At 51.8% G+C, this 56,923-nt stretch carries 55 protein-coding genes and 3 tRNA genes (2 of these 58 only partly in view); 35 read left to right on the plus strand and 23 right to left on the minus strand.

The genetic code is table 11. The features are described from left to right. A protein-coding gene (locus ABD843_RS14460; RefSeq protein WP_345084773.1) for an alpha-ketoacid dehydrogenase subunit alpha/beta crosses the window boundary here: on the minus strand, positions 1-673 show its 5' end (the start). It extends 1,382 nt beyond the left edge of the window; 673 of the gene's 2,055 nt are visible here — the first part of the coding sequence; its start codon is at positions 671-673; its stop codon lies beyond the left edge, outside the window. 106 nt (positions 674-779) lie between these two features. Here ABD843_RS14460 and ABD843_RS14465 point away from each other — a divergent pair, with 106 nt between their 5' ends. Together ABD843_RS14465 and ABD843_RS14470 are read left to right on the plus strand one after the other, a co-directional pair. Further along, entirely contained in the window at positions 780-1,670 is an 891-nt protein-coding gene (locus ABD843_RS14465) for a LytR/AlgR family response regulator transcription factor (RefSeq protein WP_345084588.1), read from the plus strand. 105 nt (positions 1,671-1,775) lie between these two features. Beyond that, positions 1,776-2,450, plus strand: a complete 675-nt coding sequence (locus tag ABD843_RS14470) for a DUF2306 domain-containing protein (protein WP_345084591.1) — start codon at positions 1,776-1,778, stop codon at positions 2,448-2,450. 16 nt (positions 2,451-2,466) lie between these two features. Here ABD843_RS14470 and ABD843_RS14475 read toward each other — a convergent pair whose 3' ends face one another. The 4 genes from ABD843_RS14475 to ABD843_RS14490 form a co-directional block, all read right to left on the minus strand. Next, on the minus strand, positions 2,467-2,913 hold the full coding sequence (locus tag ABD843_RS14475; RefSeq protein ID WP_345084595.1) for a carboxymuconolactone decarboxylase family protein: 447 nt from the start codon (positions 2,911-2,913) through the stop codon (positions 2,467-2,469). A gap of 76 nt (positions 2,914-2,989) precedes the next feature. Beyond that, positions 2,990-3,562 carry a Crp/Fnr family transcriptional regulator gene (locus ABD843_RS14480; protein ID WP_345084598.1) on the minus strand — a complete coding sequence of 191 codons (573 nt, stop codon included), beginning with the start codon at positions 3,560-3,562 and terminating at the stop codon, positions 2,990-2,992. A 59-nt stretch (positions 3,563-3,621) separates the two neighbouring features. Continuing rightward, entirely contained in the window at positions 3,622-4,869 is a 1,248-nt protein-coding gene (gene dcm, locus ABD843_RS14485) for a DNA (cytosine-5-)-methyltransferase (RefSeq protein WP_345084601.1), read from the minus strand. A gap of 36 nt (positions 4,870-4,905) precedes the next feature. Next, positions 4,906-5,346: a very short patch repair endonuclease gene (locus ABD843_RS14490; protein ID WP_345084604.1), complete on the minus strand. Its 441-nt coding sequence runs from the start codon at positions 5,344-5,346 to the stop codon at positions 4,906-4,908. Positions 5,347-5,722: 376 nt separating this feature from the next. Here ABD843_RS14490 and ABD843_RS14495 point away from each other — a divergent pair, with 376 nt between their 5' ends. The 8 genes from ABD843_RS14495 to ABD843_RS14530 all read left to right on the plus strand — a co-directional run bounded on the left by ABD843_RS14495 (position 5,723) and on the right by ABD843_RS14530 (position 12,229). Next, a complete protein-coding gene (locus ABD843_RS14495) occupies positions 5,723-7,042 on the plus strand; it encodes an NHL domain-containing protein (protein ID WP_345084607.1) in 1,320 nt (439 codons plus the stop codon). A 133-nt stretch (positions 7,043-7,175) separates the two neighbouring features. Beyond that, the gene (gene rpsT / locus ABD843_RS14500; RefSeq protein ID WP_345084610.1) at positions 7,176-7,427 is read left to right on the plus strand and encodes a 30S ribosomal protein S20; all 252 of its coding nucleotides are present in this window, start codon (positions 7,176-7,178) and stop codon (positions 7,425-7,427) included. Positions 7,428-7,590: 163 nt separating this feature from the next. Further along, complete coding sequence (gene nusB, locus ABD843_RS14505; protein ID WP_345084613.1) at positions 7,591-8,523, plus strand: transcription antitermination factor NusB; 933 nt, start codon at positions 7,591-7,593, stop codon at positions 8,521-8,523. A gap of 11 nt (positions 8,524-8,534) precedes the next feature. Continuing rightward, complete coding sequence (locus ABD843_RS14510; protein WP_345084616.1) at positions 8,535-8,999, plus strand: DUF1573 domain-containing protein; 465 nt, start codon at positions 8,535-8,537, stop codon at positions 8,997-8,999. 30 nt (positions 9,000-9,029) lie between these two features. After that, on the plus strand, positions 9,030-9,386 hold the full coding sequence (gene yajC / locus ABD843_RS14515) for a preprotein translocase subunit YajC (protein ID WP_345084619.1): 357 nt from the start codon (positions 9,030-9,032) through the stop codon (positions 9,384-9,386). A gap of 60 nt (positions 9,387-9,446) precedes the next feature. Further along, positions 9,447-10,073 (plus strand): dephospho-CoA kinase, encoded by a 627-nt coding sequence (gene coaE, locus ABD843_RS14520; protein WP_345084622.1) that lies wholly within the window; start codon positions 9,447-9,449, stop codon positions 10,071-10,073. 155 nt (positions 10,074-10,228) lie between these two features. After that, complete coding sequence (locus tag ABD843_RS14525; protein ID WP_345084625.1) at positions 10,229-10,639, plus strand: OsmC family protein; 411 nt, start codon at positions 10,229-10,231, stop codon at positions 10,637-10,639. A 132-nt stretch (positions 10,640-10,771) separates the two neighbouring features. Next, positions 10,772-12,229 carry an aminoacyl-histidine dipeptidase gene (locus tag ABD843_RS14530; protein ID WP_345084628.1) on the plus strand — a complete coding sequence of 486 codons (1,458 nt, stop codon included), beginning with the start codon at positions 10,772-10,774 and terminating at the stop codon, positions 12,227-12,229. A 14-nt stretch (positions 12,230-12,243) separates the two neighbouring features. On the opposite strand, the gene ABD843_RS14535 is transcribed toward ABD843_RS14530, so the two are convergent. Then, on the minus strand, positions 12,244-12,954 hold the full coding sequence (locus tag ABD843_RS14535) for a DUF998 domain-containing protein (RefSeq protein WP_345084631.1): 711 nt from the start codon (positions 12,952-12,954) through the stop codon (positions 12,244-12,246). Between the two features lie 248 nt (positions 12,955-13,202). Here ABD843_RS14535 and ABD843_RS14540 point away from each other — a divergent pair, with 248 nt between their 5' ends. Beyond that, a complete protein-coding gene (locus tag ABD843_RS14540) occupies positions 13,203-15,353 on the plus strand; it encodes a S46 family peptidase (protein WP_345084633.1) in 2,151 nt (716 codons plus the stop codon). A gap of 76 nt (positions 15,354-15,429) precedes the next feature. Here ABD843_RS14540 and ABD843_RS14545 read toward each other — a convergent pair whose 3' ends face one another. Further along, positions 15,430-17,178 carry a DUF885 domain-containing protein gene (locus ABD843_RS14545; protein ID WP_345084636.1) on the minus strand — a complete coding sequence of 583 codons (1,749 nt, stop codon included), beginning with the start codon at positions 17,176-17,178 and terminating at the stop codon, positions 15,430-15,432. 255 nt (positions 17,179-17,433) lie between these two features. Between ABD843_RS14545 and argS the strand changes: the two genes are divergently transcribed. The 3 genes from argS to ABD843_RS14560 all read left to right on the plus strand — a co-directional run bounded on the left by argS (position 17,434) and on the right by ABD843_RS14560 (position 21,350). Continuing rightward, a complete protein-coding gene (gene argS, locus ABD843_RS14550; RefSeq protein ID WP_345084639.1) occupies positions 17,434-19,233 on the plus strand; it encodes an arginine--tRNA ligase in 1,800 nt (599 codons plus the stop codon). Positions 19,234-19,321: 88 nt separating this feature from the next. Next, positions 19,322-20,800 carry an acetyl-CoA carboxylase biotin carboxylase subunit gene (gene accC / locus ABD843_RS14555; RefSeq protein ID WP_345084642.1) on the plus strand — a complete coding sequence of 493 codons (1,479 nt, stop codon included), beginning with the start codon at positions 19,322-19,324 and terminating at the stop codon, positions 20,798-20,800. Between the two features lie 133 nt (positions 20,801-20,933). After that, entirely contained in the window at positions 20,934-21,350 is a 417-nt protein-coding gene (locus ABD843_RS14560; RefSeq protein ID WP_345084645.1) for a 5-fold beta-flower protein, read from the plus strand. An 83-nt stretch (positions 21,351-21,433) separates the two neighbouring features. Here the strand turns inward: ABD843_RS14560 and ABD843_RS14565 are convergent, their stop codons facing one another. Continuing rightward, complete coding sequence (locus ABD843_RS14565) at positions 21,434-22,723, minus strand: radical SAM family protein (RefSeq protein WP_345084648.1); 1,290 nt, start codon at positions 22,721-22,723, stop codon at positions 21,434-21,436. A 77-nt stretch (positions 22,724-22,800) separates the two neighbouring features. Beyond that, positions 22,801-23,568, minus strand: a complete 768-nt coding sequence (locus ABD843_RS14570) for a glycosyltransferase family 2 protein (RefSeq protein WP_345084652.1) — start codon at positions 23,566-23,568, stop codon at positions 22,801-22,803. 190 nt (positions 23,569-23,758) lie between these two features. On the opposite strand from ABD843_RS14570, the gene rplS reads away from it, so the two are divergent. Both rplS and ABD843_RS14580 read left to right on the plus strand, forming a co-directional pair. Next, entirely contained in the window at positions 23,759-24,127 is a 369-nt protein-coding gene (gene rplS, locus ABD843_RS14575) for a 50S ribosomal protein L19 (RefSeq protein WP_345084655.1), read from the plus strand. A 194-nt stretch (positions 24,128-24,321) separates the two neighbouring features. Then, the gene (locus ABD843_RS14580) at positions 24,322-24,489 is read left to right on the plus strand and encodes a hypothetical protein (RefSeq protein WP_345084658.1); all 168 of its coding nucleotides are present in this window, start codon (positions 24,322-24,324) and stop codon (positions 24,487-24,489) included. 131 nt (positions 24,490-24,620) lie between these two features. Here ABD843_RS14580 and ABD843_RS14585 read toward each other — a convergent pair whose 3' ends face one another. Continuing rightward, the gene (locus tag ABD843_RS14585) at positions 24,621-24,968 is read right to left on the minus strand and encodes a hypothetical protein (protein WP_345084661.1); all 348 of its coding nucleotides are present in this window, start codon (positions 24,966-24,968) and stop codon (positions 24,621-24,623) included. Positions 24,969-25,151: 183 nt separating this feature from the next. Next, complete coding sequence (dnaK, locus tag ABD843_RS14590; RefSeq protein WP_345084664.1) at positions 25,152-27,050, minus strand: molecular chaperone DnaK; 1,899 nt, start codon at positions 27,048-27,050, stop codon at positions 25,152-25,154. A 211-nt stretch (positions 27,051-27,261) separates the two neighbouring features. Here dnaK and ABD843_RS14595 point away from each other — a divergent pair. The 3 genes from ABD843_RS14595 (at position 27,262) to ABD843_RS14605 (ending at position 30,202) form a co-directional block, all read left to right on the plus strand. Beyond that, positions 27,262-27,333 (plus strand) — tRNA-Met (locus tag ABD843_RS14595). A 279-nt stretch (positions 27,334-27,612) separates the two neighbouring features. Next, positions 27,613-29,037 carry a PQQ-dependent sugar dehydrogenase gene (locus ABD843_RS14600; protein WP_345084667.1) on the plus strand — a complete coding sequence of 475 codons (1,425 nt, stop codon included), beginning with the start codon at positions 27,613-27,615 and terminating at the stop codon, positions 29,035-29,037. Positions 29,038-29,221: 184 nt separating this feature from the next. Further along, positions 29,222-30,202, plus strand: a complete 981-nt coding sequence (locus ABD843_RS14605; protein WP_345084670.1) for a hypothetical protein — start codon at positions 29,222-29,224, stop codon at positions 30,200-30,202. Between the two features lie 79 nt (positions 30,203-30,281). Here the strand turns inward: ABD843_RS14605 and ABD843_RS14610 are convergent, their stop codons facing one another. From ABD843_RS14610 to ABD843_RS14625, 4 genes are all read right to left on the minus strand, one after another. Further along, positions 30,282-30,665 carry a GreA/GreB family elongation factor gene (locus ABD843_RS14610; RefSeq protein ID WP_345084673.1) on the minus strand — a complete coding sequence of 128 codons (384 nt, stop codon included), beginning with the start codon at positions 30,663-30,665 and terminating at the stop codon, positions 30,282-30,284. A gap of 695 nt (positions 30,666-31,360) precedes the next feature. Then, positions 31,361-31,434, minus strand: a tRNA-Asp gene (locus tag ABD843_RS14615). 108 nt (positions 31,435-31,542) lie between these two features. Next, entirely contained in the window at positions 31,543-32,388 is an 846-nt protein-coding gene (locus tag ABD843_RS14620; protein WP_345084676.1) for a glutaminyl-peptide cyclotransferase, read from the minus strand. Further along, positions 32,366-32,968 carry a hypothetical protein gene (locus tag ABD843_RS14625; protein ID WP_345084679.1) on the minus strand — a complete coding sequence of 201 codons (603 nt, stop codon included), beginning with the start codon at positions 32,966-32,968 and terminating at the stop codon, positions 32,366-32,368. The genes ABD843_RS14620 and ABD843_RS14625 overlap by 23 nt, the downstream gene beginning before the upstream one ends. Positions 32,969-33,123: 155 nt before the next feature. On the opposite strand from ABD843_RS14625, the gene ABD843_RS14630 reads away from it, so the two are divergent. The 7 genes from ABD843_RS14630 (at position 33,124) to ABD843_RS14660 (ending at position 41,288) form a co-directional block, all read left to right on the plus strand. Next, entirely contained in the window at positions 33,124-33,351 is a 228-nt protein-coding gene (locus ABD843_RS14630; RefSeq protein ID WP_345084682.1) for a type II toxin-antitoxin system ParD family antitoxin, read from the plus strand. After that, entirely contained in the window at positions 33,348-33,647 is a 300-nt protein-coding gene (locus ABD843_RS14635; RefSeq protein ID WP_345084684.1) for a type II toxin-antitoxin system RelE/ParE family toxin, read from the plus strand. The genes ABD843_RS14630 and ABD843_RS14635 overlap by 4 nt, the downstream gene beginning before the upstream one ends. A 73-nt stretch (positions 33,648-33,720) precedes the next feature. Beyond that, entirely contained in the window at positions 33,721-34,155 is a 435-nt protein-coding gene (locus ABD843_RS14640; protein ID WP_345084687.1) for a hypothetical protein, read from the plus strand. A gap of 158 nt (positions 34,156-34,313) precedes the next feature. Continuing rightward, entirely contained in the window at positions 34,314-35,396 is a 1,083-nt protein-coding gene (locus ABD843_RS14645; protein ID WP_345084690.1) for an efflux RND transporter periplasmic adaptor subunit, read from the plus strand. A 106-nt stretch (positions 35,397-35,502) separates the two neighbouring features. Beyond that, entirely contained in the window at positions 35,503-38,664 is a 3,162-nt protein-coding gene (locus tag ABD843_RS14650) for an efflux RND transporter permease subunit (protein ID WP_345084693.1), read from the plus strand. Continuing rightward, positions 38,664-40,097 carry a TolC family protein gene (locus ABD843_RS14655; RefSeq protein WP_345084696.1) on the plus strand — a complete coding sequence of 478 codons (1,434 nt, stop codon included), beginning with the start codon at positions 38,664-38,666 and terminating at the stop codon, positions 40,095-40,097. Before ABD843_RS14650 ends, ABD843_RS14655 begins: the two co-directional genes overlap by 1 nt. 216 nt (positions 40,098-40,313) lie before the next feature. Then, positions 40,314-41,288: a hypothetical protein gene (locus ABD843_RS14660; RefSeq protein ID WP_345084699.1), complete on the plus strand. Its 975-nt coding sequence runs from the start codon at positions 40,314-40,316 to the stop codon at positions 41,286-41,288. Between the two features lie 110 nt (positions 41,289-41,398). Here ABD843_RS14660 and ABD843_RS14665 read toward each other — a convergent pair whose 3' ends face one another. Together ABD843_RS14665 and ABD843_RS14670 are read right to left on the minus strand one after the other, a co-directional pair. Continuing rightward, positions 41,399-41,590, minus strand: coding sequence for a cold-shock protein (locus ABD843_RS14665; RefSeq protein ID WP_345084702.1), 192 nt, complete (start codon positions 41,588-41,590; stop codon positions 41,399-41,401). 32 nt (positions 41,591-41,622) lie between these two features. Next, on the minus strand, positions 41,623-42,063 hold the full coding sequence (locus ABD843_RS14670; protein ID WP_345084705.1) for a cold-shock protein: 441 nt from the start codon (positions 42,061-42,063) through the stop codon (positions 41,623-41,625). Between the two features lie 411 nt (positions 42,064-42,474). On the opposite strand from ABD843_RS14670, the gene katG reads away from it, so the two are divergent. Then, positions 42,475-44,748 carry a catalase/peroxidase HPI gene (katG, locus tag ABD843_RS14675; RefSeq protein ID WP_345084708.1) on the plus strand — a complete coding sequence of 758 codons (2,274 nt, stop codon included), beginning with the start codon at positions 42,475-42,477 and terminating at the stop codon, positions 44,746-44,748. A 72-nt stretch (positions 44,749-44,820) separates the two neighbouring features. Here katG and ABD843_RS14680 read toward each other — a convergent pair whose 3' ends face one another. From ABD843_RS14680 to ABD843_RS14690, 3 genes are all read right to left on the minus strand, one after another. After that, positions 44,821-45,369 (minus strand): DinB family protein, encoded by a 549-nt coding sequence (locus ABD843_RS14680; RefSeq protein WP_345084712.1) that lies wholly within the window; start codon positions 45,367-45,369, stop codon positions 44,821-44,823. A gap of 55 nt (positions 45,370-45,424) precedes the next feature. Beyond that, complete coding sequence (locus tag ABD843_RS14685; protein ID WP_345084715.1) at positions 45,425-45,964, minus strand: Crp/Fnr family transcriptional regulator; 540 nt, start codon at positions 45,962-45,964, stop codon at positions 45,425-45,427. A gap of 236 nt (positions 45,965-46,200) precedes the next feature. Next, positions 46,201-46,479 (minus strand): hypothetical protein, encoded by a 279-nt coding sequence (locus tag ABD843_RS14690; RefSeq protein ID WP_345084718.1) that lies wholly within the window; start codon positions 46,477-46,479, stop codon positions 46,201-46,203. Between the two features lie 274 nt (positions 46,480-46,753). On the opposite strand from ABD843_RS14690, the gene ABD843_RS14695 reads away from it, so the two are divergent. Then, the gene (locus ABD843_RS14695) at positions 46,754-47,473 is read left to right on the plus strand and encodes a (Fe-S)-binding protein (protein WP_345084721.1); all 720 of its coding nucleotides are present in this window, start codon (positions 46,754-46,756) and stop codon (positions 47,471-47,473) included. Positions 47,474-47,513: 40 nt separating this feature from the next. Here the strand turns inward: ABD843_RS14695 and ABD843_RS14700 are convergent, their stop codons facing one another. Further along, positions 47,514-48,815 (minus strand): NAD(P)/FAD-dependent oxidoreductase, encoded by a 1,302-nt coding sequence (locus ABD843_RS14700; RefSeq protein WP_345084723.1) that lies wholly within the window; start codon positions 48,813-48,815, stop codon positions 47,514-47,516. A 158-nt stretch (positions 48,816-48,973) separates the two neighbouring features. On the opposite strand from ABD843_RS14700, the gene ABD843_RS14705 reads away from it, so the two are divergent. The 5 genes from ABD843_RS14705 (at position 48,974) to ABD843_RS14725 (ending at position 53,608) form a co-directional block, all read left to right on the plus strand. Next, positions 48,974-49,300: a DMT family transporter gene (locus ABD843_RS14705; RefSeq protein WP_345084726.1), complete on the plus strand. Its 327-nt coding sequence runs from the start codon at positions 48,974-48,976 to the stop codon at positions 49,298-49,300. A gap of 44 nt (positions 49,301-49,344) precedes the next feature. Continuing rightward, positions 49,345-50,610 (plus strand): GNAT family N-acetyltransferase, encoded by a 1,266-nt coding sequence (locus ABD843_RS14710; RefSeq protein ID WP_345084729.1) that lies wholly within the window; start codon positions 49,345-49,347, stop codon positions 50,608-50,610. Between the two features lie 75 nt (positions 50,611-50,685). Continuing rightward, positions 50,686-52,959: a penicillin-binding protein 1A gene (locus ABD843_RS14715; RefSeq protein WP_345084732.1), complete on the plus strand. Its 2,274-nt coding sequence runs from the start codon at positions 50,686-50,688 to the stop codon at positions 52,957-52,959. A 60-nt stretch (positions 52,960-53,019) separates the two neighbouring features. Beyond that, positions 53,020-53,090: transfer RNA gene (locus ABD843_RS14720), tRNA-Gln, on the plus strand. Between the two features lie 167 nt (positions 53,091-53,257). After that, positions 53,258-53,608, plus strand: a complete 351-nt coding sequence (locus ABD843_RS14725; RefSeq protein WP_345084735.1) for a four helix bundle protein — start codon at positions 53,258-53,260, stop codon at positions 53,606-53,608. Positions 53,609-53,704: 96 nt separating this feature from the next. Here ABD843_RS14725 and ABD843_RS14730 read toward each other — a convergent pair whose 3' ends face one another. Together ABD843_RS14730 and ABD843_RS14735 are read right to left on the minus strand one after the other, a co-directional pair. After that, on the minus strand, positions 53,705-54,436 hold the full coding sequence (locus tag ABD843_RS14730) for a metallophosphoesterase family protein (protein ID WP_345084738.1): 732 nt from the start codon (positions 54,434-54,436) through the stop codon (positions 53,705-53,707). A gap of 2 nt (positions 54,437-54,438) precedes the next feature. Beyond that, positions 54,439-55,182 carry a nucleotidyltransferase gene (locus tag ABD843_RS14735; RefSeq protein ID WP_345084741.1) on the minus strand — a complete coding sequence of 248 codons (744 nt, stop codon included), beginning with the start codon at positions 55,180-55,182 and terminating at the stop codon, positions 54,439-54,441. A gap of 133 nt (positions 55,183-55,315) precedes the next feature. Here ABD843_RS14735 and ABD843_RS14740 point away from each other — a divergent pair, with 133 nt between their 5' ends. Both ABD843_RS14740 and ABD843_RS14745 read left to right on the plus strand, forming a co-directional pair. Further along, positions 55,316-56,686, plus strand: a complete 1,371-nt coding sequence (locus tag ABD843_RS14740) for a monooxygenase (protein ID WP_345084744.1) — start codon at positions 55,316-55,318, stop codon at positions 56,684-56,686. Positions 56,687-56,750: 64 nt separating this feature from the next. Beyond that, positions 56,751-56,923 carry the 5' portion of a redoxin family protein gene (locus tag ABD843_RS14745; protein WP_345084747.1) on the plus strand. It continues 442 nt past the right edge of the window, so 173 of the gene's 615 nt are visible here — the first part of the coding sequence; its start codon is at positions 56,751-56,753; the stop codon falls past the right edge of the window.

Raw genomic sequence — 56,923 nt, forward strand, 5'->3', positions numbered from 1 at the left:
CCTTGTACGATGCCTCGAAGTCGCTGCCATCCACCCGCATGCGCTCCATGCCTTTGAAGCCCGCAGCATATTCGTAGGCGTCATTGGTGCGCGCCTCATCGCTGCTTACCGATATGCCCCAGTCGTTATCCTGCACCAGGTATATGATGGGCAGTTCGTGCAACACCGCGAACTGGAACGCCTCGCTCACCTCTCCCTCGGTCACGCTGCTATCGCCCAGCGAGCATATCACTACGGGCGGAGCGGCGTAAGTGCTCAATCCCATCTTTTCGCGGTATTGTATGCCTTGTGCTATACCCGTGGTAGGTATGGCCTGCATACCTGTGGCGCTGCTCTGGTGTATGATACCGGGAAAACCCTCCCTGCGCGAGTTGGGGTGGTTATAGTACTCCCTGCCGCCGGTAAAGGGGTCGTCACCCTTGGCCAGCAGTTGCAGCATCAGCTCGTAGGGGCGGTAGCCCATACCCAGCATTATGCTCTCATCGCGGTAGTAGGGGCTCACCCAGTCGCTGGGCTGCAGTTGCAGGGCCGTGGCCAGTTGTATGGCCTCGTGCCCGCGCGATGTGCTGTGTACATATTTACATACCTGGCGGTTGGCATCATAGATGTCGGCCATTGCCTTTGCGGTCATCATCAGGCGGTACGCCCGTAGCAGTAGTTCTTTGGAGAGCATGGAGCGCAAAAGTAAGTTTTAAAGGGGAATTATACAGGGCCCCGGGCTGCTGTGCGGTGGTGTGGCATGGCCTGTACTCCGTATTATCTATTATATTCGTGTCGCTATGTTCCGGTCGTTAGGTCAGTTGCATCCCATGCCCTGCAAAAGGGATACCCTGCTGGTAGCAGCGGCATTGGGTACGGTCATAGCGCTTTTTCTTATCATATTCGAGCCCTTTGGCCTCAACACCGTGCCCGGGGGCTTCCGCAAGACCACTATACTGGTGGGGTACGGCATCATCACCTTTGCGGTAGTGGCGGTAAATGGCGTATTGCTGCCCACCCTGTTCCCCCGCTTCTACGACCGCACCCGCTGGACCCTGCTGAAGGACATGTTCTTCTTCGGTTTCCTCAATTTCATGACCATCTGCGTGGTCAATTTCCTGTATTCGTCCTGTACCTTCCATTTCAGCCTCAATTGGAACCGTTTCCTCTTTTCCCTGTTCGCCACCTTTAGCGTAGGTTTCCTGCCATTCGTCATGCTGCTGCTGTTCAGGCACAATCGCCTGTTGCGTATGAACCTGCGCATGGCCGCCGAGATGAACCGGCATCTACCACTGCATACACCTGTAGCGCAGGTCACTGTCGCCGCTGCCCAGGCCTCTTCCTATATCACTATCGCCTCCGATACGGCATACGATAGTATCTCCTTTGCGGTAGGCGATCTGCTATATGCCGAGAGTGCGGATAATTATATAAAGGTGTGCTATATGGATAAAGGCACTGCCAGAACGGCGGTGATACGGCAAACACTAAAGACACTGGAAGATAAGCTGACCGGCACTACTAGGGTAGTACGCTGCCACCGTTCCTTCATAGTGAACCTCGATAAGATAGCCGCCGTCAGCGGCAATGCCCAGGGGCTGAAGCTGTCGCTGCACGGTACCGATGTGGTCATTCCCGTATCGCGTACCTCTGTAGCGGGCATAAAACAACTGCTGAATGCCCCGTCATAGCTTGCCGATGGCCCCATAGCATGCCATCTGCCCCATAATATTGCCCCACACCCCATTTTTTTGTATGCGTACAGTAGGTAAGGTTCCTTTGCTGCAAAAAATGATATGCACAAGATACTTCTGGTCATACATGTGATAGCTGCTACTGTGGCCCTTGTTTCGGGGATGTTCGCTATACTGGCACGCAAGGGCAGGGGAGTGCATACCGGCGCAGGGCTCACCTACTACGCATCTATGTATGGCACGGCCCTTAGCGCTGTCATAATGTCGGTAATGAAATGGAACCCCTTCCTACTCTCCATAGGCATCTTTGCCCTCTACTTGGTATACTCCGGCCGGAAGGCCATATGGTACAAGCGCCTCAAAGCGCCCTACACACCCGCGCTCAAGGACAAGCTGGCCGCATACATAGGGCTGGCTACGGGCACAGTTATGCTGGGCTACCCTTTGTACCAATATAGCACACATAGCGGCCCTGCATTTTCGGTATTGCAGGTCTTTGGTTTCATATTGCTGCTCTATTGCCTGCGCGATCTGCAGTTGCTCGCCGACCCACGCAACTTTACCCCTCATAATAACAAGGTATGGCTGCCAAGGCATATAGGCGCCATGGGTGGCGCCTATATATCTACTGTTACCGCACTGCTGGTGGTCAATGTTCATTTCTCGCCCGGCTGGGTGGTATGGCTGGCACCCACGGCCGTAGGTAGCGTGCTCATAAGCAGAAGCATAGCGCGTATAAGGCCCCGGAGAGCCCATACGCCTGCCACCACAGAGTGAGCGGGTATATTTACCCTTAGGCAGTATGAAGTATGGGCAAATGTGTAGGCGCAGCTATCCTGTTCCATGCGTTTATGGTAACGATGGTCATTATTATCTGGGCTATATATGTCGCTTCGAACAGGCGGGTAGCCCAGGTATAGGTCTCTTCTGTCAGCCCCCGTTCACTTACCAGTGTTATCTCTTCTGTCATGGCCAGTATACAGCGTTCTTCTTCGGTATACAGGTCGGTCTCGCGCCAGGCGTTCAGCAGGTATATGCGCTGTTCGGTCTCTCCATACTTGCGGGCATCTTTGGTATGCATGTCTATACAGAAGGCACATCCGTTCATCTGTGATGCCCTTATCTTTATCAGCTCCCTTTGCAGGTGGGGTATCTGTGTGGCCTCTACGAATTTACTGAGGCCCATCATGGCCTTGTAGGCTTCCGGCGCTTCGTGCGCAATGTTGATCCTGTTGCTCATTTTGTATCGTTTTTACAGATGCAAAACTATACAGGGCGCTGCGCCTAAAAATTAAACTGGTTTAAGAAATGAGCGGTCAGCGTATCTTTTTTCTTATCTCGCTCAGGTATTCGGGGGTAATGCCCAGGTAGGATGCCAGCATGTATTGTGGTATGCGCTGCACAAAGCCCGGGAAACGGTCTGCGAAGTGGCGGTAACTTTCTTCTTTAGACAGGTCGTGGAAAAAACGTACCCGCTGCTGTGCTGCCGCGAACGCATACTGCATCATTATTCTGAAGTAGCGCTCCGTTTGTGGTACTTCTTTTATCAGTCTTTCCTGCTGCGCCTGGTCTATGTACACTACCTCGGCAGGTTCTATGGCCTGTATGCAAAAGCCCGAGGGCGCTTGCTGCAGCAAGCTCATATTATCGGCCATCCACCAGCCTTCCAGTGCGAATTGTGTTATCTGTTCCGTACCCTTGTCGGTGATGAAGAACATGCGCAGGCATCCTTTCTCTACAAAGTAGCTATAGCGGCATACCTGCCCTTCTTTCAGCAGGTATTCTTTTTTCTCTACTGTTGTGGTCGATGTACGTTTCCCTATCGCCAGCGCGTCTTCCTCACTTAGGGGAACATACCTGCTTATATGTGCTATCAGTGCGGCCGACATGATGTGCTAAGTTAGTACGCATTGGTAATTTTTCTTCAGGCGAATGCCTTTCTTGCAGGTCATATCCGCTCTGCCAGTACCTTGCCCACGCGCTCTATAACACCTACTACCAATGCATTGCCCATAAAGAAGGCACGTTTTATGTCCGATACTCCGGCCGTATGGTCGTCGGGGAACATGTTCAGGCGTTCCAGTTCTATGGGGGTAAGCCTGCGGTACTTATTGTTGCCCGGCTGCTTTATCACATGTTTGAACCGCGATGGTGCAGCGCCACCCTCGCCGGTGATGATGGTGCGCGATGGTCTGTCCAGCGGGTCGGGGAACACCATAGCGCCCTCTGCATAGTTATACGCTATGCCCGATGCCTTGTTGATCCTTCTCTCGCTTTTTCCGCCCTTCAGGTATTGCCACTGCTCTATACTGTCGGGGTCTATATAGAACGACCTCGGTACGCTGCCGGCTGGTAACAGTATATCGCGCAGCAGGGTAGCGGGGCCATCATACATTGCATCCACATCGTGGGTATACACTTTGCGGTCTATCATGATACCGCTGTTGCGGAAGGGGCTTTTTTTGCCTGTGCCCTTGTTGAAGTTCGCCGACAGGTCTGCCAGGTCGCCCTCCAGCACAAAGGTGTCGGGTGCGCTTTCCGGCACCGATACCCGGAAGGCCTCTGCCATCACACCCTTTTCCAGTACCCATTCAAAAGGGTCTTTCAGCGCGGTCACCTTCTTATATATAGGCGTGCTTTTATGATACCCCAGGAAGAACACCCTGCGCCTGCGCTGCGGCATACCATGGTCGGCGGCGTTTATCACACGCCATTCCACCACATAGCCCAGGTCTGCCAGCGATGCCAGCATGATGGCAAAGTCGCGCCCCCGCTGTGTGGCCGGCGATTTCAGCAGTCGGTCCACATTCTCCAGGAAAAGGTATTTGGGCTTGTGTTCTTTCTCTTTCAGTATGCGGTGTATCTCCCACCATAGCACGCCTTTTTTGCCTTCCAGCCCGGCGGCCTTGTTCAGTGTGCGGGCCACAGAGTAGTCCTGGCAGGGAAATCCACCCACCAGCAGGTCGTGGTCGGGTATCTCTGCGGTAGGTACCTTGGCTATGTCCTCGTTGCAGTGGCCGGCGGTGCCGAACCTGCTGGTGTATACAAAAGATGCATCCTGTTTTTTGGTAGAGGGTTCCCACTGATTGCTCCACACAGTATGGAACCGGCCGGACGACCGCTCGAGGCCTATCCTGAACCCGCCTACCCCTGCGAACAACTCTATGGTGCGTATCTCGCCCTTTTTACCCGGCATGCGACAAAGATAGGTTCGGCAGGCATCCGATCCAAATCATTTTAAGGCCTCTTCCACCTGTATCACTACATTGTGGATATCTTCCTTTAGCTTACATTCCCATATGGTCAGCGCCTGCCAGCCTAGTGCCTGTAGCTCGGCCACCTTCCGGGCATCGCGCGCCACGTTCTTCTCGAATTTCTCCTGCCAGAAGGCCGAATTGGTCTTGGGCAGTGTGTGGCTGCAATGCGGGCAGCGGTGCCAGAAGCAACCATTCACAAAAACGGCCACCTTTCTGCCCGGGAAAGCTATATCGGGTCTGCCGGGTATCTTTTTATAGTGCAGCCTGTAGCCGCGTATGCCCTTATCCCACAGCGCCTTTCGCAGTACCAGTTCAGGAGTGGTGTTCCTGGCCTTGTTGGCGCTCATCACTTCCGACACCTTAGCGTTCTTGGGTGTCGGCGATCGTTTGTCCCTGCTATATCGCCTTTCTTCCATGCATCTCAAATTTACCCACCTTTATCCATATGCGCTCTGCCTTCTGAGTGCATTTCAAAACTTCGTATAATATTTAGTGATAACACCGGCTCGGCGGCGCAACGATCATACTGTCTTTCAGAAGCCCCACCCGACCTCCCCAAAGGGGAGGAGATGGACCGTGCTACTCACCGGCAAAATGCAAGAGTAACAGTGGCATAATATTACCAGATAACAACCGCGCGAAAGCGAGGACGAAATAACTCTTCCCCTATGGGGAGGTCGGGTGGGGCTTCGGTGAGCCCTGTATGCGAATGTCGGGGTGAGGCTGACGTGCGAAGATCTGAAATGTACCTTCCGCCTCATGCTGCAAAAATGAAGTATTTTTGTAGTTCCGATGAGATACTGCTTTTGTGCGATATGGGGTCTGTTCATGGTAGTGTGCGCACACGCACAGGTCATTACCACTATCAGCAGGTCTATTTGCACCACTCCCTCTGCCAATGACAATAATACTTTCCTCGATCTTCGCAGCTTCAACGGTATTGCAGTAGATGGTACCGGTAATATATACGTCACAGAGTGGAACAGTGGTGCCGTGCTAAAGGTATCAGAGACCGACGACTGCATGAAGGTCTTCGCGGGCTCTGGCGACCTCTCCGCAGCCGAGCGTGGCTCTGAGAAAGGGGCATCCATTCTCTACCCTCATGGCATAGCTGCCGATAAGGTGGGCAATATATATGTAGCACAGTACCACGGCTGCGTGGTGCGCCGTATATCGCCCGATGGTACCAATACCATAGTGGCCGGCAATAAGATATGTGGCTACAACAGGGACGGCAAGCCTGCTACCGCTACATGGATGGGCAATCCCAATGGCGTGACCATAGATGGCAACGGCAATATGTACATAGCCGATGAGATGAACCAGGTAGTACTAAAGGTGACACCTGATGGCTATATGGTCACTTACGCAGGTACATCGGGCCTGAAGGGCTACTCCGGCGACCGTGGGTCTGCACTGGTAGCGAGGCTGAACATGCCCTATGGCCTGGCCGCGGGCGTGAATGGTGATATGTATATATCGGATACGAAGAACCATGTGGTGCGCCGGGTAGATGCAGAAGGTATCATTACCACTGTGGCAGGCAATGGCAGTAAGGGGTATGAGGGCGATGGCGGGCCCGCGACCGCTGCAAAGCTGCATGAGCCCAGGGGCATAGCCGTAGATGGAGAGGGCAACCTCTATATAGCTGATGAGAACAACCATGTGGTAAGGAAAGTGACCCCCGCAGGTATCATCAGTACCTATGCAGGCAATGGGCGTAAGGGCCATAGCCGCGATGGTGCACCTGCCACGGCCATCAGCCTCACCAACCCCCGCGATGTGGCCGTAGATGATGATGGCAACCTCTACATAATAGACTTTGATAGCGATAATACCCGCCGTATACACAAAGTAGCCGCAGTAGGTGTACCTCGGGCCGAACTGAAGGTGTCGCCGGGCCAAACGGCACACTATATAAGGGTAGATAATTGCACATATACATCGGTCACTATACTGGATGCCAGCGAAAAAGTGATGTCCGAACAGGCGGTCACGGGCCGCTCGTTCCAGGTAAGTATCGCAGGGCTTGCTCCCGGCAATTATATCCTCGACTTCCGCAAGCCGGGTATGGAGAGCAAAAAGGTGCGTTTTTCGGTATCGGAGCAGTAGGCAGCGTTATTTTCGCTTCGCAGCAATGGAACAAAACGGTATTTTTGCCTCCAGAAGAAGTAATACCCGATTTTTATTTTTTGTATTCAGAATATTTCCCTTACCTTTGCAGTCCTTAAATTTTTAGAAATAGATGGCAAACCATAAAGCAACCAAGAAAGACGTCCGTCAGAGTGAAAAACGTCGTGAGCGTAACCGTTATTACGGAAAAACAACTCGTAATGCGATACGCACACTTTTGGCTAGCGACAAAACTGCTGCCCAGGAAGGTCTGACAAAGGTCATCTCTATGATAGACAAGCTGGCCAAGCGTAATGTGATACACAAGAACAAGGCAAGCAACCTGAAATCAGGCCTGGTGAAGCGCGTTAACGCAATGGCGTAATTCCGCTTTTAATATATTCGTCCGTCCCGCACGCCGTGTGGGACGGATATTTTTTGCCCCATACGTTATAGCGTTCATTTGCTGTACGTTCCCCGAAACCACTTTTTGAAGGTACCTTTTATGTACCTTTGCACCTCTAAAAAAAAAGGTCCCTTTTTCTATTATGATCAGTCGCAGGAATATCCGTGTGAAGGTGATGCAAACGCTGTATACGCTTTCGTCGCTGGAAAACGGTGCTCAGGGAGATATAGATGCAGCAGCTTCCGTTCTCAACAACAAGCTGGGCCAGGTGCTCGATCTGTTCACCATATCGGTACTGTATGTGGCGCGTATAGCCCAGTATGCCGATGTGGATGCCCGCCAGCGCGCCTCGCGCTATCTTGCCACATCCAGCGACCAGAACATAGATGTCCGTATAGCTACCAGCAGCTTTGTGCAGCTCATGATGGGCAACAAGAGCTTCAACGAGCGCATAAAGAACAACAAGCTGGAGCGCTATATAGATGAGGACCTTGTGAAAAAGGTGTTCGGCCAGCTGGCACGCTCTGCAGAGTACAGCGTGTATACCGATGCGGCGAAGCACACCCCCGTGGCCGATAAGGCCATACTGCAGCATATATGGGAGAAAGAGGTGCTGGGCAGCGAAGATGCTCTGAGCCACTTTACCGACGAGCTGCCGGGCTGGGAGGACGATAATGAGCTCATCATCATGCTCATGCAGAATTTCTTCAGGGGCAATCCCAAGGTCGATTTCTCAAGGCTGCTCTCTGCCGAGAAGCGTGAGTATGCCCACGACCTGCTGAAGGCCGTAATGGAGCGCGGAGAACATTGCATGGAACTCATAACCCCCAAGCTCACCAACTGGGATAAGGAGCGTGTGGCGGTGATAGATATGCTGCTGCTGCGCATGGGCGTATGCGAGTTCCTCTATTTCCCTACCATCCCTACCAAGGTGACCATAAACGAGTACATAGATATAGCCAAACAATACAGTACCCCGCAGAGCGGCCAGTTCGTGAACGGTGTGCTGGATAACATACTGAAGGACCTGGTGAAACAGGACCTGGTGACCAAAACAGACCGTAACAAGGACTAAAAACAGCTACAATGAAACGTTATTTGGCATTCGCCATGCTGGCACTTGCAGCCTGTGGCGGAGACACTAAGCAGGAACAGAGCAACGACAAGCTACCGGCCAGCCTTGTGAGCAACCCTCACAGCGCTGCAGGTATAGACACTGTGGCCGCAGCTATGAAGCCCGTTATGAAGTTCAGCGATACCTCGCACAACTTCGGCACCATACACGAGGGCGAAACGGTATCGCACGAGTTCGCATTCACCAATACCGGCAAAACGCCGCTTATCATCAGTTCGGCATCAGGTTCCTGCGGCTGCACCGTGCCTGAGTACCCGAAGGAGCCTATAGCTCCCGGCCAGGCCGCCACACTGAAGGTCACCTTCAACTCTGCAGGCAAGGGTGGCCACCAGGAAAAATCGGTAACACTCATCACCAATACTTTGCAGGGCAGGCAGATGCTGTTCATACAGGCCGAGGTAGAAAAGAAAAAATAGCTTAACAACAACGATAAATAAAACAAAAAGATGCAATTCAATTCATTCTTATTACAGGCAGGCGCACCGGGTCCCGGTGGTCTTGGCGGTCCTGTGTTCCTCATGGTGGGTATGTTCGTGGTCATGTATTTCTTCATGATACGCCCACAGAACAAGCGTGCCAAAGAACAAAAGAAATTCGCAGACAGCCTTACGCCCAGCGAGAACACAGTAGTGACCACTGCCGGCATACATGCCCGCATCAGCCGTGCCAATGATGATGGCACTCTGCAGGTAGAGATAAGCCGTGGTGTGTTCATGACCATAGAGCGCTCTGCCATATCTATGGAAATGACCGAGGCTGCCCGCAAGAAGGCAGGCACTGCCACTGCTGTGGCTGCTAAGTAAAAATATTTCAGCGCTCACGTCGCTCTTTTTAAGAAGAGGGAGAGGCTAAAACACCGGTCTATGGGCCACAACACACATGCCGCAGGCCCGCTGAGGGTGGGTATCACTGGCGGCATAGGATCGGGGAAAAGTATAGTATGCCGGGTGTTCGCAACGCTCGGCATACCTGTTCTTAGTGCCGATGATACATCGCGCCACCTGCTCGACCATGATATTACCGTAAAGCAGGCCATCATGCAGGCGCTGGGTACCGATACCTATATCAATGGCTGCCCCGACCGCGAGAAGATAGCCGCTATAGTATATCGCGATCCGCAAAAGCTTCAGCAACTCAATGCCATAGTACACCCCGCCACCATACGCTATGCCGATGAGTGGCTGCAACGGCACAGCACACTCTACGTCATCAAAGAGGCCGCTATATTCTTCGAGAGCGGTACACATACGGGTATGGATGTGATGGTGGGCATATCTGCCCCACGAGAGCTGCGCATACAGCGCGCCATGCAGCGTGGAGGCACCACGCGCGAGAAGATAGAGAGCATTATGGCCCGCCAGATGGACGAGGACGAAAAAATGCGCCGCTGCGACCATGTCATTATCAACGATGATGCTACGGCCATTCTTCCACAGGTGCTTCATTTACACCATATTCTCCTTTCCCCAAATCCCTTAGGTTCCCGATAGTTGATACTATTTCGTGCCTAAGTATTGCACGAAATGCCGGTCAAAACCCATCACCTCCCCGATGGGGAGGCTGGGAGGGGCTGAATACATATATACCTATAGCTGCCGGTGCGGTAAAGTGTGATATATTTGCGGGTAACAAAAACACACAACACATGAAACGCAATGCTACTGCCGTATGGAACGGCTCGGGAAAAGAGGGCAATGGTACCCTTTCCACACAAAGCACCACGCTCAATGCTACACAATATTCATATAACAGCCGCTTCGCTGAAGGTGTAGGCACCAATCCCGAAGAACTCATAGCCGCTGCTCATGCAGGCTGCTTCACCATGAAGCTCTCCTTTGTGCTGGGAGCTGCTGGCTTTACTCCCGATAAGCTGGAGACCCGCTGCGACATCACCCTGGACAATGGCGCTGTTACCACCAGCGATCTTACGCTCACTGCATCTGTTCCCGGCATATCGCAGGAAAAATTCATGGAGTGTGCTAATGATGCAAAGGCCAACTGCCCTATATCTAAGCTGCTCAACTGCAACATAACGCTGAACGCCACCCTGGCATAAGCCGAAAATATCTTTAAAGAACAGGCCGCATCCCGATAGGATGCGGCCTGTTCTTTTTTGCCGCCGGGTAATACTTTGTTCGTAATATTATGCCTTCTTTAGCAGGTACATTTACCATCAATTATCCAGAAGATGAACGAACAGATCCGCAGTTTGCAGCCCGTAGCGCTATGGGGCTATTTCACCGACCTCAATGCTGTACCACGCCCTTCCAAGAAAGAGGGTAGGGTCATAGCATTTATGAAAGCGTTCGGCGAGGGCCTTGGCCTCACTACCCTGGTAGACGAGGTAGGTAATGTCATCATACGTAAGCCGGCCACGCCCGGTATGGCAGACCGCCAGACCGTCATTCTGCAGAGCCACCTGGATATGGTACACCAGAAGAATAGCGATACCGTGTTCGATTTCGATAAGCAGGGTATAGAGATGTACATAGATGGCGATATCGTAAGGGCCCGTGGCACCACCCTTGGTGCCGACAATGGCATAGGGGTAGCGGCCATTATGTCGTTGCTCTCATCTACAGATATTCCTCATCCGCCGCTTGAGGCACTTTTTACTATAGACGAGGAGACAGGTATGACGGGCGCTCTGGCCCTGAAAGGCGGCCTGCTGCATGGCAAGATATTGCTGAACCTGGATACAGAAGAAGATACCGAACTGACCATAGGCTGCGCCGGTGGGGTAGATGTAACAGCTACCGGCGAGTATAGGCTCGTTGCTGCATCTGGCGGCCAGGCGTGGCAGCTTGCCGTAAAAGGGCTTACAGGCGGGCACTCCGGCGGCGATATACACCTGGGTCGTGGCAATGCCAATAAGCTGCTGACCCGCATATTGCTGCAGCTTACCGGTGAATGCCGCATAGCCATAGCATCTATAGATGGAGGTAGCCTGCGCAATGCTATCCCGCGCGAGGCGGTAGCGGTATTCACTGCCGTCTCCGCGCATACCGATAGGTTGAATGTGCTTGTGGCAGAGCTCTCTGCCACATTGCGGCAGGAGTGCACCGTTACCGATCCCGGCCTTACCATATCGCTACAGACCGCGCATATGCCTGTACAGGTGATGGACGATGAAGCGCAGCAACGGTTGCTGCGGGCATTGTACGCCTGTCCTAATGGCATATACCGCATGAGCCCCGAGATAAAGGGCCTGGTACAAAGCTCCAACAACCTGGCGCGGGTGCTGGTGGCAGATGGCGGCTATTCTATACAGTGTCTTACCCGCAGCTCTGTAGATAGTGAGAAGTACGATCTGGCTGCGGCCATATGCAGCGCTTTCGAGCTGGCAGGGGCCACCATGGCGCTTACCAATGCCTATCCCGGCTGGCAGCCCCGCCCCGATGCCGCCATTGTGCGCATCATGAGCGACCTCTACCGGCAGATGTTCGGGCAGGAGGCGCATGTGAATGCAGTACATGCCGGGCTGGAATGTGGTATACTGGGCACCAATTATCCTGATGTGCAGATGATATCCTTTGGCCCCAATATCTATGGCGCACACTCCCCCGACGAGCGGGTACATATATCATCGGTACAGAAGTTCTGGAGCTACCTGCTGGCTATACTGAAGGAGATACCTAAGGTATAAGGTATGCTGCAACGCTATTCGTTATCCTTCAGTATCAGTTCGCCCTTTACCAGCCACGATGTACCGAAGGCGGCCAGGCCCACCCACTCCAGCCAGAACACTATGTGGTTGGCGGTCACCCATTGTTCTGTATCGCCCTTTGCCCTTCCCAGGAAAAAGATAAGGCATATCGCTACCAGTATCGTTATGCCGCAGCCTATGTATATATTGTTGCGGCTTTTCTTCTTTCGCGGCATGTAGGCTCTTTTCTTATGGTCGCTGCGGGTGAAGAGTACCAGCGATATATATGCCAGCATCACAAAGAATATAGCGGCGCTCACATAGTGTGCGGTCTCCCGCCAGGGCTGCTCCTCTACTATACGCTTTCCGCACTCTATATCTTCGTTCTTGCTGGTAGGGAAGAAGGCCACACCCAGTACCGCTATGCCCGCTATAGTGGTGAATATGCTGTCGCGGTGGTACCAGTGTTCGTCCTTATAGCCCCTGTAGGTGATGAGGAAGAGCGATATGGCACATATGGCCCCTACGAATACATCGCCCATCATGGTGTAATAGTAGTGGCTTACAGAGTACTGTATCTGCCCGCATTTGCCTACCAGGAAAGTGCCCGTAATGAGGGTGGCAGGTAGCAGAATGCCTATCAGCCCTATCACCCGCCGAAGGGTGAGGTACGATATGATAAGCGTATTGTTTCTTTCCTGTATGTGTGCCTGGTCTTTGTTCATAGCCTTGCTTTTTTAGAGGAATGATATGTATGCGAAACTTTGTGGTGTATAGATATTACTTTATGTTACTTGTAAATATGCTGTTTTTTGTTTTGTGTGAGAGGGGTGTTTTTCCCCTTTTTTAAATAAGTGGAAAGATGCCCCATAGCAGCACACCTCAATTTCCCCCTCTTTCTCACTATGCGCTTTCACTGCTACTGGTTATATTTGTGATCTTAAAATAATTGAAAGGATTAAAAATAGTTTTAATGAAAAAACTGATACTGCTTTTTGCTGCCGTAGCATCGCTGAATTTTACGGTAAAGGCCGATGAGGGCATGTGGATACCCATGCTCATAGGCAAGAATTATGACGAGATGCAGCGCCTCGGCCTGCGTCTTTCCAAAGATGATATCTACAACATCAACCACAGCAGCCTTAAAGATGCCATACTGCAGTTCGGCGGTGGCTGTACAGCCGAGATGATCTCTGATAAAGGGCTGCTGCTTACCAACCACCACTGCGGCTACGATGCCATAGCCAACCTGAGCTCTGTAGAGCGCAACCTGCTCGATAACGGCTTCTGGGCCCGCAGTATGGACGAAGAGCTGCCAGCAAAAGGCGTTACCGCTCTTTTCCTGCAGCGCATGGAAGATGTTACAGCCGAAGTACTGGAGGCCGTAGGCGATGCCACCGGCGAAGAGTACAACAAAAAGGTAGAAGCAATAGCTAAGAAGATAGAAGAGCGCAGCAACAACAAAGGCAAGCTGACGGCCAATGTGAAGTCCTACTTCAACGGCAACCAGTTCCTGTTGCTTATATACAAGCGCTATACCGATGTGCGCCTTGTGGGTACTCCGCCTAAGTCACTGGGCAAGTTCGGCGGCGATACCGACAACTGGATGTGGCCCCGCCATACTGCCGACTTCTCTATGTTCCGCATATATGCCGATAAGGACAACCAGCCCGCCGGGTACAGTGCCGACAACGTGCCTTACCGCCCCAAGAAATACCTGCCTGTATCATCGCGCGGGGTGCGCGAGGGCGATTATGCCATGATAATGGGTTATCCCGGCCGTACCAACCGATATGAGGTGTCTTATGGTGTGGACCTGGCCGTAAGGGTGGTGAACCCATCTATAGTAGATTGCCGCGACCTGCGCCTGAAGATAATGAAGCAGCACATGGACAAGGACAAGAAGGTATACCTGCAGCTTACTTCATCTTACTCGCGTATAGCCAACTACTGGAAATACTACATAGGCCAGACAGAGCAACTGCAGCGCCTGGATGTGGTGAACAAGAAAAGGACAGCCGAAGAGAAATTCATGGACTGGCAGCACGATAACAATAAGAACACCGGCCTGATGGGCGAATTCGAAAAGGCCTATACAGGTTATGAGCCTTATGCCAAACATGCTGTTTACTATTCCGAGGCATTCCGCGCTCCGGCCCTTACCCGTATGGCAGCCTCTCTCAAGCCTCTTTATGATGCTTATGAAAGGCATCATGGCCGCCTGGCAGCCGATACGCTGAAGAAGTACATCACCCAGGCCCAGAACGGCTACCGTGCAGCCATTAAAGATTACGAAAGGGCTACCGATAAGGAACTGTTCGCAGAAATGACCCGCCTTTACTACATCAATGTGCCCCGCAACCAGCACCCTGCTATATACAGCAGCATCCTGAACGGCGCCAGCGGCAGCAGCAAGGCTCCTTATGTGGCCTATGCCAATACTGTTTTCAGCAGCACCTTCCTTACCGACAGCAACAGGTTCAATGCGTTCTGCAAGGCGCCCTCTTACAGCAAGCTGAAGGACGATGCCGCTATGAGGTATACCGTTAGCTTCGTAGCCAACTACAGCAAGAACTACCAGCCTAAGGTAGAGGCCTTTGCCAACAAAAAAGGCGACCTGGCGCGTGAATATGTGAAGCAGCTCATGCAGATGAACAGGGGCAAAAAGATGTATCCCGATGCCAACTCTACTATGCGTGTTACCTATGGTAAAGTGCTGAGCTATGAGCCGCTGGATGGTGTGGAGTACAACTACTTCACCACCCTCGATGGTCTTGTGGCCAAGTACAAGCCCAATGATGACGAGTTCGATGCGCCTAAAGAACTGCTGGAGCTGCACAAAAAGAAGAATTATGGTCGCTGGGCCGATGCCGATGGCTCACTGCATACCTGCTTCATAACCAACAACGATATCACAGGTGGCAACTCGGGTAGTCCCGTTATCAATGCCAATGGCGAGCTGATAGGTACCGCCTTCGATGGCAACTGGGAGGCAATGAGCGGCGATATAGCTTTCGATAAGAAGTACAAGAGGACCATCGTTTGCGATATCCGTTTCGTACTCTTCCTCGTAGACAAGCTGGGCCACGCCGATAACCTGATACGCGAAATGAATATCCGCTAATTGGCGATACGATAATAAGCAAAACAAAAGCGGCAGAGGACTCTCTGCCGCTTTGCTTTTTGAATAATGTGTGGCTCTATCTCAGCATCAGTTCCCTTATGTACTTCACCGGTGCGCTGCCATAGCCCAGGAAGCTCTCATGGAATTTCTTCAGACCAAAGGCCGTCCCTTTTTTCCTTTTTAGCTCTGCCCTCAGGTCGCATATCTCGGTGAAGCCCGTGAAGTAGCAGCATAGCTGCACCTGTGTCACCTGTACACGCCTCCATTTACCATACGCCTCTGCATCTTGCTGGAAGGCCTCATCCATCAGCAGGTGTATCGCCTCTTCCTGGCTCATGTTCATGGTATGCACGCCCAGGTCCAGTATGGTATTGCAGGTACTGCGCAGGTTCCATTTATAGTACATCAGCCACATTTCCGGCGCTGCTGTGGTGGCGGTAGTATCGTCTCCGTTATAGCCGTTCTCCAGCATCATCAGCTCGGTATATACCGCCCAGCCTTCTATCATGGCATTGTTGCCCAGTATGGCCTTTATTATGCTCGGAGACCGGTTGGCATATACCAGTTGTGTATAGTGGCCCGGTATGGCCTCGTGTATGTTCAGTATCTGCAGTATGTACTTGTTGTACTCGCGCAGGTAACTTTCTGCCTTTGCCTTGTCCCACCCGTCCAGGCTGCCTACATTGTAGTAGGTATTACCTTCCTTGTCGTAAGGGCCGGGCGAGTTGATGGATGCGCCTGCCACACCCGCCATATAGGCCGGTTCCCTGCGTACTACCAGTGGTTTCGATGGGTCTATGTACAGCAGGTCCTTCCTTTTTATGAAGTCCACCAGTATGGGCAGTTGCTTTTCTATGGCCGCCTGGAATTCCTCGGGCGCTACATGCTCTTCCGATAGCTTGTCTATCATTTGCCGTATGGCCACCAGTGTGTCTGCGGGCATGGTCTTACCCGCCATATACCGCGGCCACAGGTCGCGCGTTATCACATACATCTTATTGTGCAGTTCCTGCTTATGTGCCATGGCCTTGCGATACATCACCTCGGGCGTATAGCCGCTCTGCAGCTCATAGCCGAACTTCTTATCGTACAGCGCCTTCCCCAGTCTGAAGCTGCGGGGTGTTTCGTTCTTCAGGGTCATCAGCCACCGCACATAGTCGTTCATGGCCTTTGTGGCAGCCTCGCAGCCCAGCCTTATCTGTTCCTTTTCCCATTCGCTGAGGGCGCTTTTTTTCAGTGGCTCCACCAGGTCCTCTGCAAATACCGATAGCCCGCCCTTGTTCTGCGTTATGGCCAGGTCCATATGTTCTTTGGTGGGGTTCTTTATGTTCTGTTTGGCGGCTTCGTAGTAGGCGGGTACATATTTCAGTCGCTTGCTGAAGTTGCGCAGCCTTTCATCCAGCGGTGCGTGGTCGTTCGCCAGCATTTCCGCAAACCCTCCCGATACATTATAGCCCGATGGGTCCCACTCATAGGCTCTCAGTTCCTCTATGCCCCATATAGCGCTTTGCAACTGGTTCTCTATCAGCCGGTGGTCGGTCTTGTTGGCCGGTGAAAGGGCTGCTAACCGGAATTTTTTCAGTGAGTCCAGGTTAGCCCTGCAAAATTCCAGTTCCCTTTTTCGCGATGCGGCATCGGGGATCACCAGCACGCTGTCGTATTTATGATAGCCTACTGCGCTGGCCCAGGCAGGGTACACCTCCCACATGCGCAGTACGAAAGCCTCCTTCCATGTGTCGAAACGGCGGTCGGCAGGCGATGTCTTGGCAGAGAGCGTGGTCATAAGGGAGAGCAGGGGAGTAAGTAACAAAAGGACCTTTTTCATTATGCATCACTTTGATGCACGAATTTACTTCAAAACGACCATAGCCTGCCCCGGCAATTGATCGTGGGCTTTCTTCAATGGTCGCTTTTTCGTTTCTTGGATCCCGCGCGACCGCGCGGATATTAGCGCTCCCTCTCCCAAGGAGAGGGCTGGGGAGAGGCTTAAGAGCAGGAATGAGAAATGCCCCGGCAATTAATACGTCACAGTGGCAAAAACAACGCAACAAGAACTATTTTTGCCGTAAACAGACCTACGATGACGCTTGCTGCCCAGGTGAAACATGCCGCTTACGATGCCCTCAGGCACCTGTACCCGGATACACCTATAGACATGAACACCATTACGGTGAACCAGACCAAACCCGAGTTCACCGGCGATTATACTATCGTCCTTTTCCCCTTCCTGAAGCTGCTGCGACAAAAGCCCGATGCCATAGGCAAACAACTGGGCGACCATCTACTGGAGAATACGAGCATATTCGCCTCTTACGATATAGTGGCCGGGTTCCTCAACCTCACTATAAAAGACTCTTATTGGGTGTCTTTCCTGCTCGGTCATCATACCCGTACCGACTTTGGGCAGCAGATGAAGACCGACCATCGGGTGATGGTGGAATACTCATCCCCCAATACCAACAAGCCCCTGCACTTCGGGCATATGCGCAACATATTCCTGGGTGCGGCCATGGCCGAGATACTACGGGCCGATGGCAAGCAGGTAATAAAGGCCAACCTCATAAATGACCGCGGTATCCACATCTGCAAATCCATGATAGCATGGCAGCACTATGCCAATGGCGCCACGCCCGAGAGTGCAGGTATAAAGGGAGACCACCTGGTGGGCGACTACTATGTAAAGTTCAATGACATATACAAAGAGCAGGTAGCTGCGCTCATAGCCCAGGGCAAGGACGAAAAGACCGCCGAGAAAGAAGCCCCCATAATGGCCGAGGCGCAGGATATGCTGCGCAAATGGGAGGCCGGCGACAAGGCCGTGCGCGACCTGTGGGAGACCATGAACAACTGGGTATACCGGGGTTTCGATGAGAGCTATAAGAAAATGGGCATCACCTTCGATAAGGTATACCATGAGAGCGAGACCTACCTGCTGGGTAAGAAGATAGTAGAAGATGGTCTGGCTAAGGGCGTGCTCTTTCGCAAGGAGGATGGCTCGGTATGGGTAGACCTGAAGGCCGATGGACTGGATGAAAAGCTACTGCTGCGCGGCGATGGCACATCTGTATACATCACCCAGGACCTTGGTACGGCCAAGCTGAAGTATGATGACTACAAGCTCGATAGATCTATATACGTCATAGCCGACGAGCAGAACTACCACCTGCAGGTGCTGAAGCTGATAATGAAAAAGCTGGGCGAGCCCTGTGCCGATGGCATATACCACCTGTCCTACGGCATGGTAGAGCTGCCCACGGGCCGTATGAAGAGCCGCGAGGGTACCGTGGTAGATGCCGATGATATGGTGAGCGAAATGGTGCGCCTGGCACAGGAGCAGACCGAGGCCGCGGGCAAGACCGAGGGTTTCAGCGGCGATGAGCTGGCAAAGCTCTACGAGACCATAGGCCTGGGTGCGCTGAAATTCTACCTGCTGCGTGTAGACCCGCGCAAGAAGATGGTCTTCGACCCCAAAGAGTCTATAGACCTGCATGGCTTCACCGCCACCTTCATACAGTATGCGCATGCGCGTATATGCTCTATCCTGCGCAGGGAGCAGTTGCCGCTAGTGCCTGATGCCACAAGGTTCCAGTCCTTCAAACAGGCCGAACCCATCTCCATTAATGAGAAAGAAATGCTGGTGCAACTGGAGCAGTACCCTGCCATACTGGCCGATGCCGCGGCAGAGTACAACCCTGCCTCGCTCTGCAACTATGCCTTCAAGCTGGCGCAGACCTTCAATACCTTCTACGATGTACACAGCATATCCAAGGCCGAAAGCGAGGAGAAGAAAGACCTGCGCCTCATGATGATCATCATGACGGCCTCGATCCTGCGCCACAGCATGGGCCTGCTAGGTATACGCATGCCCGAGAAAATGTAAGGACCCCCAACGAAAAACGATATATTTACCCCTGTAAAAACAAGCAACGGCAGCCGCTCGCGACCGCCGTAACGATATAAGACACAACATGCAGAAGATACTTGTAGCCAACCGTGGCGAGATAGCGATGCGCGTGATGCGTACCGCAAAAGAAATGGGCATAAAGACCGTGGCAGTATACTCTGAGGCCGACCGCAACATGCCCTTCGTGCGTTATGCCGATGAGGCTGTTTGTATAGGCCCTGCGCTCTCCTCGCAGTCCTACCTGAGGGCAGAGAAGATAATAGAGGTGGCCAAACAGACAGGCGCCGATGCCATACATCCCGGTTATGGTTTCCTTAGCGAGAATGCTTCTTTTTCCAGGGCCGTGTCCGATGCAGGGCTTATATTCATTGGCCCTTCCGCGCACTCCATAGAGGTGATGGGCAGCAAGATAGGGGCCAAGCAGGCCGCCAAGAAGTTCAACGTGCCTATGGTGCCCGGTACCGAAGAGCCGCTGAAAGATGTGGACGAAGCGCGCCGCATAGCGCAGAGCATCGGTTATCCCATCCTTGTAAAGGCATCGGCAGGCGGTGGTGGCAAGGGTATGCGCGTAGTGAACAGCGACAACGAGTTCGAAGAGCAGATACGCGCCGCCAAAAGTGAGGCCCTCAATTCCTTCGGCAGCGACGATGTGTTCATAGAGAAGTATGTAGGCGCTCCACGGCATATAGAGATACAGCTCATGGGCGATCAGCATGGCAATTATGTATACCTCTTCGAGCGCGAGTGCAGCATTCAGCGCCGCCACCAGAAGCTCATAGAAGAGGCGCCATCCAGTTGCCTCACGCCCGATATCCGCAAAGCCATGGGCGAGTGCGCCATAGCTGCTGCACGCTCGTGCAACTATTATGGCGCCGGCACGGTAGAGTTCCTGGTAGATGAGGACCTCAATTTCTACTTCCTGGAAATGAATACCCGCCTGCAGGTAGAGCACTGCGTTACAGAGATGATAACGGGTATAGACCTTGTGAAAGAGCAGATAAACGTGGCGCGTGGCAACAAACTGTCCTTCACCCAGGACGACCTGACCATAAATGGGCATGCCATAGAGCTGCGCGTATGTACCGAAGACCCGCTGAACAACTTCCTGCCCGATACCGGCAGGCTGGAGATGTACAAGCCGCCAAAAGGCCCCGGTATACGTATAGATGATGCCTACGAAGAAGGTATGGACATACCCATCTTCTACGACCCCATGATAGCAAAGCTCATAGCCTATGCCGCCACACGCGAAGAGGCCATAGAAAGGCTGTGCAGGGCTATAGACGAGTATTACATAAAGGGTATAAAGACCACCTTGCACTTTGGCAAGTGGGCCGTGCGTACAGAGCAGTTCCGCTCCGGCAACTTCGATACCAAGTTCATAGACAAGTTCTTCAGGCCAGAGCTGCTGCAGGACACCACGCCTGATGGTACGGAGATAGCCGCCATACTGGCCGCCCATGTGTGGGAGAAGAACCGCAAACAGGATACGGCTGTTACCACCAATGGTACCATCAGCAAATGGAAAATGAACCGTAGTTAGTAAGACCGGCTGCTGTTTTGCAATATTATTTTGAAGAAAAACTAACTGATAGTTATATTAAATATTTTCTTTAGAAAATATGACCTATTATCGCAAAAAATAGATATATTGCAGTAGGATAAAACCATATATCATGAAGACCATTCTACTTCTAACGACTCTTAGCCTCTTTGCTTTTGCTGCTAGTGCGCAGCAGGAAGTATGGGATGCCAGCCATAACGTAAAGGGATACATCAATAAAGACGGCACTGTACACGACCCGCTTCATAATTTGCGGTGCACCTTTCAGCAGGGCGGCCGCATACTCGATGTGCATGGCAGTACTATCGGTTATATAGTGAATGAATACGAGCTGCAGGATGCTTCTCACACTATCAAAGGCTATATACACCAGAATGGCATAGTAGAAAATGCAGCCCATACACAGATAGGACGCATCAATATAGATGGCAGTGGCCCTGTAAAAGATGGCGCTGGCAATGTTATAGGCTACCTGGACTCTACAGAGCCCATGTGGGCCGCAGCATATTTCTTCCTGCTGCATTACTAGTAAAGATCCCGGGTACAACCGAAAATATAAAGAAAGCCACCGTCAGGTGGCTTTCCTCTTTATCGTATTGACGTAAACACCTGTTACCAGTGCGCAAAGTCGTGCTCGTAGTTCTTCATGCGCTCTATCGGCGGATTGAAGTAGCCATACTTCAGGTCGGGGAATTCCTCGCGTATCAGCTCCATCATTTGCTTTATGCCCATGCACTCGCCGGTATCGGCTATGTTCATGCGGCCCAGGTACCAGTCCGGGTCTATGTTGAAGTTGCGCCACTGTATCATGCTCAGGCCGGTACTGCTTATCAGCTCGCACAGCGCCTCGTACTCGGCTATGCTGTCCGTCATACCCGGGAACACGAAGTAGTTGATGGACGACCAGCCGCCATAGCGCCTCACCACTTTCAGGCTCCCCACTATATCCTCGAACTTGTAGTTGTTCGGCTGGTAGTACTTGGTATATATATCGGCCCTGGCCGAGTTCAGGCTCACGCGTATGCTGTCCAGTCCGGCCTTCATCAGCTCTTCTACCGCAGCAGGTTTGCTACCATTGGTATTTATGTTGATGCTGCCCTTCGTTGTATGTTTGCGCATTTCTATTATCGACTCGCGAATGGTCTCCCACATCAGCAGTGGCTCGCCCTCGCATCCCTGTCCGAAGCTCACTATAGGGTAGGGGGCGGTCTCCAGGTGCGGCACGGTGAATTCCACTATCTCTGCCGCCGTTGGCTTGAACCTCAGCCTGTCCTGTGTCGATACTATTGTCTCATCCTCTGGCTGAAATGAGATACAGCCTATACAGTTCGCATTGCATGCCGGCGATGTAGGTATGGGGCATTCCCAGCGGCCTATGAAGTAGTTGCGGGCAGCGGGGCAGTGGTAGGTAAGGGCGCAGTTATCGGCCAGGTGTTTCACCAGCCTGTTGTGCGGGTATGCTTTGGTCATTTCCTCTACTCCCACATTCACCTTGTCCTGGTCAAAGCCGCTGCATTCCTGCCTTATATCGCGCTCTATGCGCACCGCAGGTACATAGAATTTGTCGTTCAGCCAGCCGGCCGCCGTGTAGCAGAACAGGGGCAGGGTAGGGGCATCGGCCAGTGTCTCATACGCGGCTATGTAAAAGCCCGTATGCGCCGGGGGGATGAAGGCCGCTACGGCCCAGCCCTTGTCGCATATGCGCATATCGCCCGTCACTACGTCTATACCCAGCCCGCGGCGGCCCGGCAGCTCGTATAGGTTGCCACCATCGGGCAGCTCTATCCAGTCCTTTTCCGGTATGGGCATGGCCTCCCAGCCGCTACGGCCCACCGCATACAGCGATGTATCCTCATATATCTTTCCCGCACCGTCCGAATACAATACAAATGGGCTGTTCATATCTATAGCTTATTAATAATATCAGAGAAACGAGGTGCAAAATTACGCTTTTAGCCGCAGTATAGCTGATATGGATGCTATTTCTCTCTCCGCTGCTTGCTGTACATGCGTATCTTGCTGTACTTGGCAAAGGCCGCATATGCCGACAGGCGGCATATAACGAACCCATGAAAACCATCCAGGAATCCCAGTTTCACAAAGTATTCGCTCACAAAATGCCAGAAAGGCGAGAAGATCACCTTTAACACACTTGCTGTCTTGCCACGCTCCACGGCATCTTGTGCGGCCAGTTCGGTATAGCGTTCTATTTTCCGCAGGTGCTGGCTTATACTATCAAAGCTGTAGTGCAGCAGGTCGCCTGCCAGCAGTCCTGTACGGTCTGCTTCATTGTGCGCCTTCCAGTATTCATGCACTTTTTTGTCTTGCCAGGCACCCTTTGTGCGGTCATACAGGCGGGTCTGGTGGTCGGGGTACCAGCCTGCATGTTTTATCCACTTGCTGCAGTAGCTGGTCATGCGGGGCATCTTGTACACATGGTGTGCCGGGGCCTGTTTTACCCGCAGTATGCTCTCTCTTAGTGCTGGGGTCACCTCTTCGTCCGCATCCAGCGACAGTATCCAGTCGTTAGCGGCCAGCGAGGTACCATAGTTCTTCTGCCGTGCATACCCTTCAAAGACATGCTGCACCACCCGCGCGCCATAAGAGACCGCTATCGTGGCCGTAGCATCAGTAGAGTGGCTGTCTACCACCAGTATCTCATCGGCAATGCCCGATACCGATGCCAGGCAGCGGGCCAGGTGCTTTTCCTCGTTGTAGGTGATGACAATGACACTGATGCGGACCATAGAAAGCGGGCCATAAGCCCCTAAGAGAACGGCAAAAATAGAGATACATTATTGCAAACCCATCATTTATCTTTACGCCCTTTTCCCAGGTATATCATGGTATTCCCGGCGAAGCGAAAAAAAAAGATCACATAATTCTGTTTTTTTGTTTGATCTGCATTACCTTTGCAGTCCGAAAATTTTTATAAAGATGGAAGCAGTAGCTTTTGTACACGAGCAGTTGACCGCGAACAAAGAATTCCCGAAATTCAAAGCCGGCGACAATATAACAGTGAATTACAAGATCGTAGAAGGTAATAAAGAGCGTATCCAGTCTTTCAAAGGTGATGTTCTGAAACGCCAGGGTACTGGTCATACACAGACCTTCACTGTACGCAAGATATCTGATGGTGTAGGCGTAGAGCGTCTGTTCCCTCTTTACTCGCCCAACATCGAGTCTATAGTACTGCACAAGTCTGGCCGTGTACGCCGTGCACGCCTGTTCTACCTGCGCGAGCGTTCTGGTAAGTCTGCCCGCATCAAGGAAAAGAAGCAGATACACGCTTCTGCAAAAGCATAATTCCACAATTCATTCATACGAAGAGGAGGCATTTTTTGATGCCTCCTCTTTTTGTGTCCATACCATACTGTTATGCAAAGGATATTTGTTAACGGATATGTCTTTCAGGGCCACATCGTTAACAAAAAGATCATGGCTATTTTCTTTGTTATTGCGTAGTTAAATGTTATTTTCGTTTAACAAACAGATAACCGATGGAAAAGCATACAGACCCCATAGACGTAAATACAATGCCGGTGCATCTTTTCGTTAAGTCTGCAAAGCAGGCCAAAAAGCCCAACAAACGCGTAGAGCCATTACCTGCAGTAGATGCATATAGCTATCGCCGCGCCCTGAAAATGAAGTACGCTATGGCCAGCTAATGCCGGACCATAGGACATCTAATGGTACTATAAAAACATTTACTTCCTTCCTTTACAACTTATTCTGTGTACCTGTACAGGCACATGGATCATTATAAGATCGTTTTACAGGCATTCCCCGGGTACAGCGCTTATTTGGTGTACAGGTACATCGTTCTTTCACCGGCGGTCCCTTTCTGGCCTATCAGTACCAGGTGGCCTTCGTCGTGGTCTATGATGTGGAACGCTATCTCCCCGGGCATGGTAGCTATCTGCTGCTGAACGAGCGTTATCACCATTTCCTCCTCTTCGAACTTCCATTTGCCCTTTAGTGTCACGGTATCTTCTACCAGTACAAAAGTACTGTCGCAGTTAAAGCTCATGTGGTCTTTTTCGGTGCCTTTCCCGGCAGGGTAGATGTTGCCGTCAGGGTCTTTGGTCATTTCGCAGTACCAGTTGCGCCCGCAGAACAGATGCCCCGCTACCTGCGCACGTAACACTGCACTCAGCAATAATAGGGTTATGACACAGACCGCCTTATACATACACTATGCGTAAAATTACAGCAGCAAAAGGTACCGAAGTGTGAGCAAAAAGTTATTTGCAACTACTTCTCCGTAAAAACAAAAAGCGGCCACTCTGCAGTGGCCGCTTTTTGCTTTTACAGGTCTTTATCTGTTTTACTACTTCACTTCTTCATACTCAGCATCCGATACATGGCTGTCGTTGCCGCCTGCCTGCTGCTGCTGATCACCATCCTGTGGTGTACCGCCCGGCTGTTGGCCTGCTTTGTACATTTCTTCGCTGGCGGCCATCCATGCAGCGTTCAGCTTTTCCTCGGCGCTGTCTATACCACCCAGGTCCTCGGCCTTATGCGCCGCACGCAGCTCTTCCAGTGCGCTTTCTATGGCGCCTTTCTTGTCGGCAGGTATCTTGTCGCCATATTCTTTCAGCTGCTTCTCCGAGTTGAATATCAGGCCATCGGCCTTGTTCATCTTCTCTACTCTTTCGCGCACCTGCTTGTCGCCTTCCTCGTTGGCTTTCGCCTCGTTCTTCATCCTTTCTATCTCGTCCTTGCTCAGGCCGCTGCCTGCCTCTATGCGTATGTTCTGCTGCTTGCCGGTGCCCTTATCGCGGGCGGTAACATGCAGCATACCGTTGGCGTCTATATCAAAGATCACCTCTATCTGCGGCACACCGCGTGGCGCAGGTGGTATACCATCCAGTATGAACTTGCCGAGGCTCTTGTTGTCCTTCGCCATCGGGCGCTCACCCTGTATCACATTTATCTCCACACTAGGCTGGCTGTCGCTGGCCGTAGAGAAGGTCTCGCTCTTTTTGGTAGGTATCGTCGTGTTCGACTCTATCAGCTTTGTCATCACGCCGCCCATGGTCTCTATACCCAGCGATAGCGGGGTCACGTCCAGCAGCAGTACATCCTTCACATCGCCGGTGAGTACGCCGCCCTGTATGGCTGCGCCTATGGCCACCACCTCATCGGGGTTCACGCCCTTGTGGGGTTTCTTGCCAAAGAACTTCTCTACCATTTCCTGTACCTTGGGTATACGGGTAGAGCCGCCCACCAGTATCACCTCGTCTATCTCCGATGCCGATATACCTGCATCTTTCAGCGCCTTGCGGCATGGTTCCAGTGTACGTTCTATCAGGCTGTCCGACAGTTGCTCGAACTTGGCACGCGTCAGCTTGCGCACCAGGTGCTTGGGAGCGCCGTCTATAGCGGTTATATAGGGCAGGTTTATTTCTGTCTCCTGTGATGATGAAAGCTCTATTTTGGCCTTCTCTGCAGCTTCCTTCAGGCGCTGCCATGCCATGGGGTCCTTGCGCAGTTCCATCGACTCGTCCTTGCGGAACTCGTCGGCCAGCCAGTCCATTATCACCTTGTCGAAGTCATCGCCACCGAGGTGAGTATCACCATTGGTCGATTTCACCTCGAACACGCCATCGCCCAGTTCCAGTACCGATACGTCGAACGTACCGCCACCCAGGTCGAAAACGGCTATCTTGCTATCCTTGTGCTGTTTGTCCAGGCCATATGCCAGGGCTGCTGCTGTAGGTTCGTTTATTATGCGGCGCACGTTCAGGCCTGCTATCTCGCCGGCCTCTTTGGTGGCCTGGCGCTGTGCATCGTTGAAGTAGGCAGGTACGGTTATCACCGCTTCCTTCACCTCGTGGCCCAGGAAGTCCTCTGCCGTTTTCTTCATCTTCTGCAGCACCATCGCCGATATCTCCTGCGGCGTATAAAGGCGGCCATCTATATCCACGCGGGGCGTATTGTTCTCGCCCTTGGTGAGCTTGTAGGTGAAGTGAGATATCTCGTTGGTCACCTCGTCAAAGCGGCGGCCCATAAAACGTTTTATGGACTGTATGGTGTTGTGTGGGTTGGTAATGGCCTGGCGCTTAGCGGGATCGCCCACTTTACGCTCGCCATTTTTCAGGAACGCCACGACAGATGGGGTCGTACGGCGGCCTTCATCGTTCGCTATCACCACGGGTTCATTTCCTTCCATTACCGATACGCAAGAGTTGGTCGTGCCCAGGTCTATTCCTATGATCTTTGCCATAATGTAGAATTGTGTTTATCTACCATACTCAATCGATATGCCACACTTATTTTCGTGAAATATTGGCAGAATTACTGTCAACCTATACAGTAATGGTCAAAAAGAAATGACAGAACGTACACGGGAACTGGACCATATTCCAAGAAGAATGGGAAATGTTCGAAGAATTTTTTGGTAGAGAAATAATGTTGTCTTACTTTTGCACCCACATCGCGAGATAGAGCAGCGGTAGCTCGTCGGGCTCATAACCCGAAGGTCACAGGTTCGATCCCTGTTCTCGCTACAGAAAAAGCAAAAGGCACCATATCCGGTGCCTTTTGCTTTTTACTTATTGGGGATAGATCGGGTAAGATGCGGAAAAGGCCTTTTTTTGTTTTTGATCAAGAAATAGACCCCTCCATATATTCTGCTTTAAAGGGTGTTCCTCAATAACTCTTCTTTCATTTATTAGCTGCGCATTAAAATATATATTCGGTAAGCGAAATATTTAACAGGCTTGCTAACAAATGTGGCGAGGTGTGCGCCTAAGCGTCTGTACCACTAAAACACACTTAAGCTGATCATGAAGAATATTCTACTTTGCATTTGCCTGCTTATTGCCTGCCTACCCGCCCGCAGCCAGACGCTGGCACTGGACTCTACCACGCTTGACATAACGATAGCCGTGGATTCAACAAAGCTGATCGCACCTTTCGACATTGAATGGGGCTTTGACAACAAGCTGTGGATCACAGATGCTAAAACCATAAAACGATGGGACCCTGCGACCGGCAATATTAAGACCATGTACCGTATGAACAGGGGGTATGGATTGGGGTTGGCAGTGCCCAAAACAATGCCCTTATCGGGACCAGCGTATGTGTATGCCGTATTTGACACCAGCTATTATTATGCGAACAGTGCGCAGCTGAAATTATACAGGCTTGAATACAATGTGGCCGCAGACACCTTGCTGCACCCTATGGCCTTGGTGACAGTGCCGCATTTTGGAGAACATTCGGGTGGGAAAGTGGCAATAGGAACAGACGGCAAAGTGCTGCTGACCACGCCGGAATATGAATTTGTGAACGACACACTCAATGCCATGAGGGGCAGGGTGCTGCGCATGAATGCAGATGGCAGTGCCGCCGCAGGCAATATGCGCCCTGACAGAACCTACAGCATAGGCCACAGGAATTCACAGGGTATAGTGGTATTGCCGGATGGCAAGATACTGGCCACAGAGCATTCCGGGCCATCAGAGTACGATGAGGTGAACCTGATAACACCCGGCGGCCACTATGGCTGGCCGGCCCTTGAAGGTATGGACCACTGTACGGGCCTGGGGCCAGATAGCTGTGCATCTGCTACATACGCGGCCAGTCATAAAAAGCCTATATATATGGGTATGATGACGCCTGCCGGACTAGACTACTATGACCATCCGGCAATACCTGAATGGCGAAACTGCCTGCTAGTGGGCACCCTGTATGCGCCAGACACCTGCCTGGCGGTGCTGAAAATGAACTTGACCCACGATACGGTATATAGCAGGAGGAACTATCTGAAGAAAAATACAGGTGGTATCAATGATCTCAAACGTACGCGGGATATATGTGTGGCAAAGGATGGAAGCATATACTGTATAGTGCGCGACAGGCTGCTGAACATAATAGGCGACTCGCTGATAAACCAGGGATGCAGTATCGTGAAACTGAAGAACAATGCCTATGTGCCGCCGCCGGTATCGCTTGGAAACGTAGAGGGAGAGGGAACATTGGTATATCCTGTGCCGGCAGATGGGCATATTGACATGAGCATAGCAGACGAACGGCTGCTGGGTGAGTCTTACCGGGTGACGGATATTTACGGGCGGCAAATGGTTGCCGGCAAAATAAACGAAAGACAGATGCGTATGGAGACCAATGCATGGCCTGCGGGAAATTATGCGCTTATCATTAACACTGCAAATGGCAGCATAATGCGCAAGCTGGTAGTGGTACATTAGTTGATGAACAGCTATTAATGAGGGGTCTCCCGCATGGCCGAAGCATTCTGTTTCGTCAAGGGCCTGCTTGCGAGAACAAAAGGAGGTTTCTCAGCTATCTGTGTCGAAATGAAACTTGCTGCATTACAGTAAGTTCTACTCATCTTTGATAAATTTGCCCTACTCACAATTAGGACCACACACAATGAGATCCTTTCAATTCTTTCTGGTATTATTTTTTTGCATTACCATCGCTGCTCATGGCGCCATGATCGTTGAAGAGGGAACACCGGCCTCCGATACCGTGTTGAAGATCGAAGCGCATCCTGAATTAGGTTTCAATTTTCCTTATTACCTGAGGATACCCAAAGGCGTCAATAGAAAGAGTGCCAGCTACCTGCTGGTAGAGACCAATAATTCGGGCAACAACGACACTTTCGCCCATCATGAACGGGAGACCTACAAAGAGATCATTAGAAATTCCCTGGGCAGCAGCCTTTGCGAAGGGCTTAAAGTTCCTTTCCTGATGCCTGTATTTCCGCGCCCTGCCAAGGAGTGGGAGATCTATACACATGCATACGACAAAGATGCTGCCCACATAAAAAAGGGCCCGATGAAAAGACTGGACCTGCAGCTTATAGCTATGTGCGCGCATGCAAAAGGTGTTTTGCAGTGGTATGGTATCTCTGTAGCTGAAAAGATATTAATGAACGGTTTCTCCGCATCGGGAACTTTTGCCAACCGATTTACAGCCATTCACCCCGAAAGGGTAGCAGGCGTAGCTTGTGGGGGCATCAACGGAATAGTGATATTGCCCATAGATAAACGAAATGGCAACACCCTTGACTATCCTATCGGCATTTCGGATCTGAAAAAGATCTTTGGTAAGGAATTCGATCTTAAGGTATACCGAACAGTTCCACAGTTCATTTATATGGGCGCATTGGATGATAATGACGCTGTCACATTTGATGATGCATATAGTAACGCAGAACGGGAGCTCGTTTTCGGCCAGCTTTCCAGCAAAATGTTGCCGGACAGGTTTTCCGGGTGCCAGGCAATATATACCGAGAACAACGTGAATGCTACATTCAAAACATACCCTCACATAGGGCATGGTACCGATCGCCTGATCTATAACGAGGTTTTGGCTTTTTTTACAAATATCATTGGAACTGGGCAGTAAGCTGGCATAGCGATACAGCCGCAATATGAAAGGAGCTTCATTTGCGGCTGTATGTTTTTCAATGTCATTAAACTGATCACTAATTATTAGTTACATCTAATATTCTAAACCTTTTCAGGCCCGCAGGAACTTTCCACTGGACCTCTTCTGCTTTTCTAAAGCCAATTAAAGCGGTAGCCATTGGTGTTAATATAGATATCTTATTTTGACGCATGTCTGCATGGTCGGGCATTACAATTGTAAATTCTATAACTCGTTGAGTTTCCAGATCCAGAACTGCTACTTTTGAATTTATCCTTATGCAGTGAGGCGGGAATGCTTCTTTAGTAACAATGACCGCTCTATTTAACTCATGAGCTAACGACATTTCATGATCCGTTACGCCATCTTTAGTTGCGTAAGGCATTAGCAGCCGATGATCTTCTTCTGTAATAACTACAGGATTCTGTTTTCTTGTATCCATATTGCTTGATTTGGTCTGGTTTAATATGATGACCTATAAACTCTTTAGTAAGCTTACTAATGGTATGATATTTCCTCAGAAAATATCACTATCGAACTTGATCTGTCAGATCAAGTTCGCTTTCACATACTTTCTTGTTTAAATAAGAGATTTCGGATGTTTCTTCCTTTGGTCTTTTTGTACGACTATTTGTAGCATAGATGCTCAATAACATTATGATCGATAAACTGACGATAACATCGGAATTAAATACAAGACCGAGAAAGAGGATCACTATGCTTTGGATAAACAGGAGCCAAGTCATAATACCTCTAACCGAAACCTTTGATCGATCTCGAAGCATAGGTAATAAGTTAAAAGATCAGAAAAGGAACATCAAGTGTAAACCCCGATCCAGTTATTTATAGGGTCGGGGAACTAGTATTAAAGTCCTTAAAACTTGAAAAGAAGTACATCTTGTAACAGAAACAAGAGAAATGGATCTGGGATGGGACAAATACAGCACTCTTGGTTATGTGTAACCAATTTTCGCGGATCTTGTGGAGTGCTGTGTTTACCATTTCTTCTAAGTTCTGAAAGATATTGCTATCTGCAAATAATGATCACGGAATTAACATTCTTTTATGCTGCTCTATGATGGAACCGGGAGGGTCACTTAACACAAAAAAAGCCTCACGATTTGTGAAGCTTTCTTGCGGACCGGACGGGACTCGAACCCGCGACCTCCGCCGTGACAGGGCGGCATTCTAACCGACTGAACTACCGATCCTTTCCAGTTGGGAGTGCAAATGTAGCAACAATTTTTTGAAAAGAACAATAGTCTTGTGCTACTTGTTTTATATTTTTTTCTTTGTGCTCTGTCAGAACATTTCAGGGGCTAATTATCCAGCTTCACTACGAACATCTTGGGCCAGTTCTTCCCCGTTACAAATATGCGGTTGCCTTTCGCATCATAGGCTATACCATTCATGGTCTCGGGGGCTTCCTCATCATTGGCATTGGGAGGTATGCCACCCTGCATGCGTATGGTAGAAAGGTCGGCACGCGCCGTTACACGGCCCGTAGTAGTATCTATCTTCAGTATCAGGTCGGCCTGCCACTGGTTGGCATATATGTAGCCGTTTATCAGTTCCAGCTCATTTATACGGTTCACAGGGCCCTGCTCGTCTGTTACAGACAGTTGCTTCACCACTTTCATAGATGCCGGGTCCATAAAGTATAGCTTGTTGCTGCCATCGCTGAAGATAAGGTGGGTACCATTGTTGGTCATACCCCATCCCTCCTGCGTCGGGAAGTCGAATGTAGACACCTTCTTCATTGTGGCCAGGTCATACACGAACCCCTTACCCTCGCGGTAGGTAAGCTGGTATATCTTGCCGTTCATCACCGTAAGGCCCTCGCCAAAGTAGCGGTCCTCCATCTTTGTCTGCTGCAGCACCTTGCCCGTTACAGCGTCCACTTTCCGTATATCCGAGCGGCCGTAGCGGCCTACGCTCTCATACAATACACCGTCTATATACTCCAGCCCTTCGGTAAATGCCTTCGTATCGTGCGGGTATTGCTCTACTATATTATAGCCCATCACGGCGGGTACGTTCATATCCGGCCCCGAGGGTGCAGATGTACCGCTATCGCCTGTAGTATCGTTCTTGGGGCCGTTCTCACATGCGGCCATGAAAAGGGCCGCAAAGAGAACACTGCTATATCTTTTCCGTAGTATCATGTCTTTTAAAACCTATGGGGTTGCGTTTAAGGGCCATATCATCCTGGTCTATCAGGTGCGGCTGTTCGCCCATGCCGGTAAAGCTGCCGTAGAAGGCTATCTCCATACCTCGGGCTATCAGTTGTTCTATCACTGGGTTCGTCAGTTGTCCCGGTTCTCTTATCACACCCAGTGTCACCAGTTCGGGTGGGTCCTGCTCCAGGTCGCTGGTATGTGGCTGCAGTAGCACCAGTATCTCTCCCGTTATGGTAGGGGTGAACGATATCGAGAAACCTTCCTCTTCGTAGGTCATCTTCTCGCCTATGCTGTTGCGGAAGGTGATGGGCATCGGCATCGGTCCCGACCGGAACTCAAGTGATGGCATGCGGGTATTGGTACCGCGCATACCCTCGTTAAAGGCATGCAGTGTGTCTACAAAGAAACCCTGCCTGTATCTGGCATTCTGGTTCAGATGGTCGGCAATGGCCTTCAGGTGATCACGCACCCGTTCGTGGCCTGCCAGCCACTGGTCTTGCCGGCTGTGCACATGCGCCAGTCCCTCATCATACCTGTTGGCCCAATTCAGTATCTCGTCGAACATATACGCCGCAAAATACGGAAAATAGGGGTGCGAGCGAACAGGACACTGTTGTACACATACTTGCATAAGCTGCCTGAGAACGTCCACAGCGATCCAAGATGTCCATATTTGCCATTTTTGGACAATGTCTTAACTTTGATAAAGATCGCAGCAAAATGAACATCAGCTTCACCGAAAAACAGGAAAGATACATTGCCAGCCAGCTGGAGAGCGGCGATTTTCAGAACGCCTCTGAAGTGGTGCGCGATGCACTGCGCCTGCATGAGCTTTTCCGTAACAGGGTATTGGAGGAACTGCGGCATGAGATAAACAAAGGCTGGGACGGCCCTGCAAGCAAGCGCATGGTCAAAGACATCATACGGTCAAAAGCTGCCGGGAAATGAGCCTGCCATACACCTATGAGCTCTCGCAGGAAGCCGATAACGACCTGCAGGATATATACGATCATACCCATGAACATTTTGGCGCCCAACAGGCAATAGATTACCTTACAGGTATCGAAGACCTATTTCATATACTCTGTGCACACCCTCATTCCGGAAGAGCGAGGAACGAGATCCGGAAGGGGCTTAGAAGTATTTCATATGTGGCCCATGTGGTCTTCTATCGCATCATCGAAAAACGCATCAGGATAGTTCGTGTACTACATGCCAGTAGAGATCTGCCCAGGTATCTATGACCCAACCGGTAGGTCTTCCAAATATTTTAACAATTCATATCCAACCTACTTCTGCCAACACATATTACTTTTGATGCCAGAAATGAAGTTGTTCCTCAAATTCCTCCTCTCGTTCGTCATGCTGTTCAGTGGCTATGGTCACCTGAACGCATACACATATCGCGATGATATGCCGAACGGTGGCATGCACAGGGTAGGCAGGAATGACCTCATCATTAGCAACATCCATCACACCGATCTTGCCTTCCGCTCGCAGCCGACCACCCATGTCAGCTACAACAATGCCGAGCGCACCGACAAGGATAGCGAGGACGATGACAGCGACGATGAGGACGATGAAGAGCCTACATCATCGGGCGCGCGCCACAGTGGCAATTATTTCACTTCCTTTCTTTCCTCCCGTACTTATAGCGAGTTATCCCTTTCTTACATAGGCCTTTCCCAAAGCGGCCTCATATCTGCCAATACTTCCCCAAGGTACATCCTGTACCGGGTCTTTCGGATCTGAGATGAATGACGAACACGCCGATGCGTTCGCGCGTGTTCCTACGCTTTTGCTGTGCGTATATGCCGTCTTAGCGGTAGTGCACAGGTAAAGCTCCTATTATCATTCCTCTATTTTTTCCAACAAAAAAGACCTACGGCTTTCCACAGCCAAGAAATGTTATGAAAAAAGCATTCATGCTCATGGGCATATGCGTGGCGTTCTGTCTTGCCGCTTGCTCATCAAAAAAAGAAACGAAAGAAGAAGAAACGACATTCGAGGTCACGAGCGCTCTGCGTATGGATACCTCCATTATCAAAGAGTACGTTTGCCAGGTACGCTCTATAAGCCATATAGAGCTGCGCGCGCAGGAGCGTGGCTATCTACGGAAGATACTGGTGGACGAAGGCCAGTTCGTGAAGGAGGGACAGCCCCTCTTCGAGATAATGCCCAACCTTTACCAGGCCGAGCTGCAGAAGGCGCAGGCCGAGGCCGACCTTGTACAGATAGAATACCGCAACACAAAGCGCCTGGCCGATAGCAATGTAGTGGCCCCCAACGAGCTGGCCATGGCAAAGGCCCGGCTGAACAAGGCCCGGGCAGAGCTGGCGCTGGCACAGGTACATCTCAACTTCACCCAGATACGCGCGCCCTTCGATGGCATCATCGATCGCTTTCATGTACGGCTGGGTAGCTTGGTGGGCGATGGCGACCTCCTCACTACGCTGTCCGACAACAGGCAGTTATGGGTATACTTCAATGTGCCCGAGGCCGAATATCTTGAATACCGCTCTAACGTAAAGAAGGATAGTGTGATGAACGTGGACCTGCGCATGGCCAATAATGTGGTGTTTCCCCACCACGGTGCGGTGCGTGCCATAGAGGCCGACTTCGACAATGAAACAGGCAATATCGCCTTCCGTGCTACCTTCCCCAACCCTGATGGACTGCTGCGCCATGGCGAGACCGGCAATATACTGATGCAGATACCGCTGAAGAATGCCATCATCATTCCGCAAAAGGCAACGTTCGAGATAATGGACAAGAAGTATGTGTATGTGGTAGACAAGAACGATCATGTGCAGCTTCGCCTCATAGAGATAGGTGCAGAAATGCCCGACCTCTATGTCATAAAGAGCGGCCTTACTGCCGGCGAGAAGATACTGCTGGAGGGTGTACGCAAGGTGAACAACAATGACAAGATAGCCTACAAGTATATGGAACCGGCCACGGTGATGGGCACCCTCAGGTTGCCATCGGAATAACATTTAAACAGCACAAGATCATGTAACACGACCTACCCTCCTTTTCCTCTGAGAGGCCTGCCTGCCGTAGGCAGGGGCGGGGAGAGGTCCTAAATGACAAAAACAAATGTTCAATATATTCATCAAGCGGCCGGTGTTCGCGATAGTGATATCCCTTGTCATTATCTTCATGGGCATCCTGGCCATCAACACACTGCCTACGTCGCAGTTCCCGTCCATTGCCCCGCCCAGGGTCATCGTCAGCGTGGCCTATCCCGGTGCCAGCGCCGATGTATTGGTAAAGTCCGTGCTCATACCTATGGAAAAGGCAGTGAACGGTGTACCGGGTATGAAATACATGACCTCTGATGCCGTTAGCGCAGGCGAGGCCAATATACAGGTGGTCTTCGACCTGGGCACCGACCCCAACCAGGCGGTGGTAAACGTGAAGAACCGCATAGAGCAGGTGACCAACAGGCTGCCACCGCTAGTACAGCGCGAGGGCCTTATAGTAAGTGTGCTGCAGGCCAATATGCTCATGTATGTGAACGTATACAGCAAAGACCCCAAGGCCGATGAGAATTTTCTCTACAACTTCTCCAGCGTCAACATACTGCGCGAGCTCAGCAGGGTAACGGGTGTAGGCAGTGCGCAGATACTGGGCAGCCGCCAATATGCCATGCGCATATGGCTGAAGCCCGACAGGATGCGTGCCTACAATGTATCTACCGATGAGGTGATGGAGGCCCTTGCCAACCAGAGCATCATAGGTTCGCCGGGCAGGCTGGGCCGTGCCGATGGTCAGCGGTCAGAGGCGCTGGAGTATGTGCTCACTTACCAGGGGCGCTACAACAAGCCCGAGCAGTACAAGGATGTCATAATACGCGCTACGCCCGATGGCGAGATACTGCACCTGAAGGATATAGCCGATGTAGACCTCGGCAGCGAGTTCTACGATATCTACTCCAACCTCAACAACTACCCCTCTGCTGCCATAGTGCTGAAGCAGACCTACGGCAGCAATGCCAGCGAGGTGATAAAGAACATAAAGGCAAAGCTGGATGAGATAAAGAAAAGCTCCTTCCCTCCCGGCATGGATTACGAGATCAGCTACGATGTGTCCAACTTCCTCGATGCATCTATCGATAAGGTGTTGCACACTCTAGGCGAGGCCTTCATCCTCGTAGCCCTTGTGGTGTTCATCTTCCTTGGCGACTGGCGTTCTACACTCATTCCCACACTGGCGGTGCCGGTATCACTCATAGGTGCGTTCTTCTTTATGCAGTTCTTCGGGCTCACTATCAATCTCATCACCCTCTTTGCCCTGGTGCTGGCCATAGGCATAGTGGTAGACGATGCCATTGTGGTGGTAGAGGCCGTACATGCCAAGATGGAGGAAAAACACCTCTCGCCCTTTGCCGCGGTCAAGGAGGTACTGGGCGAGATCAGTGGCGCGGTCATCGCCATCACCCTCCTTATGACGGCAGTGTTCGTGCCTGTGGCCTTCATGTCCGGCCCGGTGGGTATCTTCTACAGGCAGTTCTCCATCACCATGGCCTGCTCCATAGTACTATCGGGCCTTGTGGCGCTCACGCTCACACCCGTGCTCTGCGCCATGATACTGAAGAACAACCACGGCAAGCCCCGCAAAAAAACACCTATCGACCGCTTCATTGATGGCTTCAACCGCCTGTTCGAAAAGCTCACCGGCCGCTATACAGGCCTGCTCAGGCTCATAGCCCACAGGCGGGTCATCACCTTCGGTATATTGCTGGCGTTCGGGTTCGGTATATTCGGCATCACGCGTGGCCTGCCCTCGGGTTTCATACCCAACGAAGACCAGGGCATGATATACGCCATCATACAGACACCACCCGGCACTACGCTGGAACGCACCAACGATATATCGAAACAGTTGCAGCAGATAGCCGAACATGTAGAAGGTATCCGCTCTGTATCGGCCCTGGCAGGTTACGAAGTGCTTACAGAGGGGCGTGGCTCCAATGCCGGTACCTGCCTCATCAACCTCAAGGACTGGTCTGATCGCAAGCATTCTGTCAACGACATCATTCGCGAGCTGGAGGAGAAGGCCCGTGCCATACCCGGTGCCACCATAGAGTTCTTCGGGCCGCCTGCCGTGCCGGGCTATGGCGCCGCCGGTGGCTTCGCTCTGCGCCTGCTGGACAAGACCAATGCCGATGATTACAAAGAGATGGAGAAAGTGAACGACCAATTCATGGCTGCACTGCACAAGCGCAAAGAGCTCACAGGGCTTTTCACCTTCTTCAGCGCCAACTATCCGCAGTATGAATTGGAGATAGATAACCAGGCCGCCATGCAGAAGGGAGTATCTATTGGCAAGGCCATGGACAACCTCTCTATACTCATAGGTAGTACTTATGAGCTTGGCTTCATCCGCTTCGGCAACTTCTTCAAGGTATATGTGCAGGCCGCACCCGAATACCGCCGCCTGCCCGACGACCTGCTGAAGCTGTATGTAAAGAACAACCGCGATGAGATGGTGCCTTACTCTGCCTTTATGAAGATAAAGAAGACCCATGGCCTCAACGAGATAACGCGGTACAACATGTACACCTCATCGGCCATCAGGGGCGAGCCGGCTGCAGGCTATAGCAGTGGCGAGGCCATTGCGGCCATACAGGAGGTAGCGAAACAAACACTGCCACGCGGCTACGATATAGACTGGGAGGGCCTTTCCAAAGACGAGGTGGCGCGTGGCAACGAGGCGCTCTATATCTTCCTCATAGTATTGGGCTTCGTATACCTGGTGCTTGCCGCACAGTACGAGAGCTTCCTGCTGCCGCTTGCCGTTGTCTTGTCCCTGCCTGCGGGTGTGTTCGGTGCCTTCCTGCTGCTCAAGACCATGGGCCTTGCCAACGATATCTATGCACAGGTAGGCCTGGTGATGCTGGTGGGTCTGTTGGGCAAGAATGCTGTACTGATAGTGGAGTTCGCTGCGCAGAAGTTCCAGCAGGGGTCTACCGTGCTCGATGCTGCGATAGAGGGCGCCAAGGTGCGTTTTCGCCCCATCCTCATGACCTCCTTCGCCTTCATAGCTGGCCTTATACCGCTGGTGTTCGCGCATGGCCCGGGCGCCATCGGCAACCGTACCATAGGTTCTTGCGCACTGGGTGGTATGCTGTTCGGTACCGTGTTCGGGGTCATCATAGTGCCGGGGCTTTATTACATATTCGGCACCCTGGCCTCCAAACGCAAACTCATACGCGACGAAGACGAAAAACCATTGACCGAGAAAATAGAAGCATAATGCAAAAAGGAAAGATATACAGAAGCCTCGCGCTTGCCTGCATGCTATCGGCACTCGGTGCATGCAGGCTGCCTGCACTGGCTACACGAACAGAGAACAAAAATGTGCCTGTCGCCTATAGCAGCCCGCAGGACACTAGCAATACGGCGCACATAAGCTGGAAGGACTACTTTGCCGACCCTTATCTCAGTGCCCTTATAGATACCGCCCTCAGCAGGAACCAGGAGCTGAACATCACCCTGCAGGAGATAGAGATAGCCCGCAACGAGGTACGCGCGCGCAAGGGCGAATACCTGCCATTCGTAGGTCTGCAGGCCGGTGCCGGTATGGACAAGGTAGCACGCTATACCAACATAGGCGCTATGGAGGCCAATGCTGAGATAAAGCCCGGCAAGGAAATGCCCGAGCCTCTTGGCGACTTCGCACTGGCCGCACGCGCATCGTGGGAGGTCGATATCTGGCACAAGCTGCGTAATGCGAAGAAAGCCGCTGTGAACAGGTATCTCGCATCGGTAGAGGGCAGGAATTTCGTTGTCACCAACCTGGTGGCTGAGGTCGCGGACAATTATTACGAACTTCTGGTACTGGACAACGAACTGGACATAGTACTGAAGAACATAGATGTGCTGAACAATGCCTTGCGCATAGTGAAGCTGGAGAAAGAGGCCGCCAAGGTGACGGAACTGGCCGTGCGCAAGTTCGAGGCCGAGGTACTGCGTACCCAAAGCCTGCAGTACGGCATACAGCAGCAGATAACTGAGACCGAGAACCGCATCAACTTCCTGCTGGGGCGCTATCCACAGCACATACAGCGCAGCTCGGTCAGCTTCGGCGATATAGTACCGAAGGCCGTATCGGCAGGCATTCCATCCCAACTCCTTACCAACCGCCCCGACATCAGGCGGGCAGAGCAGGAGCTGGCCGCTGCAAAGCTGGATGTAAAAGTGGCAAAGGCCCGGTTCTACCCATCGCTGGGTATATCGGCAGCGGTAGGCTACCGGGCCTTCAACCCTACCTACCTTGTAGACCCTGCCTCCCTGCTCTACTCCCTGGCCGGTGACCTTATGGCGCCCCTCGTCAACAGGAATGCTATAAAGGCTACCTATTACACTGCCAATGCAAAGCAGGTACAGGCTGTGTACAACTATGAGCGTACCATACTCAACGGTTATGTAGAGGTCGCCAACCAGCTATCGCGTATCAGCAATCTTGCCAGGACCTACGACATGCGGTCGCAGCAGGTGCAGGCTCTCACACGATCCATAGATATCTCTACCGATCTCTTCCGCTCTGCCCGTGCCGACTACATGGAGGTGCTCATGACACAGCGCGATGCACTGGAAGCCCGGTTCGAGCTCATAGAGACCAAAAAACAGCAATTGAATGCCATGGTATCCATATACAAAGCCCTGGGCGGTGGCTGGAACCGGTAAAAGAAAGATAGAATAGGATGTGGAACGACGACCTGTGAACCCCCGGGGCGGACCCACCGAAAGACCTTCCGGTCCCATCGGTGACCGCCCTCATTTTTTTGAGAACGGCCTATGCTTAAAAATTACTGAAAGCAAAGCACATATATATGAAAGATCTGGCACGAGATCTGTATACTTTAACAAAACTTTCCACCTCAAACCTAAATATACCTCTACATGCCACACACAAAACACCTGCTGTTAGGCGCAGTTGCTGCTATAGCCCTTCTTTGCTGCAATAAAAGGTATGATCCCGGGGTATCTGCAGAGCTGCCCGGCCCTTATACCAATGTAGCTCCTTACGATAAAGTGAAGCCCAAAGCAAAGGCCGTGACCGTCAATGCCACTGCCGAAAGTTCTTTTTACGGCAATAGCGGTACCCGCTATGTGGTACCCGCCAATGCTTTCATGTTCAGCGACAGTACCCCGGCCGTGGGCAGCATACAGCTACAGGTAGCAGAAATGCTCACACCTACCGATATGTTCTTCTCGGGTGTTATGCCCATCAGCCCTGAGGGGCCGCTCATTTCGGGTGGCGAGGTGCTCATACAGGCTACGCAGAACGGCCGCCAGCTATACCTTATGCCCGGCAAGACCATGCAGATATTCCTGCCGCAGAAAAGCGTGCCCGAGCCGGGTATGAGCGTTTACCTGGGCACCAAAAGCCTCACCAACGAAAGCGTTATGTGGACCATCAGTACCGATACGCTCAATACCATTACCTATGCCACTGACACTATTCGCGTCACTACCGATACCATAGGTTTTGTGAATGCCGATAAGATACTTACCGATACACCCTCTACTTCGGGTGGCGGCGGCGGGGTAGGTGGCAATGCCCTGCCGGGCGCAGACAGTATATCTATAGAGATATTCCCGCACGACCACAGGCCTGTCGATTCGTTCAGGCTCTATGTATACCTGTCGGGTACCAATTCCATCACGCCCCTGCCGGGTACTGTGGGCGGCAAGCTCAGGATAAGGCTGCAACGCCGTTTCGCTACCATAGTGGCAGTAGGCTTTTTCAACGGCTACATTTATGCCGATAATGTGACCAAGGCCATAAAAGGCGACCCCACTTACAGGTACGATATACACCCTTACAAAATGACCGCCGAAGAGCTGCGGGCCATGCTCGATAAACTGCAATAAGAAGGGCATTCATTGCAAAATGCCCCATATACCTAAAACCATAAAAGCTCCGGATCCGGAGCTTTTATGGTTTTTAATACCCGGCAATGCGGGTATAGATAGCTATGCACTTAGGCTACACGCACATTTACTGCGTTCAGGCCTTTTTTGCCGTTCTGTACTTCAAAGGTCACTTTGTCGTTCTCATATATATCGGTAGTGAGACCGGATACATGAACAAAGATGTCCGGGCCGCCATTTGCAGGTGTAATAAAGCCGAAGCCTTTTGTCGAATTGAAGAATTTTACTGTACCTTCTTGCATTGTTATTGGTTTTTAATTGTTAACTGTATTCTTTACTTGGTTATTTTTTTCACTTTTATCGCACTATATCCTTTAGGCGTTCTTTCCTTTTCAAAGGTCACCTTGTCTCCTTCCTTTACCGGCTGCAGCAGGTTATTGCAGTGTACGAATATATTTTCGCGGCTGCCTTCTTCTGTTATGAAGCCATATCCCTTTGCATCATTGAAAAAAGATATAGCTCCCTTTATCACTACCTCTTCATGCACTATAGGAGCAGCACCCAGCTGTATGTCTTCCAGGTTTATCTCTTTGCGTTTGTTCATGTCTGGCGGGGTAGATGTGATGTTGCCGTTCTCATCTATATACGCCATCATATCCTCAAGGCTTTTCCCCTTGTTGTTGTTGGCCTTCCGCTCTTTCATTTTCTGAGCCTTGTCCTGTTTATGCTTTTCTTTCTGTTTTGTCTTTTCTTTTTTCGAGAAAGATTCACTCATATCTGATCCTGTTTGTTTTTGTTATACTATGCTGGTCGGTCCAATAAATGTTCGGCATTCTCTTTTATTGAGCAACAGCTATACGCAACAAAAGTTGGTTCACAAATATTTTACCTGATCTAATTAGGCGGCTGAAAAAGCGAGAACTGGAAAGGAAGAGACAAGACTCTTATCTGAGCAGAAATAGCAAAGGCAGAAGCCTGTAGGTCTGTGCAAAAGTACGGCTTTTTATTAAGTAGGAAAATAATGTTTTGGTAAAGCCCCTTACAAAGGGCGTGGACCAATGAATATACACTATCTGCCGGTATACTATATAGTATCTTCCAATTAGCCGATAATATAAACCTAATGCAGAAAGCTTGACTCTCTTTCCCCAATAGGTTAAGTTTGTTTACAACAAATATCAATGCTATGGAAAACAGTTCGAACGACATCAGCAAATGCCCATTTCATAATGGCAGCATGAAGAACAATGTAGGCGGTGGCGGTACCCGCAACCGCGACTGGTGGCCCGATCAGCTCAGGTTGCACATCCTGCGTCAGCATTCCCCCGTGTCCGATCCTATGGATAAGGGCTTCGACTATGCAGCGGCTTTCAATAGCCTGGACCTGGCGGCAGTAAAAAAAGACCTGCATGCCCTCATGACCGACTCGCAGGACTGGTGGCCGGCCGATTTCGGGCATTATGGCGGTCTGTTCGTTCGTATGGCATGGCATAGCGCCGGTACCTACCGTGTAGGCGATGGCCGCGGTGGGGCCGGGCAGGGGCAACAGCGTTTCGCACCCCTCAATAGCTGGCCCGACAATGTGAGCCTTGATAAGGCCCGTCGATTGCTGTGGCCCATAAAACAGAAGTATGGCAACAAGATATCGTGGGCAGACCTGATGATACTGACCGGCAATGTGGCGCTGGAATCCATGGGCTTCAAAACATTCGGTTTTGCGGGTGGCCGTGCCGATACCTGGGAGGCCGATGATGCCGTATACTGGGGTGCAGAGGATAAGTGGCTGGGCGGCGACCTGCGCTATGCCCACGGCTCTGAGGGTGTGCCCGATCCGCATGGCGTAACGGTCTCTGACGATGATGCCGATGGCGATGTCCATTCCCGCAATTTGGAGAACCCACTGGCCGCCGTGCAGATGGGCCTCATATATGTGAATCCCGAAGGCCCCGATGGCAACCCCGACCCCATTGCCGCCGCAAAAGACATTCGCGATACCTTTGGCCGCATGGCCATGGACGATGAGGAGACCGTGGCACTGATAGCCGGTGGCCATAGCTTTGGCAAGACCCATGGCGCTGCCCCTACAGAGCATGTAGGCAAAGAGCCCGAGGCCGCAGGCATGGAACTACAGGGCTTTGGCTGGAGCAACAGCCATGGTACCGGCAAGGGTGCCGATACCATTACCAGTGGACTGGAGGTGACATGGAGCAAAACGCCTACTAAATGGAGCAACGACTTTTTCGATCACCTCTTCGGTTTTGAGTGGGAACTTTCCAAAAGCCCTGCAGGTGCGCAGCAGTGGGTAGCAAAGAATGCCGATACCATCATTCCCGATGCTTTCGATGCCTCGAAGAAGCACCGCCCCACCATGCTCACCACCGATCTTTCCCTTCGCTTCGATCCTGCCTACGAGAAGATATCCAGGCGCTTCCATAAAGATCCTGCCGCTTTTGCTGATGCCTTTGCGCGCGCATGGTTCAAGCTTACCCATCGCGATATGGGCCCTCGTGCCCGCTACCTGGGCCCCGATGTGCCACAGGAGATACTGATATGGCAAGACCCCATTCCCGAGGTAGACCACGCGCTGGTAGACGATAATGATGTAGCCACACTGAAGGCAAAGGTGCTGGCAAGCGGTCTTAGTGTGCCAGAGCTGGTATCTGTGGCATGGGCATCTGCATCTACCTTCCGCGGCAGCGATAAGCGTGGTGGTGCCAATGGGGCCCGCATTCGCCTGGCGCCGCAGCGCTACTGGCAGGCCAATAACCCTCAGCAACTGGGCAAGGTACTTGGCGTGCTGGAGGGCATACAAAAGGAATTCAACGATGCAGGTGGCAAAAAGGTCTCCCTGGCCGACCTGATAGTACTGGCAGGCTGTGCTGCGGTAGAAAAGGCCGCAAAAGATGCCGGGCATAATATCAGTGTGCCCTTCACCCCGGGCCGTATGGATGCCTTGCAGGAGCAGACAGATGTACACTCCTTCAGTTTCCTGGAACCTGTGGCCGATGGTTTCCGCAACTACCGCAAGGGCAGGTCGTTCGTGCGCACAGAGGCCTACCTGGTAGATAAGGCACATCTGCTCACCCTTACCGCTCCCGAAATGACCGTGCTGGTAGGCGGTATGCGTGCCCTCAATGCCAATTATGATGGCGCTGCACATGGTGTACTCACCACGCGTCCGGGCCAGCTTACCAACGACTTCTTTGTGAACCTGCTGGACATGAGCACTGCATGGAAGGCCACCGGTAAGGACCGCGAGGTCTTTGAAGGTACCGACCGCAAGACCGGCGACCGCAAGTGGACCGCCACCCGTGCCGACCTCGTGTTCGGGTCGAATGCAGAGCTGAGGGCGATAGCCGAGGTATATGGCAGTGCCGATGGCGGCGAGAAATTCGTGAAGGACTTTGTGGTGGCCTGGGCCAAGGTGATGGACCTGGACCGCTTCGACCTGAAAAAATAAATGAGGGTAATTTCTTAATAGCAGCGGCAGACCTTGTAAGGTCTGCCGCTGCTTCTTTTTACTCTGTTGTTGTCACTTCCTTATACCGGCAGCTCTTTCGGCCTGCTGTACATGCCTGTCTATATGGTATATGAGAAAACGGAAGGTATCGCCCAGCCGCAGTTTTATGAAAGACGATATGGATATGGCTGTTCTGGTGCGGGTAAGGTCTATGTTCTGTGCCTGTGTCAGCAGGTGCCCCAGGCGGTCCTGCTGTTTCAGGAAACGGTCTATGGTGGTCATCGTCAGGGTCGAATTGGCAGGGTTCTTGTCTTTCATGGTCTTCATCTTCTTACCGTCGGCCCGCATCATGTTGGCAAAGTAGTTACCCAGCACGCCACTCTTAAATGCCGGGGGCTTTGCCACGGGCTTTTGCGCCAGTATGCGCCTTTCTATCTCCGGCAGGTAAAAGTCGCCATACATGTTCAGGTGCTCTATGCATTCCAGCACACTCCATTTTTCGGCGGTCTCTTTGTGGTTCAGCAGGGTGGCGTCCAGCTTCTTTAGCTGCTGTACCCTTTCTGTTACATTGTCGGTGAGGCGTAGCAGGTCTTTTACCAGTTGTTCGTTCTCTATTTGCATTGTTCCTTTTTTATGCAAATTTGGCTGCAGCGGTCGTAGCCGGCCTTGATGCATATCAAGAATTCCGTACCCTGCTCAGTGTTTCGGGGGTCATGCGCAGGTAAGAGGCTATGTATTTCAGCGGTATCTGCTGAAACAGGTGGGGGCTGCGGGCCAATACCCGCTGCAGCCGCTCTGATGGCGATACGGTGAGCAGGTCTATCTCCCTTTCTATCTGCTGTGTCACTAGTAGCTCCAGCAGGGCTGTGTACTGTTTCAGGCTTTCGGTGCCGGAGTGCGCTATCCTCAGAAAGTGTTCCCGGTCTATTATTCTCAGCGTGGTCTTTCTTATGGTCTCTATGTAGAACTCGGAAGGTGTGCCCTTTATGAAAGAGGATAACGAATTGATGATAGAGCCTTCGTAGCCGAAGCGTATGGTAAGCTCCTCATGCTCTGACAGCAGGAAGACCCTCACCGCGCCCGATACCACATAATATACGTTCTTCTCTACCTCTCCTTCGCGCAGTACCATCTCGCGCTTGTCGAAGGTGCGCTCGGTGCCCAGCTGCTGTATGGCCGCTACAAGGTCGTCATTAAAGGTTCTTCCGTCTGCCATATGGGGCAACTAGCTGATGTGAGTTCAATTAGCTAATTAGCTGATGTGGTAATAGGTGAGGGGACACCCTTCATTTTCGCGGTGGTCGTTCACTGGTGATGAGGGAATATACCGTACACAAAAAAATCCCGCGCTATGCAGCTACAGGAGAAAATAAAAATGATGGGGGAGTGGAAGGTATTATAAATAGCCCCGGAAGTTGTGGGGCCGGGGCTATTTATAAATATGCTAACCTACTAGTACCAGTGGTAGTAATGTGTGTGGTTGTGCTCCTTCATTTCGCTCTTCCAGGCTTTCTTATGAGCCTTGCGGTGTTTACGGGCAGCAGCGAATGGCCTGTCCTGGCACAGTTTCTTACGGGCCTTCACCTCTTTCTTGTCACTTTTCCAGTCTTTTTTCCATGCTTTATAGCAATGGAACTCTTTTGATTCAGACCTATCGTTATCGTGAGCAGATGCTGTATTTGCCCCTATAAGTGCTACTGATAAACACGCTAGTAAGAAGTAGTTTTTCATTCAGATCGATTTTGTGAAGGCAAGATAGAGAATAAATCGAATTTCGCATAGCTATTGCAATATTTTTTTTTCACAGTGCTGCTACAGGCCGTACTTTTCCCTGAAATACTGTGTTGTAGCACACTTATGTATGATAGGTGTGCGGCCATGGAGGTGAAAAACGATGTGGCGGCGATAACTTTCACGAACCGACGGTATATATAATTATAGCTGTGCGAATGGCCGTGGTAATAATGACATAACTTACTACTTTTGAGCCCTTGAGCCGAAAAAGATGCAGGTACAACTATTCATCCCGTGTTTTGTAGACCAGCTTTATCCCGAAACGGGCATGAACATGGTAAGGGTGCTGGAAAAACTGGGCTGTACGGTAACGTACAACACAAAGCAGACCTGCTGCGGGCAGCCGGCCTTCAATGCGGGCTACCGTGAAGAGGCCCGCTCTGTGGCCCGCAAGTTCCTGCACGACATGAACCCCGATACCTATATAGTAAGTCCCAGCGGCTCCTGCACCGGTTATATACGCAACTACTACGACAAGCTGTTCGAGAACAGCAGCGAGCACAACCTGTGCAATGCCGTACAGGGCAAGGTATATGAGTTCACAGAGTTCATAACCGGAGTGCTGAAGACCGACAAGGTAGGCGCCGTACTGACTGGCAAGGCTACCTACCACGATGCATGTGGCGCCCTGCGCGAATGCGGTATAAAGGATGGCCCGCGCAGGCTACTGGCCAATGTGGCCGGGCTGGAGCTGGCCGAGATGAAGGAATGTGAGACCTGCTGCGGCTTTGGCGGCACCTTTGCCATCAAGTACGAGCCCATATCGATAGGTATGGCGCAGACCAAGATAAAAAGCGCCATGGATACCGGCGCCAAATACATCATTACCACCGATGTATCCTGCATGATGCACATGCAGGGCTATATAGATAACAACCGCTATCCCATACGCACCATGCACATAGCCGATGTGCTGGCCAGCGGCTGGTAGGCGTTGTTTCTCCTTTAGTACTATTTCGTTAAATAAAATGCTACACACCACCTCCCTCTCCTTTGGAGAGGGTCGGGGAGAGGTCCCCCTGTTCCTTCCTCCCCGGCCTTAGTATGAGGCGCAGGGTGGTATCGTTGGTGAAATAGCTGATGGCCCAGTTGATGAAGATGAAGAACTTGTTGCGCACACTGAGTATGAGCATAAGGTGCAGGAACATCCATGTGAACCACGCCAGCCTGCCCTGGAAACTGATGAAGGGCAGGTCTACAACGGCCTTGTGCTTGCCCACCGTAGCCATAGACCCCGGCGACCTATATATAAAGGCTTTCATGGGCTTGCCTTTCAGCGTATCTTTCAGGTTGTCGGCCAGCAGCTTTGCCTGGTTTATGGCCACATTGGCCACTTGCGGGTGTCCCTTGGGGTAGCCTGCATCGGCCTCCATATAGGCTATGTCGCCCAGGGCATATACATTATCTGTACCTTCCGCTTTGTTGTAGCCGTCCACTTTTATGCGGCCGCCGCGTACTATACTTTCGGCGGGTAGCCCTGCGGGTATATTGCCTGTAATACCTGCGCTCCATATCATGGTGCGGGTCTTTATCTCGCGGCCGTCCTTCAGTTTCAGGGTATGACCGTCATAGTCGGCAGCCAGTGCATTGGTAAGCACATGTACCCCCATATCTTCCAGGTATTGTTTCGACTTTACCCTCGATGCCTCGCTCATTGCCTGCAGCGTATTGGGGCCACCTTCTACCAGGTATATGGCCAGGCGCGAAAAGTCCATATCGGGATAGTCGCGCGGCAGAATGTACTTCTTCATCTCTGCCAGAGAGCCTGCCAGCTCTACACCCGTGGGGCCGCCGCCCGCTATCACTATGTTCATTATTTCCTCCTGCTGTTCGGCTGGGGCCGATAGCGCATCTTCAAAGTTCAGCAGTATGCGGTTGCGCAGCTCTACTGCCTCACCGGTAGACTTCATAGGAAAACAGTACCGCTCGAAGTTCTTATTGCCAAAGAAATTGGTGGTGCAGCCCGTGGCTATGACCAGTACATCGTAGGCATGTTCGCCATCGGCGGTCACAACTTTTTGCGCTGCTGTGTCCACCGACAGTATCTCCGATATGCGTATGTGTACATGCTTTTCGTGCTGGAACACCTTGCGCAGGGGAAAGGATATGGCGCTGGGTTCCAGCCGGCCGGTGGCTACCTGGTAAAACAGCGGTTGGAACTGATGGAAATTGTTGTGGTCTATAAGCAATACCTCGTACCCGGTATGCTTCATTCGTTTTGCAAGCTGCAACCCGGCAAAACCGCCGCCGAGTATCACCAGTTTCTTTTTCATGGGCTACAAGCGCTTTTGCTGCTACGCCATGCCAAAGGTAGCACGGCCATGGCGCAATACCGTTACAAAACACCCACATGGGCGCTATTCTTTTATATATGGCCACATAGCGCAACTCTATCCCGGGTACCCTAATTTTGCAGTAGCTTAAGCATAGTATGGACTGGATATTACTGATAATAGCGGGTGTTTTCGAGACATGTTTCGCCTTTTGCCTGGGCAAGGCGAAAATGGCAGAGGGCAGTGCGGCCACCTGGTGGATGGCGGGCTTTTTCGTGTCGCTCACTATCAGCATGTACCTGCTGTACAAGGCCACGCAAACACTACCCATAGGTACCGCCTATGCCGTATGGACGGGTATAGGGGCCGTGGGCACAGTGCTGGCGGGTATCTTCTTTTTCAAAGAGCCTGCCGATGCATGGCGGCTATTCTTCCTTACCACCCTCATAGGTTCCATAGCCGGGCTGAAGCTGGTATCGCACTGATGCACAGGCACTATTGCTAGGGTTTTACCGTATTTTTGATATAGATGAACAGCCAGAGACAAGCAGGTATATCGCTACCGGGCCAGATGATAGGAGAGCATTGCAGGATCAGTGCATTTCTGAAGAATATCTTCGCCCATTGCCATGCCGACAGGAAGGATGCGAACATCACTATCTACTATAGCATAGCCGATGCGCGGCAGGAGCTGGCACAATTGCGGGCCGATGTGCCTGCAGCGCTTTCTTACGATCACCTGGAGACCATGGAGCGCTCGCTTACCGATGCCGAGTTCCGCTATGTTTTTGTATACCGCGATGAAAGACCTGTGCTATTCCTGTACTTCCAGTTGTTCACTGTTACCTCGCAGAATTTTGCGCTGGATATAAAGCGTGCCGTGGTGAAGAACCTGGTGCACCTGCTGCTAGATCTGCGACAGGCAAAAGTACTGGTGGCAGGCAATGCGCTGCGCAACGGCCAGCAGGTCTTATGCTACGATACCGCCGCTCTTTCGCTCACAGATGCGCTGGATGCCCTTGTATCTGTGGCAGATCGTATAGCAGCGTCTGACAGTGTGGTGGCCACTATCCTGCCCAGGCCCGAGGGTGCCGACAAGCGCCAGTTGCACATGCTGGAACGACAAGGCTATACCATACCCTGGGAAGACAGCGTGATGGAAATGGAAGTATGGGAAGGCTGGGAGACATTGCAGGACTATGTGAACGCCCTGAGCCGTAAATACAAGGCGCGGGCCAATAAGATACTGGCCGAGGTAGCGGAATTGAAGATAGAGCCCCTGTCAGTAAAGGATATAGAAAAGCACGGCGCCGTTATGGATGCCCTTTTCCTGCAGGTGGTGGACAGGCAGCCCTTTACTTTGTCGAGGGCAGGAGCGGCATATATAAGGGAGCTGAAAAAGCTATATGGTGAAGAGTTGGAGGTGATAGGTTATTTCAAAGAAGAGCGCCTGATAGCTTTTTACAGCGGCATAGTTACCGGCGATGCATACGAGATATACTATGTAGGCTTCGATGCAGCGCTGAACAATGAGTATCCCCTCTATTTTCATATACTGATGCATGGGCTGGAACGTGCCATCATATTGCGCAAAAAGACACTGAAACTGGGCAGAACATCCTTCGATGCAAAGGCCAGCCTGGGGGCCAAGGCGGTGAGTACCGGCCACAGCATAAAGCTGCGCCATGTGCCCGATGTGGCTCTGCAATGGTTCACCCGGTATTTCTCTGCCGCCGAGGACGGGAAATGGAAGCAGCGCAATCCGCTGAAAGCCAAAGAGACCGCACGCACATAGGGCAGAACCGTTAAAGTATGGTCAAAGCCGGGGGCCGCGTACTGCAAAAACCTAATTGCATTACATTTGCATACGTTGAAGACACATCCTCAAAATACCAAGAATATCACTGCCGATAAGACCCGCCGCCGCATACGCAGGCTGTGGTTCGGTTTCGTTTTCCTGCTGCTTTCGTTCATATTGCTGGTGATAGGCATAGAGAACGGCCTGGTGGGCTATATGCCCTCGCTGGCCGAGCTGGAGAACCCCCAGAACGCTATCTCATCGGAAGTGCTGGCGGCCGATGGCACCATACTGGGCCGGTACTATGTGCTGGACCGATCGAACAGCAAGTTCCACGAGATATCGCCCAACATCATCAATGCACTGCTGGCCACAGAGGATGCCCGTTTTTACGAGCATGCAGGCATAGACCCCGTGGCCACCATAGCCATACCGTTCTATGTGCTGATGAACAAGAAACGAGGTTCGTCTACCATCACACAGCAGTTGGCCAAGAACCTCTTTCCCCGCGAAAAGAAGAGCATGCTCACCCTGCCCTTCATGAAACTGAAGGAGTGGGTGCTGGCCGTGAAGCTGGAGCGCAACCTTACAAAGCGCGAGATCATAACGCTCTACCTGAACACCGTACCATTTGCCGATAATGTGTATGGTATCAAGAACGCCTCTCTGACCTTTTATAACAAGACACCCGACAAGGTATCTGTAGACGAGGCCGCCGTGCTGGTAGGCATGCTGAAGGGCAATACATATTACAACCCCCGTACGCGCCCCAAGCGCGCCCGCGAACGCCGCAATGTGGTGATGGAGCAGATGGTGAAGTATAGCTACCTGAACAGTGACGAATTTGAGCGGCTAAAGGCGAAGGAAACACCGCTGGATTATCATAAGATAGACTATCACGATGGTATAGCACCCTACTTCCGCCAGGTGGTAGAGCAGTATGTGAAGGATGCCTGCAAGGACCTGAAAAAGCCCGATGGCACGCCATACGATATATACAAGGACGGCCTGAAGATATACACCACCATAGATATGCGCATGCAGCGCTATGGCGAAGAGGCGATAGAGCAGCACCTTACCGAGCTGCAGAAGCAGTTCCTGGCACAGCCGGGTTATGTGGATGGGGCCGTATGGAAAAAGAAGGGTAGTGTGCAGAACATACTGACGGCGGCCATAAAGGCATCGGACAGGTTCCAGGCCCTGCGCCAGGATATGACCGAGGAAGATGCAATGGCCGAAATGAGGAAGCCCATAAAGATGCGTGTCTTTGCATGGAACAAGGGTCGCAGCAAGGATACAGTGATGAGCCCCATAGACTCTATAAAGTATATGAAGCTCTTCCTGCAGTCGGGCTTCCTGGCGATGGACCCATTTACGGGCGAGGTAAAGGCCTGGGTGGGCGGCATAGACCACAAGTTCTTCATGTACGACCATGTGAACATCAATACCAAGCGCCAGGTGGGTTCTACCATCAAGCCGCTGCTCTATTCGTTCGCTATAGACAATGGTTTCTCGCCCTGCGGCATAGTGTCCACAGCTCCGCAGGAGTTCCCCGATTTTCTCGATCATCCGTACGATGCAGGTGGCTCTGATGAGGGCGATATACCTATGAAGACCGCCCTTGCCAAGTCTATCAACAATGCTGCGCTCTACATATTGAAACAGGTGCGTATAGATCCTTTTGTGGACTTTGCGCAGAAGTGCGGCATATCCAGCCGGCTGGACCCCGTACCTGCCATAGCCCTTGGCGCTGCCGATATATCGCTCTTCGAGATGCTGGGCGCCTACAGCATGTTCCCCAATGGCGGTATGCATACCGAGCCCTTCTTCCTTACCAAGATAGAGGACAAGAACGGTATGCTGGTAAAGAGCTTTGCGGCCAAGCAGAAGGAGCTTATAAACCCCAATACGGCCTTCAAGATGGTGAAGATGATGCGTGGTGTGGTGAATGCCGGTACAGGCGGCAGGCTGCGCTACCGCTATGGCATACACAACGATGTGGCAGGTAAGACAGGTACCACCAACAACCAGGCCGATGCGTGGTTCATAGCCTATACGCCCCAACTGCTGGCTGGTGTGTGGGTGGGCTGCGACGACAGGGTGTTCCGCTTTCGCAGCGAGCGCCTGGGCCAGGGTGCGGCCGCTGCGCTGCCTATATGGGCCTACTTCATGAAACGCGTATATGCCGACCCCAAAACGGGTATAGATCCCGCCAAGACCTTCCAGCAGCCGCAGGGCTTCGACGATTGCGAGGCCGAACCCGGCTTCTACGACGGTGCGGCCAAGCCTCCGGGAGAGGATGAGATAGAGACCGTACGGCCCGACCCCAATAGCGACGACGAATAAATTCTTGTTTTTTACAGGACCGCTCCATACATTTGCAGCCCTGAACCGGATACCATTTTTAGTTCCATGGTGTAACGGTAGCACAACAGATTTTGGTTCTGTTTGTTCTGGTTCGAATCCAGATGGAACTACAAAGGTCAGAGTGGGTGTGAGTTGGGAGTGTGCCCGGCTAACCACTCTGGCCTTTTCTTCATTACTCACTTCCACACTCGCACTTACGGTCGGGCGTTGGTAGTGAGTGTGGGAACTTGACCCGATCCATTTCATTACTTGATCTCACGCTTACTCTTCTTGTGCTATGTTCGATTTCGAAAACTTAGAGGTATATAAAAAAGCGAAAGTTTTCAATGCTATTGTTTGTAAAACTCTGCTCAATGCCAATTCGCTAGACAGTGTTACCAAGAATCAATTAAGGAGAGCCTCATTAAGTATCGTATTGAATATTGCGGAAGGAACAAGCCGATTCAGTAAGCCGGATAGAAAGAATTTTTGTGTTATTGCTCGCGGTTCTGTTTTTGAATGTGTTGCCATCTTTGATGTGCTAAAAGATGATAACCAGCTATCGGATGAAGAGTTTGGTAAGTTCTATGCTTTATCGGAAGAAATTTCAAAAATGTTATTCGCAATGATAAGAAACCTCGAAAGTTGAATGCAACATGCCTATGTGAGAGCGGGTGAGCACAGCGAAAGCGGTGCCACCCGTTCTTGTTTTTCTTCCCTGCTCTATTTGGCGTATTGGTCTGCCCTACACCTCAAAAACAAAGAACCCCTGCTCGAAGCCGTGCTTGTGGAGGATGGGCAGGGCTACGTTGAAGACCTTTACGCCGGCCTCGGTGGTACCTTCCAGTATGCCGGCATGGGCATGGCCATGGAAGGCGGCCGATACCTGGCGCCTGTTCAGCGGCTCGGCCAGGCGCGATGAGCCCAGGAAGGGGAAGATGACCTCTGGCTCTCCTAGAATAGTGTCTTTGATGGGGGCATAGTGCATGATGGCCACTTTGGGTACATCGGGATAGTTCTTGTCGAGCGTTACAAGGGCGCGATCGAGGTGGAGGGCCTCGTCTATGGCCTCTTGTACAAAGGCCTTCATGGCTGTCTCGCCGAACATGGAGAGCATGTATTTATCGAAGCCGCCGCCAAAGCCTTTCACACCCGCAAAGCCCACGCCCTTTACCACTGTCGATTCGCCATCCAGCATATGCACCTTGGCTTCCTTCATTATGTTGCGCACCAGCTTGTGTTTGCCTTTTTCGTGGTCGTGATTGCCCAGTACGGCTATCACCGGTATGCTACAGGCCTTTAGCTCTTCGGCCAGTACTATGGCCTCTTCCTCATCGCCGGTATCGGTGAGGTCGCCGCATATGAGCAGTATATCGGCCTGTGCCGATACCTGCCGGAAGTACTCCTGCCATTTTCCCCCATCGGTCTTGCGGACATGTATATCGCCTACCGCGGCTATGCGCACCTTAGTATCCATAGTTATACCGTTATGATGGTGTACGACTTGAATTTCCAATCCCTTACATCTACCGCATACTGTGTATTGTCTATCATGGGGCCGCGGCATACCCTTTCGTGTGGCGGTGGCAGCTCGTACTGCTCGTTGGCGCGGCGTATGAGCTCATCGAAGAGCCATTTGGGAATGATGTCGGTGAATTCGCTGGGGTATACGAACTGGAACATGGTAACGATGGTGAGCAGCAGGTGCCAGTGAGGGTCGAGGCGGGTAAGGAGGTGTTTCCAGTCCAGGGTCTTGCCGCACTTCAGTAGTACATGGTTGATGTCGGCTCCATCATACCGCTCCCTATTGCAGACAAAACTTTTGCACCATATCAGTTCCTCAGCGGGCAGGAACCGTACCTTGCGTTCGCAGAACAGGCCTTCGGGCGCTCTCTGGAACCACACATCATCTACCCGGCATATATTGTTGACGGAATTGAAGATGACATCTACGAAATAGTCGCCCTTGAATATCTTGGCCAGCCAGCGCACATCGTAGAGTTGCACCTCATAGCCCTTGTCGGCAAAGAACCGCAGCACGGCGGCATAGTCCCTGGGACGAACAAAGAGATCGAGGTCCTTGGTATCACGAAAAAGGCCGGTATAGTGGTATACGGCAAATGCCCCGCCCAGCATATATTCTATGCCTGTTTCGTCCAGCAGTTCCAGTATCTCGCGGTAAAAGGCATGACTTTCATTGGTCTTGTCGTCTGTGGTCTTCATAGGATGTTGTGAATTGGTACTATCAAAGTTATACACATGCGAATGCGTCAAATTATATAAAGCCATATGGCAGTTACATTTTTGCCACATGCATCTCTGCAAGAGCCGCCAACAGCGTATATTGCCATCCGAAATGAAGAGAACGATGCGCCGTATAGCCATAGGGTGTAGCATGGTGGCCATGCTGCTATCGGCATGCGGTGGCAGCAAAGGGCCTGTGACCTTTACCGAAGACGTAGCGCCTATACTGTACAGCAATTGTACCGGGTGCCATAGGCTGGGGGGAAGCGCACATTTTTCGCTGGTCACCTTCGAGGATGCGAAGAAATATGCCGCGGCCAATGCCTATGTGACCCGGAACCGCATAATGCCGCCATGGCCTGCCGACCCGCACTATACCACCTTTACCCGCCAGCGTGTGATGAGCGAGGACGATATAAAAGTATTGGAGCAATGGGTGGCCGGTGGCACACTGCCCGGGCCGGATGATAAACTGCCTGCGTTGCCCACATATCCCGTGGGCTCGGAGGTGGGGCAGCCCGATGTGCGCATACCTGTACCGCCCTACAGGATACCGGCCAATAGCGTAGACAAATTCCTGCTGGTGAAGGTGCCCTTCGAGCTGCCGCAGGATACCTTCGCTGCACTGATAGAGTTCGTGCCGGGGCGCAGCAATGTGGTACACCATGTGAACGGCGATATGGTGAAGTACGAGTATGAGCGGAAGAAAGATGTTTTTGCCGGAGAGCGTATACTGGATATGGTGGCCGATACCGCTACGCTACTACAGGCCTATGAACGGCTGGCGCTGCCCAATGATGATGGCTCTTACCCCGTGCTGCAGAAGTCGGTGGTGAACTACCTGCCGGGCGTGTTCGGGCAGCGGTACCCGGACGGGCTGGGCGGCTACAGGCTGCCCAGGAAGGGCGCTTTCCTGCTGAACGACCTGCACTATGGCTTTACCAACAGGGACGAGATATTGGATAGTTCCTACATCAACATCTTCTTCTCCCCGGCGCCGCCCAACAGGCCCGTGAAGGAATTTCAACTGGGTACGCTGGGAGTGGCACCCGTGGAGCCCGACCTGGTGCTGGAGCCCAATACGGTGAAGACCGTATATAGCAGGTATACCATACCTGCCGACATATCGGTACTGACGGTGAACCCGCATATGCACCTGCTGGGCAAGAGCTTCAAAGGGTATGCGCTGCAGCCCAATGGCGATACCATACGCCTCATATCCATACCGCGATGGGATTTCAACTGGCAGTATTTCTATACCTTCAGAAAGATGGTACGCATACCGGCAGGCAGCACCATAGTGGCCGAGGGGGTGTATGACAATACGAAACAGAACCCCAATAACCCGTTCAGCCCGCCGCAGCAGGTATCGGACAGGAAGGGGAGCATGAAGGCCACGGACGAGATGTTCCAGTTCATCATCACCTACCTGCCCTATATGCCGGGGGATGAGAACGTGAGCCTGGAGACCAACGGACGTTAAGAATACTTTGTCATGTATCTTCTGCCGGTTCCCTAACTTTACCTCACAAAAAACAGACGAACATATGAAGAACACATTCATTGCCATAGCGGCCTCGGTGGTGACACTGGTATCGGGTGGCGCATATGCACAGAGCAAGACACTACAGGTGGGTGATGCACTGCCCGCGGCGAACGAGCCTATGAAGAACGCTACCGATGGTGGCGAAATGGTGTACAGCAAAGCGGCAGGTAAGAA

This window comes from Nemorincola caseinilytica (assembly GCF_039540515.1).
GTDB classification, from domain to species: domain Bacteria; phylum Bacteroidota; class Bacteroidia; order Chitinophagales; family Chitinophagaceae; genus Nemorincola; species Nemorincola caseinilytica.

What these genes read in the sequence shown, in the direction of transcription:
- ABD843_RS14465 (WP_345084588.1), top strand. Translation starts at nt 780, where the DNA reads ATGTTCCGGTCGTTAGGTCAGTTGCATCCCATGCCCTGCAAAAGGGAT.
- ABD843_RS14470 (WP_345084591.1), top strand. Translation starts at nt 1,776, where the DNA reads ATGCACAAGATACTTCTGGTCATACATGTGATAGCTGCTACTGTGGCC.
- ABD843_RS14475 (WP_345084595.1), bottom strand. Translation starts at nt 2,913, where the DNA reads ATGAGCAACAGGATCAACATTGCGCACGAAGCGCCGGAAGCCTACAAG.
- ABD843_RS14480 (WP_345084598.1), bottom strand. Translation starts at nt 3,562, where the DNA reads ATGTCGGCCGCACTGATAGCACATATAAGCAGGTATGTTCCCCTAAGT.
- dcm (WP_345084601.1), bottom strand. Translation starts at nt 4,869, where the DNA reads ATGCCGGGTAAAAAGGGCGAGATACGCACCATAGAGTTGTTCGCAGGG.
- ABD843_RS14490 (WP_345084604.1), bottom strand. Translation starts at nt 5,346, where the DNA reads ATGGAAGAAAGGCGATATAGCAGGGACAAACGATCGCCGACACCCAAG.
- ABD843_RS14495 (WP_345084607.1), top strand. Translation starts at nt 5,723, where the DNA reads ATGAGATACTGCTTTTGTGCGATATGGGGTCTGTTCATGGTAGTGTGC.
- rpsT (WP_345084610.1), top strand. Translation starts at nt 7,176, where the DNA reads ATGGCAAACCATAAAGCAACCAAGAAAGACGTCCGTCAGAGTGAAAAA.
- nusB (WP_345084613.1), top strand. Translation starts at nt 7,591, where the DNA reads ATGATCAGTCGCAGGAATATCCGTGTGAAGGTGATGCAAACGCTGTAT.
- ABD843_RS14510 (WP_345084616.1), top strand. Translation starts at nt 8,535, where the DNA reads ATGAAACGTTATTTGGCATTCGCCATGCTGGCACTTGCAGCCTGTGGC.
- yajC (WP_345084619.1), top strand. Translation starts at nt 9,030, where the DNA reads ATGCAATTCAATTCATTCTTATTACAGGCAGGCGCACCGGGTCCCGGT.
- coaE (WP_345084622.1), top strand. Translation starts at nt 9,447, where the DNA reads ATGGGCCACAACACACATGCCGCAGGCCCGCTGAGGGTGGGTATCACT.
- ABD843_RS14525 (WP_345084625.1), top strand. Translation starts at nt 10,229, where the DNA reads ATGAAACGCAATGCTACTGCCGTATGGAACGGCTCGGGAAAAGAGGGC.
- ABD843_RS14530 (WP_345084628.1), top strand. Translation starts at nt 10,772, where the DNA reads ATGAACGAACAGATCCGCAGTTTGCAGCCCGTAGCGCTATGGGGCTAT.
- ABD843_RS14535 (WP_345084631.1), bottom strand. Translation starts at nt 12,954, where the DNA reads ATGAACAAAGACCAGGCACACATACAGGAAAGAAACAATACGCTTATC.
- ABD843_RS14540 (WP_345084633.1), top strand. Translation starts at nt 13,203, where the DNA reads ATGAAAAAACTGATACTGCTTTTTGCTGCCGTAGCATCGCTGAATTTT.
- ABD843_RS14545 (WP_345084636.1), bottom strand. Translation starts at nt 17,178, where the DNA reads ATGAAAAAGGTCCTTTTGTTACTTACTCCCCTGCTCTCCCTTATGACC.
- argS (WP_345084639.1), top strand. Translation starts at nt 17,434, where the DNA reads ATGACGCTTGCTGCCCAGGTGAAACATGCCGCTTACGATGCCCTCAGG.
- accC (WP_345084642.1), top strand. Translation starts at nt 19,322, where the DNA reads ATGCAGAAGATACTTGTAGCCAACCGTGGCGAGATAGCGATGCGCGTG.
- ABD843_RS14560 (WP_345084645.1), top strand. Translation starts at nt 20,934, where the DNA reads ATGAAGACCATTCTACTTCTAACGACTCTTAGCCTCTTTGCTTTTGCT.
- ABD843_RS14565 (WP_345084648.1), bottom strand. Translation starts at nt 22,723, where the DNA reads ATGAACAGCCCATTTGTATTGTATTCGGACGGTGCGGGAAAGATATAT.
- ABD843_RS14570 (WP_345084652.1), bottom strand. Translation starts at nt 23,568, where the DNA reads ATGGTCCGCATCAGTGTCATTGTCATCACCTACAACGAGGAAAAGCAC.
- rplS (WP_345084655.1), top strand. Translation starts at nt 23,759, where the DNA reads ATGGAAGCAGTAGCTTTTGTACACGAGCAGTTGACCGCGAACAAAGAA.
- ABD843_RS14580 (WP_345084658.1), top strand. Translation starts at nt 24,322, where the DNA reads ATGGAAAAGCATACAGACCCCATAGACGTAAATACAATGCCGGTGCAT.
- dnaK (WP_345084664.1), bottom strand. Translation starts at nt 27,050, where the DNA reads ATGGCAAAGATCATAGGAATAGACCTGGGCACGACCAACTCTTGCGTA.
- ABD843_RS14600 (WP_345084667.1), top strand. Translation starts at nt 27,613, where the DNA reads ATGAAGAATATTCTACTTTGCATTTGCCTGCTTATTGCCTGCCTACCC.
- ABD843_RS14605 (WP_345084670.1), top strand. Translation starts at nt 29,222, where the DNA reads ATGAGATCCTTTCAATTCTTTCTGGTATTATTTTTTTGCATTACCATC.
- ABD843_RS14610 (WP_345084673.1), bottom strand. Translation starts at nt 30,665, where the DNA reads ATGGATACAAGAAAACAGAATCCTGTAGTTATTACAGAAGAAGATCAT.
- ABD843_RS14620 (WP_345084676.1), bottom strand. Translation starts at nt 32,388, where the DNA reads ATGATACTACGGAAAAGATATAGCAGTGTTCTCTTTGCGGCCCTTTTC.
- ABD843_RS14625 (WP_345084679.1), bottom strand. Translation starts at nt 32,968, where the DNA reads ATGTTCGACGAGATACTGAATTGGGCCAACAGGTATGATGAGGGACTG.
- ABD843_RS14630 (WP_345084682.1), top strand. Translation starts at nt 33,124, where the DNA reads ATGAACATCAGCTTCACCGAAAAACAGGAAAGATACATTGCCAGCCAG.
- ABD843_RS14635 (WP_345084684.1), top strand. Translation starts at nt 33,348, where the DNA reads ATGAGCCTGCCATACACCTATGAGCTCTCGCAGGAAGCCGATAACGAC.
- ABD843_RS14640 (WP_345084687.1), top strand. Translation starts at nt 33,721, where the DNA reads ATGCCAGAAATGAAGTTGTTCCTCAAATTCCTCCTCTCGTTCGTCATG.
- ABD843_RS14645 (WP_345084690.1), top strand. Translation starts at nt 34,314, where the DNA reads ATGAAAAAAGCATTCATGCTCATGGGCATATGCGTGGCGTTCTGTCTT.
- ABD843_RS14650 (WP_345084693.1), top strand. Translation starts at nt 35,503, where the DNA reads ATGTTCAATATATTCATCAAGCGGCCGGTGTTCGCGATAGTGATATCC.
- ABD843_RS14655 (WP_345084696.1), top strand. Translation starts at nt 38,664, where the DNA reads ATGCAAAAAGGAAAGATATACAGAAGCCTCGCGCTTGCCTGCATGCTA.
- ABD843_RS14660 (WP_345084699.1), top strand. Translation starts at nt 40,314, where the DNA reads ATGCCACACACAAAACACCTGCTGTTAGGCGCAGTTGCTGCTATAGCC.
- ABD843_RS14665 (WP_345084702.1), bottom strand. Translation starts at nt 41,590, where the DNA reads ATGCAAGAAGGTACAGTAAAATTCTTCAATTCGACAAAAGGCTTCGGC.
- ABD843_RS14670 (WP_345084705.1), bottom strand. Translation starts at nt 42,063, where the DNA reads ATGAGTGAATCTTTCTCGAAAAAAGAAAAGACAAAACAGAAAGAAAAG.
- katG (WP_345084708.1), top strand. Translation starts at nt 42,475, where the DNA reads ATGGAAAACAGTTCGAACGACATCAGCAAATGCCCATTTCATAATGGC.
- ABD843_RS14680 (WP_345084712.1), bottom strand. Translation starts at nt 45,369, where the DNA reads ATGCAAATAGAGAACGAACAACTGGTAAAAGACCTGCTACGCCTCACC.
- ABD843_RS14685 (WP_345084715.1), bottom strand. Translation starts at nt 45,964, where the DNA reads ATGGCAGACGGAAGAACCTTTAATGACGACCTTGTAGCGGCCATACAG.
- ABD843_RS14690 (WP_345084718.1), bottom strand. Translation starts at nt 46,479, where the DNA reads ATGAAAAACTACTTCTTACTAGCGTGTTTATCAGTAGCACTTATAGGG.
- ABD843_RS14695 (WP_345084721.1), top strand. Translation starts at nt 46,754, where the DNA reads ATGCAGGTACAACTATTCATCCCGTGTTTTGTAGACCAGCTTTATCCC.
- ABD843_RS14700 (WP_345084723.1), bottom strand. Translation starts at nt 48,815, where the DNA reads ATGAAAAAGAAACTGGTGATACTCGGCGGCGGTTTTGCCGGGTTGCAG.
- ABD843_RS14705 (WP_345084726.1), top strand. Translation starts at nt 48,974, where the DNA reads ATGGACTGGATATTACTGATAATAGCGGGTGTTTTCGAGACATGTTTC.
- ABD843_RS14710 (WP_345084729.1), top strand. Translation starts at nt 49,345, where the DNA reads ATGAACAGCCAGAGACAAGCAGGTATATCGCTACCGGGCCAGATGATA.
- ABD843_RS14725 (WP_345084735.1), top strand. Translation starts at nt 53,258, where the DNA reads ATGTTCGATTTCGAAAACTTAGAGGTATATAAAAAAGCGAAAGTTTTC.
- ABD843_RS14730 (WP_345084738.1), bottom strand. Translation starts at nt 54,436, where the DNA reads ATGGATACTAAGGTGCGCATAGCCGCGGTAGGCGATATACATGTCCGC.
- ABD843_RS14735 (WP_345084741.1), bottom strand. Translation starts at nt 55,182, where the DNA reads ATGAAGACCACAGACGACAAGACCAATGAAAGTCATGCCTTTTACCGC.
- ABD843_RS14740 (WP_345084744.1), top strand. Translation starts at nt 55,316, where the DNA reads ATGAAGAGAACGATGCGCCGTATAGCCATAGGGTGTAGCATGGTGGCC.